General features: G+C 67.0%; 53 protein-coding genes and 1 pseudogene. 16 read left to right on the forward strand and 38 right to left on the reverse strand.

What is annotated here, in order from left to right; genetic code table 11:
• Positions 1-333 precede the first annotated feature (333 nt).
• The 11 genes from VF649_RS08315 (at position 334) to lexA (ending at position 9,822) form a co-directional block, all read left to right on the forward strand.
• A complete protein-coding gene (locus VF649_RS08315; protein WP_331011497.1) occupies positions 334-1,350 on the forward strand; it encodes an adenosine deaminase in 1,017 nt (338 codons plus the stop codon).
• A 101-nt stretch (positions 1,351-1,451) separates the two neighbouring features.
• A complete protein-coding gene (locus tag VF649_RS08320) occupies positions 1,452-1,967 on the forward strand; it encodes a phosphoribosyltransferase domain-containing protein (RefSeq protein WP_331011498.1) in 516 nt (171 codons plus the stop codon).
• A gap of 14 nt (positions 1,968-1,981) precedes the next feature.
• Complete coding sequence (locus VF649_RS08325) at positions 1,982-3,106, forward strand: 8-amino-7-oxononanoate synthase (RefSeq protein WP_331011499.1); 1,125 nt, start codon at positions 1,982-1,984, stop codon at positions 3,104-3,106.
• Positions 3,103-3,729 carry a dethiobiotin synthase gene (gene bioD, locus VF649_RS08330; RefSeq protein WP_331011500.1) on the forward strand — a complete coding sequence of 209 codons (627 nt, stop codon included), beginning with the start codon at positions 3,103-3,105 and terminating at the stop codon, positions 3,727-3,729. Before VF649_RS08325 ends, bioD begins: the two co-directional genes overlap by 4 nt.
• Positions 3,726-4,997, forward strand: a complete 1,272-nt coding sequence (locus VF649_RS08335; RefSeq protein ID WP_331011501.1) for an adenosylmethionine--8-amino-7-oxononanoate transaminase — start codon at positions 3,726-3,728, stop codon at positions 4,995-4,997. Before bioD ends, VF649_RS08335 begins: the two co-directional genes overlap by 4 nt.
• A 13-nt stretch (positions 4,998-5,010) precedes the next feature.
• Positions 5,011-5,598, forward strand: coding sequence for an aminodeoxychorismate/anthranilate synthase component II (locus tag VF649_RS08340; RefSeq protein ID WP_331011502.1), 588 nt, complete (start codon positions 5,011-5,013; stop codon positions 5,596-5,598).
• The gene (trpD, locus tag VF649_RS08345; RefSeq protein WP_331011503.1) at positions 5,595-6,590 is read left to right on the forward strand and encodes an anthranilate phosphoribosyltransferase; all 996 of its coding nucleotides are present in this window, start codon (positions 5,595-5,597) and stop codon (positions 6,588-6,590) included. Before VF649_RS08340 ends, trpD begins: the two co-directional genes overlap by 4 nt.
• Positions 6,590-7,381, forward strand: a complete 792-nt coding sequence (gene trpC, locus VF649_RS08350; protein WP_331011504.1) for an indole-3-glycerol phosphate synthase TrpC — start codon at positions 6,590-6,592, stop codon at positions 7,379-7,381. Before trpD ends, trpC begins: the two co-directional genes overlap by 1 nt.
• On the forward strand, positions 7,378-7,848 hold the full coding sequence (gene moaC, locus VF649_RS08355) for a cyclic pyranopterin monophosphate synthase MoaC (RefSeq protein ID WP_331011505.1): 471 nt from the start codon (positions 7,378-7,380) through the stop codon (positions 7,846-7,848). The genes trpC and moaC overlap by 4 nt, the downstream gene beginning before the upstream one ends.
• A 100-nt stretch (positions 7,849-7,948) precedes the next feature.
• Complete coding sequence (locus VF649_RS08360; RefSeq protein WP_331011506.1) at positions 7,949-9,133, forward strand: molybdopterin molybdotransferase MoeA; 1,185 nt, start codon at positions 7,949-7,951, stop codon at positions 9,131-9,133.
• A gap of 56 nt (positions 9,134-9,189) precedes the next feature.
• Positions 9,190-9,822, forward strand: coding sequence for a transcriptional repressor LexA (gene lexA, locus VF649_RS08365; protein ID WP_331011507.1), 633 nt, complete (start codon positions 9,190-9,192; stop codon positions 9,820-9,822).
• A gap of 19 nt (positions 9,823-9,841) precedes the next feature.
• Here lexA and VF649_RS08370 read toward each other — a convergent pair whose 3' ends face one another.
• The gene (locus tag VF649_RS08370; protein ID WP_331011508.1) at positions 9,842-11,263 is read right to left on the reverse strand and encodes a methyl-accepting chemotaxis protein; all 1,422 of its coding nucleotides are present in this window, start codon (positions 11,261-11,263) and stop codon (positions 9,842-9,844) included.
• Positions 11,264-11,357: 94 nt separating this feature from the next.
• The gene (locus VF649_RS08375) at positions 11,358-13,508 is read right to left on the reverse strand and encodes a ComEC/Rec2 family competence protein (protein WP_331011509.1); all 2,151 of its coding nucleotides are present in this window, start codon (positions 13,506-13,508) and stop codon (positions 11,358-11,360) included.
• Positions 13,509-13,532: 24 nt separating this feature from the next.
• On the opposite strand from VF649_RS08375, the gene gltX reads away from it, so the two are divergent.
• Together gltX and VF649_RS08385 are read left to right on the forward strand one after the other, a co-directional pair.
• Positions 13,533-14,981, forward strand: a complete 1,449-nt coding sequence (gene gltX, locus VF649_RS08380; protein WP_331011510.1) for a glutamate--tRNA ligase — start codon at positions 13,533-13,535, stop codon at positions 14,979-14,981.
• 21 nt (positions 14,982-15,002) lie between these two features.
• Positions 15,003-16,286, forward strand: coding sequence for a citrate synthase (locus tag VF649_RS08385; RefSeq protein ID WP_331011511.1), 1,284 nt, complete (start codon positions 15,003-15,005; stop codon positions 16,284-16,286).
• Positions 16,287-16,390: 104 nt separating this feature from the next.
• Here the strand turns inward: VF649_RS08385 and VF649_RS08390 are convergent, their stop codons facing one another.
• The 4 genes from VF649_RS08390 to VF649_RS08405 form a co-directional block, all read right to left on the reverse strand.
• Positions 16,391-17,728 (reverse strand): HAMP domain-containing sensor histidine kinase, encoded by a 1,338-nt coding sequence (locus VF649_RS08390; protein ID WP_331011512.1) that lies wholly within the window; start codon positions 17,726-17,728, stop codon positions 16,391-16,393.
• Positions 17,725-18,846, reverse strand: coding sequence for a DUF2336 domain-containing protein (locus VF649_RS08395; protein WP_331011513.1), 1,122 nt, complete (start codon positions 18,844-18,846; stop codon positions 17,725-17,727). Before VF649_RS08395 ends, VF649_RS08390 begins: the two co-directional genes overlap by 4 nt.
• Before the next feature lie 33 nt (positions 18,847-18,879).
• Positions 18,880-20,094, reverse strand: a complete 1,215-nt coding sequence (locus tag VF649_RS08400; protein WP_331011514.1) for a hypothetical protein — start codon at positions 20,092-20,094, stop codon at positions 18,880-18,882.
• Between the two features lie 119 nt (positions 20,095-20,213).
• A complete protein-coding gene (locus VF649_RS08405; RefSeq protein ID WP_331011515.1) occupies positions 20,214-20,501 on the reverse strand; it encodes an Hpt domain-containing protein in 288 nt (95 codons plus the stop codon).
• 88 nt (positions 20,502-20,589) lie between these two features.
• Between VF649_RS08405 and VF649_RS08410 the strand changes: the two genes are divergently transcribed.
• Complete coding sequence (locus tag VF649_RS08410) at positions 20,590-22,803, forward strand: hypothetical protein (protein WP_331011516.1); 2,214 nt, start codon at positions 20,590-20,592, stop codon at positions 22,801-22,803.
• 4 nt (positions 22,804-22,807) lie between these two features.
• Here VF649_RS08410 and VF649_RS08415 read toward each other — a convergent pair whose 3' ends face one another.
• The 24 genes from VF649_RS08415 to VF649_RS08530 all read right to left on the reverse strand — a co-directional run bounded on the left by VF649_RS08415 (position 22,808) and on the right by VF649_RS08530 (position 44,821).
• Complete coding sequence (locus VF649_RS08415) at positions 22,808-23,080, reverse strand: DUF1467 family protein (protein WP_331011517.1); 273 nt, start codon at positions 23,078-23,080, stop codon at positions 22,808-22,810.
• A 77-nt stretch (positions 23,081-23,157) separates the two neighbouring features.
• On the reverse strand, positions 23,158-24,798 hold the full coding sequence (locus tag VF649_RS08420; protein WP_331011518.1) for a ribonuclease J: 1,641 nt from the start codon (positions 24,796-24,798) through the stop codon (positions 23,158-23,160).
• A 74-nt stretch (positions 24,799-24,872) separates the two neighbouring features.
• Positions 24,873-25,652 carry a type III pantothenate kinase gene (locus VF649_RS08425; RefSeq protein WP_331011519.1) on the reverse strand — a complete coding sequence of 260 codons (780 nt, stop codon included), beginning with the start codon at positions 25,650-25,652 and terminating at the stop codon, positions 24,873-24,875.
• A 69-nt stretch (positions 25,653-25,721) separates the two neighbouring features.
• Positions 25,722-26,420 (reverse strand): biotin--[acetyl-CoA-carboxylase] ligase, encoded by a 699-nt coding sequence (locus VF649_RS08430; RefSeq protein WP_331011546.1) that lies wholly within the window; start codon positions 26,418-26,420, stop codon positions 25,722-25,724.
• A gap of 8 nt (positions 26,421-26,428) precedes the next feature.
• A complete protein-coding gene (gene nuoN, locus VF649_RS08435; protein ID WP_331011520.1) occupies positions 26,429-27,880 on the reverse strand; it encodes an NADH-quinone oxidoreductase subunit NuoN in 1,452 nt (483 codons plus the stop codon).
• Positions 27,880-29,403 (reverse strand): NADH-quinone oxidoreductase subunit M, encoded by a 1,524-nt coding sequence (locus VF649_RS08440; protein ID WP_414713652.1) that lies wholly within the window; start codon positions 29,401-29,403, stop codon positions 27,880-27,882. Before VF649_RS08440 ends, nuoN begins: the two co-directional genes overlap by 1 nt.
• Before the next feature lie 103 nt (positions 29,404-29,506).
• Positions 29,507-31,603 (reverse strand): NADH-quinone oxidoreductase subunit L, encoded by a 2,097-nt coding sequence (gene nuoL, locus VF649_RS08445; RefSeq protein ID WP_331011521.1) that lies wholly within the window; start codon positions 31,601-31,603, stop codon positions 29,507-29,509.
• An 8-nt stretch (positions 31,604-31,611) separates the two neighbouring features.
• On the reverse strand, positions 31,612-31,917 hold the full coding sequence (gene nuoK / locus VF649_RS08450) for an NADH-quinone oxidoreductase subunit NuoK (RefSeq protein ID WP_157176463.1): 306 nt from the start codon (positions 31,915-31,917) through the stop codon (positions 31,612-31,614).
• Positions 31,914-32,528: an NADH-quinone oxidoreductase subunit J gene (locus VF649_RS08455; RefSeq protein ID WP_331011522.1), complete on the reverse strand. Its 615-nt coding sequence runs from the start codon at positions 32,526-32,528 to the stop codon at positions 31,914-31,916. Before VF649_RS08455 ends, nuoK begins: the two co-directional genes overlap by 4 nt.
• 81 nt (positions 32,529-32,609) lie before the next feature.
• Positions 32,610-33,095, reverse strand: a complete 486-nt coding sequence (gene nuoI / locus VF649_RS08460) for an NADH-quinone oxidoreductase subunit NuoI (RefSeq protein WP_331011523.1) — start codon at positions 33,093-33,095, stop codon at positions 32,610-32,612.
• Positions 33,096-33,098: 3 nt separating this feature from the next.
• Complete coding sequence (nuoH, locus tag VF649_RS08465) at positions 33,099-34,142, reverse strand: NADH-quinone oxidoreductase subunit NuoH (RefSeq protein WP_331011524.1); 1,044 nt, start codon at positions 34,140-34,142, stop codon at positions 33,099-33,101.
• Entirely contained in the window at positions 34,139-36,154 is a 2,016-nt protein-coding gene (gene nuoG, locus VF649_RS08470) for an NADH-quinone oxidoreductase subunit NuoG (RefSeq protein WP_331011525.1), read from the reverse strand. The genes nuoH and nuoG overlap by 4 nt, the downstream gene beginning before the upstream one ends.
• Positions 36,155-36,158: 4 nt before the next feature.
• Entirely contained in the window at positions 36,159-36,389 is a 231-nt protein-coding gene (locus tag VF649_RS08475; RefSeq protein WP_331011526.1) for a hypothetical protein, read from the reverse strand.
• Positions 36,386-37,684 (reverse strand): NADH-quinone oxidoreductase subunit NuoF, encoded by a 1,299-nt coding sequence (nuoF, locus tag VF649_RS08480; protein ID WP_331011527.1) that lies wholly within the window; start codon positions 37,682-37,684, stop codon positions 36,386-36,388. The genes VF649_RS08475 and nuoF overlap by 4 nt, the downstream gene beginning before the upstream one ends.
• Positions 37,685-37,714: 30 nt before the next feature.
• Positions 37,715-38,362, reverse strand: coding sequence for an NAD(P)H-dependent oxidoreductase subunit E (locus VF649_RS08485; protein WP_331011528.1), 648 nt, complete (start codon positions 38,360-38,362; stop codon positions 37,715-37,717).
• Positions 38,362-38,589: a hypothetical protein gene (locus VF649_RS08490; protein ID WP_331011529.1), complete on the reverse strand. Its 228-nt coding sequence runs from the start codon at positions 38,587-38,589 to the stop codon at positions 38,362-38,364. The genes VF649_RS08485 and VF649_RS08490 overlap by 1 nt, the downstream gene beginning before the upstream one ends.
• Positions 38,586-39,851, reverse strand: a complete 1,266-nt coding sequence (locus VF649_RS08495; RefSeq protein ID WP_331011530.1) for an NADH-quinone oxidoreductase subunit D — start codon at positions 39,849-39,851, stop codon at positions 38,586-38,588. Before VF649_RS08495 ends, VF649_RS08490 begins: the two co-directional genes overlap by 4 nt.
• Entirely contained in the window at positions 39,848-40,510 is a 663-nt protein-coding gene (locus VF649_RS08500; protein ID WP_331011531.1) for an NADH-quinone oxidoreductase subunit C, read from the reverse strand. Before VF649_RS08500 ends, VF649_RS08495 begins: the two co-directional genes overlap by 4 nt.
• Positions 40,507-41,049: an NADH-quinone oxidoreductase subunit B family protein gene (locus VF649_RS08505; protein WP_331011532.1), complete on the reverse strand. Its 543-nt coding sequence runs from the start codon at positions 41,047-41,049 to the stop codon at positions 40,507-40,509. Before VF649_RS08505 ends, VF649_RS08500 begins: the two co-directional genes overlap by 4 nt.
• Positions 41,040-41,417: an NADH-quinone oxidoreductase subunit A gene (gene ndhC / locus VF649_RS08510; RefSeq protein WP_331011533.1), complete on the reverse strand. Its 378-nt coding sequence runs from the start codon at positions 41,415-41,417 to the stop codon at positions 41,040-41,042. Before ndhC ends, VF649_RS08505 begins: the two co-directional genes overlap by 10 nt.
• Before the next feature lie 186 nt (positions 41,418-41,603).
• On the reverse strand, positions 41,604-42,419 hold the full coding sequence (locus VF649_RS08515; RefSeq protein ID WP_331011534.1) for an inositol monophosphatase family protein: 816 nt from the start codon (positions 42,417-42,419) through the stop codon (positions 41,604-41,606).
• Positions 42,420-42,559: 140 nt separating this feature from the next.
• Complete coding sequence (efp, locus tag VF649_RS08520) at positions 42,560-43,123, reverse strand: elongation factor P (protein ID WP_331011535.1); 564 nt, start codon at positions 43,121-43,123, stop codon at positions 42,560-42,562.
• A 77-nt stretch (positions 43,124-43,200) separates the two neighbouring features.
• Complete coding sequence (locus VF649_RS08525) at positions 43,201-43,764, reverse strand: M23 family metallopeptidase (protein ID WP_331011536.1); 564 nt, start codon at positions 43,762-43,764, stop codon at positions 43,201-43,203.
• Between the two features lie 31 nt (positions 43,765-43,795).
• The gene (locus VF649_RS08530) at positions 43,796-44,821 is read right to left on the reverse strand and encodes a L,D-transpeptidase family protein (RefSeq protein ID WP_414713653.1); all 1,026 of its coding nucleotides are present in this window, start codon (positions 44,819-44,821) and stop codon (positions 43,796-43,798) included.
• Positions 44,822-44,899: 78 nt separating this feature from the next.
• On the opposite strand from VF649_RS08530, the gene VF649_RS08535 reads away from it, so the two are divergent.
• Both VF649_RS08535 and VF649_RS08540 read left to right on the forward strand, forming a co-directional pair.
• Positions 44,900-45,472 carry a DUF882 domain-containing protein gene (locus VF649_RS08535; protein ID WP_331011538.1) on the forward strand — a complete coding sequence of 191 codons (573 nt, stop codon included), beginning with the start codon at positions 44,900-44,902 and terminating at the stop codon, positions 45,470-45,472.
• A 153-nt stretch (positions 45,473-45,625) separates the two neighbouring features.
• Positions 45,626-46,315, forward strand: coding sequence for a PEPxxWA-CTERM sorting domain-containing protein (locus VF649_RS08540; protein ID WP_331011539.1), 690 nt, complete (start codon positions 45,626-45,628; stop codon positions 46,313-46,315).
• A 120-nt stretch (positions 46,316-46,435) separates the two neighbouring features.
• Here VF649_RS08540 and thiE read toward each other — a convergent pair whose 3' ends face one another.
• From thiE to VF649_RS08580, 8 genes and pseudogenes are all read right to left on the reverse strand, one after another.
• The gene (gene thiE / locus VF649_RS08545; RefSeq protein WP_331011540.1) at positions 46,436-47,143 is read right to left on the reverse strand and encodes a thiamine phosphate synthase; all 708 of its coding nucleotides are present in this window, start codon (positions 47,141-47,143) and stop codon (positions 46,436-46,438) included.
• Positions 47,144-47,152: 9 nt separating this feature from the next.
• Positions 47,153-47,656, reverse strand: coding sequence for a hypothetical protein (locus VF649_RS08550; protein WP_331011541.1), 504 nt, complete (start codon positions 47,654-47,656; stop codon positions 47,153-47,155).
• A 6-nt stretch (positions 47,657-47,662) separates the two neighbouring features.
• The gene (locus VF649_RS08555; protein WP_331011542.1) at positions 47,663-48,577 is read right to left on the reverse strand and encodes a class I fructose-bisphosphate aldolase; all 915 of its coding nucleotides are present in this window, start codon (positions 48,575-48,577) and stop codon (positions 47,663-47,665) included.
• A gap of 82 nt (positions 48,578-48,659) precedes the next feature.
• Entirely contained in the window at positions 48,660-48,905 is a 246-nt protein-coding gene (locus VF649_RS08560; RefSeq protein WP_331011548.1) for a type II toxin-antitoxin system PemK/MazF family toxin, read from the reverse strand.
• 80 nt (positions 48,906-48,985) lie between these two features.
• A complete protein-coding gene (locus VF649_RS08565) occupies positions 48,986-49,207 on the reverse strand; it encodes a ribbon-helix-helix protein, CopG family (protein WP_331011543.1) in 222 nt (73 codons plus the stop codon).
• 63 nt (positions 49,208-49,270) lie between these two features.
• The gene (locus tag VF649_RS08570) at positions 49,271-50,467 is read right to left on the reverse strand and encodes a phosphoglycerate kinase (RefSeq protein ID WP_331011544.1); all 1,197 of its coding nucleotides are present in this window, start codon (positions 50,465-50,467) and stop codon (positions 49,271-49,273) included.
• Positions 50,464-50,955 (reverse strand): MOSC domain-containing protein, encoded by a 492-nt coding sequence (locus VF649_RS08575; RefSeq protein WP_331011545.1) that lies wholly within the window; start codon positions 50,953-50,955, stop codon positions 50,464-50,466. The genes VF649_RS08570 and VF649_RS08575 overlap by 4 nt, the downstream gene beginning before the upstream one ends.
• A 7-nt stretch (positions 50,956-50,962) precedes the next feature.
• Positions 50,963-51,368 (reverse strand): annotated as a pseudogene (locus VF649_RS08580) (erythrose-4-phosphate dehydrogenase); the annotation flags it as partial.

The raw sequence follows: 51,368 nt of genomic DNA on the forward strand, positions 1-51,368 counted from the left end.
CTTCCACCCTCCCTAACCTTCCGGTTCAGGATGACCACTCAAAGCGATCAAAGGTAAAAGCGCCGTCCAGCACCCCAACCCCGTTTCCAGGAGAGCGCCGCTGACAAACAGAGATCTAGGCGACACCCACGAAAGGGTCAACCGGCTTCGGTCACTTTTTTGCGAAACAGGCCGGAAACCCGCTGAAACCGCGGTTCGGGCGGCCTCGCGATCCTGTCGTCGTGCAGACCTTAGCCACCGAATCATGACAGACTCGCGACGACTCGACGCCACGCATCCGGCCGAATCGCGTTTCTGCTAGGCATGCGCCGTCCCTCGCCTATCTTGGGCGGCATGACCGATCTCGCTATCTTCGCCGCCGGCCTGCCCAAGGCCGAACTCCACCTCCACATCGAAGGCGCCCTGGAGCCGGAGCAGATGTTCGCCTTTGCGCAACGCAATCGGGTCGCGATTCCCTATGAGGATGTCGCGGCGGTCCGTGCCGCCTATGCGTTCGGCAATCTTCAGGACTTTCTGGACATCTACTATGCGGGCGCCGACGTGCTGCGGACCGAAACGGACTTCTGCGACCTGGCGCAGGCCTATTTCGCCCGCTGCGCCGCCGATCATGTCGTCCATGCCGAAATCTTCTTCGATCCGCAGACGCACACGGCCCGCGGCATCGCGATCGGTACGGTGATCGAGGGGCTGCTGGCCGGCATGGCAGCGGCCGAGCGCGACCAGGGCATCACGTCGCGGCTAATCCTGTGCTTTCTCCGGCATCTGGATGAAGCCGACGCGTTCGCCACGCTGGACGCGGCCCGCCCGTGGCTCGACCGCATCGCAGGAGTCGGACTCGACTCGTCCGAGCTTGGCCACCCGCCCGAAAAATTCGCCCGCGTCTTCGCCGCCGCCGCCGCGCTCGGGCTGAAACGGGTCGCGCATGCCGGGGAAGAAGGTCCGCCCGCCTATGTCACACAGGCGCTCGACCTGCTCGGCATCGACCGGCTCGATCATGGCAATCGCGCGTTGGAGGACCCGTTGCTGATCGCCCGGCTCGCCCGGACGGGCATGACGCTGACCGTCTGCCCGCTGTCCAACCTGAAACTGTGCGTCGTGCCCGATATCGATGCGCATCCGATCGACCGCATGCTGCGGCTTGGCCTCCGCGCGACGATCAATTCGGACGATCCCGCCTATTTCGGGGGCTATGTGAACGACAATTACCGTGCGGTCGCGGCAACCGGCCGGCTGACGCGCGACGATTTCGTGACGCTGGCCCGCAACAGCTTTCTGGGGTCGTTCCTGCCCGATGCAGATATCGCCCGGCATCTGGCCGCGATTGACGCCTATGTCGCGACGCACGGCTGATCCGCACCCCGGCGTGGCCCGCCCACGCATCGCTTGGCCGCCACCGCGCCGCCCGCTATGCCCCGCACCCGACCAGCAGCGCCTGCGCAAGGACAACGCCGATGCCCATCTTCGCCACCGTGTCGCAGGACGATTTCCTGGCCGGCATCCAGGCGCTGTCGGCCCAGCTCGGGGCGGGGGACTGGCGGCCCGACCATCTCGTCGGCGTCGGGCGCGGCGGGTTGGTGCCGGCGACCTTCCTGTCGCACGCGGTCGACATTCCCTTGCTGTCGATCGACATCTCGGCCCGCGTGGCGGAATTCGGGGAGGCCCTGCTCGATCGCCTGGCGGCGCGCACCGCGGATGGGCAGAAACTGCTGTTCGTCGACGACATCAATGATAGCGGGGGCACGATCGCCCATCTGCGCCAGCGGCTGGTCGCGTCGGGTGGCGTGGCGGACCGGGCACGGTTCGCGGTGTTGCTCGACAATGTCCGGTCGGCGCAGCGCGTCGATTATCATCACCGCACGATCGATCGCGCCGTCGACAAGAGCTGGTTCGTCTTCCCGTGGGAGGCGGTCGCCCCCGCCGCCACGGTCGCGGCGGATGCCGACGCCGTTCCCGAACGCCTCGCCTGATCCCACGGCCGGCCATGTCGATCCTGTCCGCCCATCACGCCGATCTCACGGCGCTGTCCGCCCGCGGGCGCGGCCGCCGGCTGGTCGCGCGCGCCGGGATCGACCTGGCGTCGAACGACTATCTCGGCCTGGCGAGTGCGCCCGCGCTGTCTGCGGCGGTGGCGGACGCGCTGGCCCGTGGCGTGCCGATCGGGTCGGGCGGATCCCGGCTGCTGCGCGGCAATCATCCCGAACATGAGGCTCTGGAGGCGGAGGCCGCCGCCTTCTTCGGATCGGAAAGCGCGCTCTATCTGTCGAGCGGCTATGCCGCCAACGCCGCGCTGTTCGCCACGCTGCCGCAGACCGGCGACCTGATCGTGCACGATGCGTTGATCCACGCCAGCGCGCATGAAGGGATGCGGATCGGCCGGGCGGAGCGGCGATCCGTCGACCATAATGACGTCGATGCCTTTGCCGATGCCATTGTCGGCTGGCGCGCGGGCGGCGGCACCGGCCGCGTCTGGATCGCGGTCGAAAGCCTCTACAGCATGGACGGCGATCGTGCGCCGCTGGCCGACCTCGCCCACCTGGCCGTCGCGCATGACGCGTTCCTGCTGATCGACGAGGCGCATGCCACCGGCGTGTTCGGTCGTGATGGCCGCGGATTGGCGGACGGGTTCGACGGTCGCGACGACGTGATCGTCCTGCGCACCTGCGGCAAGGCACTCGGCTGCGAAGGCGCGCTTGTCTGCGCGCCCCGGATCGTGCGGGATTTTCTGGTCAACCGCGCACGCGCCTTCATCTTTTCCACCGCGCCCTCGCCCCTGATGGCGGCGGCGGTGCGCGCCGCGCTGCGCCTGCTGGTGACCGAGCCGGCGCGGCGCACGCGGCTGGCCGCGCTGGTCGCTCACGCCGGGCTACGGCTGGGACCGCTTGGCGCGACCATCACCGGGTCTCAGATCCTGCCGCTCATACTGGGCGATGATCGCCACACGATGCAGGTGGCGGACCGGTTGCAGGCGGCGGGATATGACGTGCGCGGTATTCGCCCGCCGACCGTGCCGGTCGGCACCGCGCGGCTGCGCCTGTCGATCACCCACAATCTTGATCATGCCGCGCTGGATAGGTTGGCCGGCGCGATGGTACAGGCGCTGGCATGACCATCATCATCGTCACCGGGACCGATACCGGCATCGGCAAGACCGTCTTCGCCGCCGCGCTCGCCGGCGCACTGGGCGGCCAATATTGGAAACCGGTGCAGGCCGGGCTGGACGACGGCAGCGATGCCGAAACCGTCGCCGCACTGTCGGGCCTGCCTGCCGACCGGATCCTGCCGGAAGCCTATCGGCTCGTCACCCCCTGCTCGCCGCACCGCGCAGCGGAAATCGACGGGATCCGGATCGACCCCGACCGGCTCGCGCTCCCGGCGATCGCCGGGCCCCTGGTGGTGGAGGGCGCCGGCGGCGCGCTGGTCCCGCTCACCCGCGACCTGCTCTATGTCGATCTGTTCGCGCGCTGGGCGGCGCCGGTGGTGCTGGTCGCGCGCACCGCCCTGGGTACGATCAATCACAGCCTGTTGTCGATCGAGGCGCTGCGCGCGCGCGGCGTCCCGCTGATCGGGGTCGCCTTCGTCGGCGATGCGAACGACGACAGCGAAGCCACCATCTGCGCGATCGGCGGGGTCAGGCGGCTGGGGCGCTTGCCGATACTGCCGACGCTCGACCGCGCCACGCTGGCACGGGCGTTTGAGCAGGGCTTCACCCTCGCCGACTTCGCGCGATGACCTCCCCCGTCTGGCATCCCTTCACCCAGCACGGGCTGGGCGCGCCGATCCCGATGGTCGTCCGCACCGACGGCGCCGCGCTCCACACCGCGGATGGCCGCCGCGTGGTCGATGCGATTTCGTCCTGGTGGGTGACGACCCACGGCCACCGCCACCCCCGCATCATGGCGGCGATCGCGGATCAGGCCGCAAGGATGGACCAGATCATCTTTGCCGGCTGGACCCACGAACCCGCAGAGGTGCTGGCGGCGCGGCTGGTCGCGATCCTGCCGCCGGCGCTCACCCGCGTCTTCTATTCCGACAGCGGGTCGACCGCGGTCGAAGTGGCGTTGAAGATGGCGCTTGGCTACTGGACCAACATCGGCATGCCGCGCCACCGGATCCTGATGCTGGAACACAGCTATCATGGCGACACGATCGGCACGATGTCGGTCGGCGCGCGCGGCGTGTTCAACCGCGCTTATGCCCCGCTGCTGTTCGACGTCGGGCTGGTGCCGTTTCCCGAACCGGGGCGGGAACAGGTGACGCTCGACACGCTCGACGCGCTGTGCGGCGGCGGCGATCCGGCGGCGGCGTTCATCGTCGAACCGCTGATCCTGGGCGCGGGCGGCATGAAGGTCTATCCGCCCGCGATCCTGGCCGAAATGCGCGCGATCTGTGCCCGCCACGGCACGCTGTTCATCGCGGACGAGGTGATGACCGGCTGGGGCCGCACCGGCACCTTGCTCGCCTGTGAACAGGCCGATGTCGTTCCGGACATCCTCTGCCTGTCGAAAGGGTTGACCGGCGGCGCGATCCCGCTGGCGGTCACGCTCGCCACCGATGCGCTGTTCGACGCGCATTGGTCCACCGACCGCGCGACCATGTTCTTCCATTCGTCCAGCTACACCGCCAATCCGATCGCCTGCGCCGCCGCGGTCGCCAATCTCGACATCTGGCACGACGAACCGGTGCTGGCCCGGGTCACCGATCTCGGCCGGCGGCAACAGGCACGGCTGGACCGGATCGCCGCGCATCCGGCCATCGCGAACCCGCGCCGGCTGGGCACGATCGCCGCCTTCGAACTGATCGACCGGGGTGGCCGGCCGGACGGCTATCTGTCCGCGATCGGCCCCGCGCTGATGGCGCATGCTGGCGCGCGCGACATCCTGCTGCGCCCGCTCGGCGACAGCGTCTACATCATGCCGCCCTACTGCATCGACGATGCCGATCTCGACGCGATCTATGCCGCGGTCGCGGACTTTCTCGACGCGCGCGCGATAGCTTGATAGGCACCGCGCCATGATCCTCGTCATCGACAATTACGACAGCTTCACCTGGAATCTCGTCCACTATCTCCAGGAACTGGGCGCGGAGGTGGAGGTCGTGCGCAACGACGCGATCGGCGCGGGCCAGGCGATCGGCTCGGGTGCCGATGCCTTCCTGATCTCCCCCGGTCCCTGCACGCCGAACGAAGCCGGCGTGTCGCTCGATCTGGTCGCGGCCGCCGCCGATGCGGGCAAGCCGCTGCTGGGCGTCTGCCTGGGTCACCAGGCGATCGGCCAGCATTTCGGTGGCCGCGTCGTGCGCGCGCGGGAATTGATGCACGGCAAGACCTCGCCGATCGATCATGACGGCACCGGCCTGTTCGGCGGCCTGCCCTCGCCCTTCACCGCCACCCGCTATCATTCGCTGGTGGTGGAGGATGTGCCCGACACGCTGCGCGTCAATGCGCGCACCGCGGATGGCACGGTCATGGGGTTCGCGCATCCCACGCTGCCGATCCACAGCGTGCAATTCCATCCCGAAAGCATCGCGACCGAACATGGCCATGCCATGCTTGCCAATTTCCTGACGCTTGCGGGCCTCCCGGTCCGCGCGCTGGCATGACCGTCGCCACGCTGCTGCCCGCGACGGACAGCCCGCTCGATCACGCCACGGCGCTCGCGGCGTTCGGCGATCTCCTCGACGGGCGCGTACCGGATGCGGAGGCGGCGACGTTCCTGACCGGCCTGACCGAGCGCGAGGAAAGCGCGATCGAAATCGCCGCCGCCGCACAGGCTTTGCGCGAACGCATGATTCCGGTCGCGGCGCCGCCGGGCGCGATCGACGTGTGCGGCACCGGCGGCGACGGCAGCCACAGCCTCAACGTGTCGACCGCGGTCGCGATCGTCGTCGCGGCCTGCGGCGTGCCGGTTGCGAAGCATGGCAACCGCGCCGCCTCGTCCAGCGCGGGGGCAGCCGATACGCTGGAGGCGCTCGGCCTGAATCTCGACCGCGCGTCCGCCACGGCGGAAGACACGCTGGCCGATCTCGGCATCGCTTTCCTGTTCGCGCAGAAACATCATCCGGCGCTCGGCCGGCTGGCTCCGGTCCGCCGCGCGATCGGTCGCCGTACCATCTTCAACCTGATCGGCCCGATCGCCAATCCCGCCCGCGTCCGGCGTCAGCTGATCGGGGTCGCCCGCCCCGATTATCTGCCGACCTATGCCGCTGCGCTGCGCCGGATCGGCGTCGACAGCGCGATGATGGTCGCGGGCGACGAACCGCTCGATGAACTGTCGGTCTGCGCGCCCAGTACCGCGATCCGGATCGGGGCCTGCGGCGATCGGACCGAACGGCTGACCCCCGCCGACGCCGGCCTGCCGACCCACGGACTGGACGACCTGCGCGGCGGCGACCCGGCCTATAACGCCGCCGCGCTGACCGCGCTGCTCGGGGGCGCGGCCGGCGCCTATCGCGACGCGGTCCTGCTCAACGCCGCCGGCGCGCTGATCGTGGCGGAACGCGCCGATGGCTGGATCGACGGCGTCGCCCGGGCGGCGGAGGCGATCGATGCCGGCCGCGCCGCCACCCTTCTCTCCCGCTGGATCGCTGCCTGATGACCGATCGCCTGGCCCAGATCTGCGCCACCACCCGCACCCATGTCGCGGCGATGAAGGCTGCGCTGCCGATGGCCGAGATCGCGGCCCGCATCGCCGCTGCCACGCCGCCCCGCGGCTTCCGCGCCGCACTCGATGCGAAAGTCGCGGCCGGCGGCTATGGCCTGATCGCGGAGATCAAGAAGGCGTCTCCGTCCAAGGGTCTGATCCGCGACGATTTCGATCCGCCCGCCCATGCGCGCGCCTATGCCGCCGGTGGCGCCGCCTGTCTGTCGGTGCTGACCGACCGGCCCTATTTCCAGGGGGATGATGCCTTTCTGGTCGCCGCCCGTTCCGCCGTCGCCATCCCGGCGCTGCGCAAGGATTTCATGGTCGATCCGTGGCAGGTGGCGGAGGCGCGCGCGCTTGGCGCCGACGCCATCCTCATCATCGCCGCCGCGCTGGACGATGCGCAGATGGCGGAAATCGAATCCGCCGCGATCGATCATGGCATGGACGTGCTGGTCGAAGTGCACGACCGACCGGAACTCGATCGGGCGTTGGCGCTGAAAAGCCGGCTGATCGGCATCAACAATCGCGATCTGCGCGACTTCTCGGTCGATCTTGCCCGTACCGAGGAACTTGCCGCCCACGCGCCGCCCGGCACCACCCTGGTCGCCGAAAGCGGTATCACCGGTCCCACCGATCTTGCCCGGCTCGGCCGTCACGGCGTGCGCTGTTTTCTGGTGGGCGAAAGCCTGATGCGCCATGCCGACGTCGAATCCGCCACCCGTGCGTTACTGGCGGGATGACCCGGCTCACCCATCTCGATGACCAGGGCGCGGCGCGCATGGTCGATGTCACTGCCAAGCCCGACACCCGCCGCGAAGCCACCGCCGGCGGCCGGATCCGGATCGCCCCCGCCGTGCTTGCCGCGATCCGCGATGGCGCCGTGGCGAAGGGCGACGTGATCGCCGTCGCACGGATCGCCGGGATCATGGCGGCCAAGCGCACGGCCGATCTCATCCCGCTCTGCCACCCGCTCCCGATCGGCGGCGTCACCGTCGATCTGCAGATCGAGCAGGACGGCATCACCGTCACCGCCACCGTCGCCACCACCCATGGCACCGGTGTGGAAATGGAGGCGATGACCGCGGTGTCGGTCGCGCTGCTCACCATCTACGACATGGCCAAGGCGCTCGATCGCGGCATGATCATCGGCGACGTCCGCCTGCTTGCCAAATCCGGCGGCCGCTCCGGCGACTGGCGCGCCGCATGACCGGCGCGCGCACGGCGCCGGGGCCCGACGGACCGGTCCGCGCCGCTCAACCCGGTGAAGGACGCCCATCCGGCACATGCCGGCCCCGTCTGGTCCGCTCGTGACGCTTCTCCCCGTCCCGGACGCCCTCGCGCGCCTGCTCGCGCTTGGCTCCGCCCTTCCGGTCGAACAGGCGCCGTTGGTCACCGCCCTCGGCCGCACGCTGGCATCGCCGGTTCATGCACTCCGCACGCAACCGGCGGCGGATCTGTCGGCGATGGACGGCTATGCCCTGCGCTTTGCCGAGCTTCGCCAGCCGCTCACGGTGATCGGCGAAGCCGCGGCCGGTGGCGCGTCGTTCGCGATCGCGGCGGGGCAAGCCGCGCGCATCTTCACCGGCGCCGCCGTTCCGGACGGTGCCGATTGCATCCTGATCCAGGAGGAAGCGGCGCGGGACGGCGCCGTCCTGACGCTCGCGGGCGATGGCCCGTCCGGTCCCGGCGCGCATATCCGCCGGGCGGGGTCCGATTTCCGGGCGGGCGACATCCTGCTGGCGCAGGGAACGCCGGTCACCGCCGCCGCGGTCGCGCTGGCCGCCGCCGGCGGCCATGCCGTGCTGCCGGTCCGCCGCCGTCCGCGCATCGCCATCCTGTCGACGGGCAACGAACTCGTGCCTCCGGGTGCACCGGTGACGGGAGTGCAGCTGCCCTCGTCCAACGCGCCGATGTTGGCGGCGCTGCTCGCCAGGCTGCCGGTCGATGTCCAGGATCGCGGAATCGTCCGCGACGATCTCGCGCTCCTGACCGCTGCGGTGCGCGACGCGGCCGACTGGGCGGACATCCTCGTCACGACCGGCGGCGCGTCGGTCGGGGATCATGACCTCGTCCGCCCGGCGCTTCTGGCCGCGGGTGCGGAAATCGACTTCTGGAAGATCGCGCTCAAACCCGGCAAGCCGCTGATGGCCGGCCGGCTCGGCGCGATGGTTGCGCTCGGACTGCCCGGCAACCCGGTGTCCGCCTATGTCACGGCGCTGTTGTTCCTGCTCCCGCTCGCGGCGCATCTGGTCGATGCCGGCCATCTCCTGCCCACGCCGGAGCCGCGCCTGCTCGCCACCGCGCTTCCCGCTACCGGTCCGCGTCGCGAATATCTGCGCGCCGCCGATCGGGACGGCCATGCCTGTCCGCTGACCGGTCAGGACAGCGCGGCGCTCCGCCGCCTGCCCGAAGCCGACCTGTTGATCCTGCGCGAATCGCACAGCCCGCCCGCCCCCGCCGGCAGCATCGTCACGGCGATCCGCATCGCTTGACAGCGAAACGGATGTTTCCTACACGTTCCCCGTTCGTTCCTTGAAGGGGTTACGCGATGCTCACGCGCAAACAGCATGAGTTGCTCAGTTTCATCAGCGATCGTCTGGCCGAAACCGGCGTCTCCCCGTCGTTCGAGGAGATGAAGGACGCGCTCGATCTGAAATCGAAATCCGGTGTCCACCGGCTGGTCAGCGCGCTGGAGGTGATGCGCCTGCCGGAGGGGATGAAGACCAGCCCGGCCGCCGCCACGCCGGTGGCCCCGCCCGTTCCGGCCCGCGCGCCGGTTCCGATCCTGGCGGCCGCGAACGACATCCTGGAAATCCCGCTGCACGGCCGCATCGCCGCCGGTCTCCCGATCGAAGCGATCGAGGGTCAGAGCATGTTGGCGGTTCCCGCAGCCCTGCTCGGTCCCGGCGAACATTATGCGCTGGAAGTCGCGGGGGATTCGATGGTCGAGGCCGGCATTCTCGACGGCGACTATGCGCTGGTCCGTCGCCAGGAACAGGCACGCGAAGGCGACATCGTCGTCGCACTGGTCCATGAACAGGAAGCGACGCTGAAATATTGGCGGCATGAAGGCGGGATGGTCCGGCTTGATCCCGCCAATCGTGCCTATGATCCGCAACGCTACACCCCGGACGAGGTGCGGGTTCAGGGCAAGCTCGCCGGCCTGCTGCGCCGCTACTGATCGATCCGGCGCGCGCGCGTCAGAAACTCGACCAGTCGTCGGGGCTGGTCTCGATCTTCAGCGCCAGCGCACCCTGCATCCGGGCCGGCGTCGCGGCGCGACGGGCCGGTGCGGGCTTCTCGATCACAGCCGGCATCTGGTGCACGTTGGGCGCACGGCGGGTCGCCTGGCCGGTGGCAAGCGTGAAGCGGGCGACATGCCGCGCCAGATCGTCGGACTCGGTCGCCAGGTTGCGGGCGGCGGCGGTGCTCTCCTCCACCATCGCGGCATTCTGCTGCGTCACCGAATCCATCTCGCCAACCGCCGTGTTCACCTGCTGCAGGCCTTGTGCCTGCTGTTCGGCGGACGATGCGATCGACGACACCAGCGTGCTGACCTCCGCGATCCGCCCGACGATGCGCTCCAGCGCACGTCCGGTTTCACCGACCAGCGCGACACCGATATCGACCTGACCCGTCGACGCCGTGATCTTGGTCTTCACGTCCTTGGCCGCATCGGCCGAACGCTGCGCCAGGGCACGAACCTCGGATGCGACCACCGCGAACCCGCGCCCGGCATCGCCGGCCCGCGCCGCCTCGACGCCGGCGTTCAGCGCCAGCAGGTTGGTCTGGAATGCGATGCCGTCGATGACGGAGATGATCTCCGAAATCTCGCTCGATGCGCGCTCGATCCCGCCCATCGCATCCACCGCCTCGCGCACGATCCGCCCGCCGTCCTCGGCGTCGTTCCGGGTGGCGGCCACCACTTCATTGGCGCGCACCGCGCCCGCCGCCGTTTCCCGCACGGTCACAGTAATCTCGTCCATCGCGGCGGCAGTCTGCTGGAGGCTCGCCGCCTGTTGCTCCGTCCGACGCGACAGGTCGTCGGACGCCTGGCTGATTTCGTTCGCGCCGGTGTTGATCGCGCTGGCGGCTGACGTCACGGCGCCCAGCGTCTCTGCCATCGCCGCCACGGCTGCGTTGAAATCATGGCGCAATGGTTCATTCTCTTCCGAAAAGGGCGTATCCAGCCGCACCGAAAGATCGCCTTGCGCCATGCGGTGCAGCGATTGCCCCATCATCGTGACCAGTTCGCCCTGCACCGTTTCGCTTTTCTGCTGTGCGGCGGCGGTCGTGCGGAACACCTGCATCGCGCGGGTCATGCGGCCGACGCAATCCTGATGCTGTCCAAAATGGATCGGGCTGGAAAGATCGCCCTGCGCCAGCGCCTCCATGCGGACCACCGTAGCGACATAGGGTTCGGTGATCGCCCGGGCGGTGACGATCCCGATGACGGCGACCAATCCCGCAATCGCGAAGGCGATGGTCGTCAAGGTCGACTTCGACGCCGGATCGACCAGGGCGACACAGGCTGCCGAACCCAATGCGAAGCCGGTGTAAGTGACATTGAGCAACCGCATCTTCGTTCGGATCAGCGCGGTTTCCCGAAACCACTTCAACATGTCCCATGCTCCTCTTGGGCGGCGATCTGCCAAACTTTTCTCCCTGATGACTATACCAACGTCGTAACCAGAGGCTTAACGGCATATTATGTTATTATTTCAGTGGCATCCACGGATGTGCATCGCCGGCCCGCCGCACCGTCCGCACCGCTGCGGAGTCCAGCCGAATCGCCAGACCGCCCGTCCGCGCCAGCAGCGTCCGGTCCGCTTTCAACCATCGCGGGCGGCAGGTCTTCGGTAGCCGCCGTTCGCTGACCACGATGTCCGCCGCGGCGCAGGCCCGGTTCATCGCCCCGATCTCGACCAGATAGGCGCTGCGTGTCGCCAGCAATCGCCAGCTGCGGCCACCGCGCACGATCGCCGCCACGCACAGGTCCGGTCCGCACGCGGCACCCGGGGCCGAATCGAGGTCTCCCGCTTCTGCGGCGATCCCGGCATTCTCGCCCAGCATCGCCCGCACATACGCCCCGGCGCGCGGACGGAGCAAAGCCAGCGACCCGTCCACGCCCCGCACGGCCAGATGCCGCCCATCGCCGGTCACCAGCACATCCGGCGCCGGCGTCGCCATCGCCCAGCCGGCGCCCAGCACCAGCGGCACCAGCCCAAGGCGCCGCAGCCGGGTCCGCCACAGCGCGGTCCATAGCCCGCCTGCGATCATCAGCGCGAACGCCCCGTCGGGCATGGCGGGCAGAACCTGCACCGATCCCGGCGCCGCGGCCACCGTCCGCGACAGCCAGAGCAGCGCATCGGTCGCCGATCCCGCCGCCCACCAGAATGGCGCGCCCCATCCGGCCAGGTCGAACAGCAGCGCGATCGCGCTCAGCGGCATGATGACGAATGTCGTCAGCGGGATTGCGACGATGTTGGCCGCCGCGCCGTACAGCCCGGCCTTGTGGAAATGGTAGAGCGCGATCGGCATCAGCGCCGCCTCCACCATCAACCCGGTCGCCAGCAGAATGACGCCGTGTCGGGTCCAGCGCCGCAGCACGCCTTCATCGCGTGCGGCAAACAGCCACTTCGCCGCGGGCCACTCGGCAAAAGCGACGATCGCCGTCACCGCGGCGAAACTCAGCTGGAAACTGGGTCCGACCAGCGCCTCCGGCCACAACGCCAGCACGAACAGCGCACCCGTCGCGACCAGCCGCAACGTCACCGCCTCGCGCCCGATCGCGACACCGATCAGCACCAGCATCGCCGCGACGCAGGACCGGATCGTCGGCACCTCCGCGCCGGTGAGCAACGTGTACCCCACGCCGGTCGCCGCGCCGGCCGCGGCCGCGATCAGGGGGAGCGGCAGCCGCAACGCCGCCCAGGGGCTCAGCGCCAGCAACCGCAGCACGATCAGCATCGCCGCCGCCACCGCCGCCGTCACATGCAGCCCGCTGACCGACAGCAGGTGCGCCAGCCCGCTTCGCCGCATCGCCTCCGCATCGGTCAACGGCAATGCACCCTGGTCGCCCGTCGCCAGCGCGGTCGCGAACCCGCCCGCCGCGCCCGGCAGCCGCGCCTGGATATGCGCCGACATCCGCGCCCGCAACGCCGCCATGCCCCGATCCTGCCGGCGGCCGGGCGCGATCACGCGAATCCCCGGCAACGCCTTTCCCGTGGCGCCGATGCCCTGAAACCATGCGACGCGGGCATAGTCGTAGCCGCCGGGCACCGCCGCCGCCGCGGGCGGCAGCAACCGCGCCCGCAACGCCAGCCGTGCGCCCGGCGCCAGCCCGGCCGGCACATCGGCATCCGCAATGTTCACCCGCACCCGCGGCGGCAATCCCGCGGCCGGATCGGGGCGCAGCACCACCCGCACCATCGCGCGCGCTGGCAGCGCGTCGACCGTCGCCACATCTGCCACGAACGTCGTCACCATCGTCCGGGTCAGCCGCGGGGCCGCGACCCGCTCGGCGCGCAGCCACACCAGCCCGCACCCGATCGCGGCCATCGCGCAGAACAGGGCGGCGGACCGCGCGGTCCGGCCACCGCCCGGAATTGCCACGCCCGCCATCGCGCTCCCCGCCGCCAGCAGCAGGAACACCGTCCACGCCGCCCGGTCGGGCAGCAGGAACCATGCCGCAATCCCCAGCCCCAGCCCGATCGGCAGCCACAGCACCAGCTGGTCGCGTTCCGCCTCCAGCCACCGTTCGATGGGCGCGGTCCCGCGCGCGGCCAGCCGACCGGCCGCGTCCCCCACCCCCTCTTTGAGCCGCCACGCCCGCATGCTAGGGGCGGGGCCGAACTGACTGGCCATGCGCCGATCTTGGAGAAAGCGCGCATGAGCGCAAGTGTCGATCCTGTTTCGCGCCCGGCGGTGGTGACCCGTTTCGCGCCGTCGCCCACCGGCTTCCTGCATATCGGGGGCGCGCGGACCGCGCTGTTCAACTGGTTGCTCGCGCGCCGCGCCGGCGGGCGGTTCCTGTTGCGGATCGAGGATACCGATCGCGCGCGTTCGACGCAGCCGGCGATCGATGCCATCCTGGAAGGGCTGCGCTGGCTGGGCCTCGACTGGGACGGCGATGCCGTGTTCCAGTTCCAGCGTGCCGACCGCCATGCGGAGGTTGCGAACGCACTGCTCGCCACCGGACATGCCTATCGCTGCTACGCCACGGCGGCGGAGCTGGAGGCGATGCGCGCCGAGCAGAAGGCGAACAAGCAGCCGCTGCGCTATGACGGCCGCTGGCGCGATCGCGATCCGGCCGAAGCGCCGCCCGGTGCACCGTTCGTCATCCGCCTGCGCGCGGAACAGACCGGCGCCACCACCATCCATGATCGGGTTCAGGGCGACGTGACGGTCCAGAATGCCGAGCTGGACGACATGATCCTGCTGCGGTCGGACGGAACCCCGACCTATATGCTGGCGGTCGTCGTCGACGATCATGACATGGGCGTCACCCATGTCGTGCGCGGCGACGATCATCTGAACAACGCCTTCCGCCAGCTCGGCATCATCCGCGCGATGGGCTGGCCCGAACCGATCTACGCCCATATCCCGCTGATTCACGGACCGGACGGGGCCAAACTGTCCAAGCGCCACGGCGCGCTGGGGGTGGAGGCCTATCGCGATGAACTCGGCATCCTGCCGGAAGCACTGGGGAATTATCTGCTCCGGCTCGGTTGGGGCCATGGCGATACCGACATCATCGATCGCGACGCCGCGACGCGGCTGTTCGATCTGGCCGATGTCGGCCGATCGCCATCGCGCACCGATGCGAAGAAGCTCGAAAATCTGAATGGCCATTATATCCGCGAGGCGGACGACGCCCGCCTGGTCGATCTCGTCGCGCCGCGGATCGCCGGGCTGATCGGGCGCGATCTGTCGGAACCGGACCGTGATCTGCTGCGTCGCGGCATGCCCGAACTGAAGCCGAGAGCGCGGGATTTGAACGATCTTGCCGATGGCGCCCTGTTTTTGTTTCGCACCCGCCCACTGGAAATGGATGACAAGGCGAACGCGCTGCTCCAAGGTGAGGCGCCGGCTCTGCTCGCATCGATCGCGGACGAGCTGGCGGCCGTCGGAACCTGGGACGTGGCGGGTGTAGAGGCCGCGCTTCGGGCTGTCGCCGAACGTGCCGGTCTGGGTCTCGGCAAGGTCGCACAGCCGCTTCGCGCGGCGCTGACCGGCCGTACCACCTCGCCCGGTATTTTCGACGTCCTGGCGCTATTGGGCAGGAAAGAGAGTTTGGACCGTATCGGTGATCGCATCGCGACCGCCACGGCACAGTGAAGAACAGGAGGAGATAGCTACATGGCTGACACCGCGAAATTCGAAATCGATGCCAAGGGCTTCGACTATCCCGTCCTGTCCGGCTCCACCGGTCCCGACGTCGTCGACATCCGCAAGCTCTACGGACAGACCGGCGCCTTCACCTACGATCCCGGCTTCACCTCGACAGCCAGCTGCGAATCGAAGATCACCTATATCGACGGCGACGCCGGTATCCTGCTCCACCGCGGCTATCCGATCGACCAGCTGGCGGAACAGTCCAGCTTCATGGAAGTCGCCTATCTGCTGCTGAACGGCGAACTGCCCGACGGCACCACGCTGGAAGAGTTCAAGACCACGATCACGCGCCACACGATGGTGCATGAACAGCTCGCCACCTTCTTCCGCGGGTTCCGCCGCGATGCCCATCCGATGGCGATCCTGTGCGGTGTCGTGGGCGCGCTCAGCGCTTTCTATCATGACAGCACCGAAATCACCGATCCGCACCAGCGGATGGTCGCCAGCCATCGCTTGATCGCGAAGATGCCGACGATCGCGGCGATGGCCTATAAATATTCGGTGGGGCAGCCCTTCGTCTATCCGCGCAACGATCTCAGCTACACCGCCAATTTCCTGCGCATGACCTTCTCGGTCCCGGCGGAGGAATATGAGGTCGATCCGATCGTCGAGGCGGCGATGGACAAGATCTTCATTCTCCACGCCGATCATGAACAGAATGCGTCGACCTCGACCGTTCGGCTTGCCGGATCGTCGGGCGCGAACCCGTTCGCCTGCATCGCGGCGGGCATCGCCTGCCTCTGGGGCCCGGCCCATGGCGGCGCGAACGAGGCCGCGCTCAACATGCTCCGCGAAATCGGGACGCCCGATCGCATCCCGGAATATATCGCCCGCGCCAAGAACAAAGACGACCCGTTCCGCCTGATGGGCTTCGGCCACCGCGTCTACAAGAATTTCGATCCCCGCGCGAAGGTGCTGTCCAAGGCCGCATCGGAGGTGCTGGAGAAACTCGGCCGCAACGATCCGGTGCTCGATACCGCCCGCGAACTGGAACGCGTCGCGCTGGAGGATCCCTATTTCATCGACAAGAAGCTCTATCCGAATGTCGATTTCTATTCGGGCGTGATCCTGTCGGCGATCGGGTTCCCGACCACGATGTTCACGGTGCTGTTCGCGCTCGCCCGCACCACCGGCTGGGTCGCGCAGTGGAACGAGATGATCGCCGATCCCGAACAGAAGATCGGCCGCCCGCGCCAGCTCTACACCGGCGCCACCCAGCGCGACTATATCCCCGTCACCGACCGCTGATCCAGCCATCTTCCTGACCCCTCTCCCTGCGGGAGAGGGAGGGGCCCACCGCCACCCGGCGGTGGGCGGCGGTGGGAGGGTGAGGCCGACCGGACCCTCACCCGCTACTCCGCCGGCAACACCAGCATGAACCGCGCTCCGTCGCCCGGCCGGGAGTCGAGCAGGATATCGCCGCCCATCGCCCGCGCCAGCCGGCGGGAGATATAGAGGCCGAGCCCGGTCCCGCCCGGCTCGTTCGGATCGACCCGCTCGAACTTCTCGAACACCCGCTCCTGATCCTCGGGCGCAATGCCCTTGCCCTGATCCGCCACCACGATCCGCACATCGCGGCTATCCCGCTCCCCGCGGATCCACACTGTTCCACCCTCGGGGGAATAGCGCACCGCATTGCTGATCAGATTGACCAGGATCTGCAGCGCGCGACCGAATTCACCCCGCGCGGCCAGCACCGTCTCCGCATCCGGCGCATCGATCCGCACCCCCGTCCGTCCCGCGCGCACCGCCAGCAAGCCAGACGCGCGCCGCGCGACGTCCGCCACGTCGATCGCCTCGTCCCGCGCCCGGAAATCGCCGCGCTCGATCGCCTGCAGATCGATCAGGTCGTCGACCAGCGACAACAGATGCCGCCCCGCACTCGCAATGTCGCCGGCATAATCCACATAGTCCGGCCGCAGATCCGCGCCGCCGGTCCGCATCCGGTCGGCATTGGCGATGATCCGGTCGATCGGCCCGCGCAGCGCAGCGCCCAGCCGTTCGCCGAAGGCCGGGTCCGCCGGCGCCGCAACCGCGTTCACCCGAACCGGGTCGACCAGGCTCGCCGTGCCCGCAAACCCGTCGAACCCGCCATCGGCATCAACCCGTGCCCGCGCCGCCAGCCGTACGGGACGCCCCGGGTCGGCCTCCAGCCAGGCGTCCTGATGGTCGAATGCCGCGCGTTCGCCCATCGCCTCGATCAACGGCAGGGTTCCCGCCGTGCCCGGCTGCAATGCGAACAGGCGGGTCAGCGGCTGCCCCACCATCGCAGCATGCGGGGGGTCCAGCCGCGTCAGGCGGAGGTGGCGGTCGGTTTCCCACCGCCAATCGACCGCGCTCCGCCGGAAATCGCCGGCCGGGTCGCCATAGGGTGCCTTGAACGGCATTCGCGACACCGTCTCGGTCCAGCCGACGATCGCCAGCGCCACCGCATCACCCTGTGGCGACGCGCGCACCCACAGGTCCAGGTCCCGGTCGCCATCCGCCGTGTAGACGCCGCGCGACACCACGATACCCAGCCGGCGGACCAGCCGCACCAGCCCGGCCAGTTGCGGGATCGCCAGCAATCCGCCGACCGCGCCACCCGCCCGCGCGTTCAGGTCCGCCAGCGCGGCGTCGGCCGTCACCAGCCGCCCGTCCGCATCGACCAGGCCGTGGATCGGCGCCTGCGTGCTCCCGGTGTCCGTCATTGCCGTGTCATCCCGCTCGCCAGAGCATCCAGCGCCGCGGCATAGGCCGGGTCCAGCCGGTGCAGATCGATCGCCGCATGCGCATCGGCGTGCGAAATCATGTCATATCCCGCCATCCGGTCCCCGATCCGGTCGACGGGTGCCGCGGCATCGGGCCAGCGCAGCAGCAGCGCCGCCGCCGCCGACCGCTCCAGCCCCGCCGCGCGCAGCAACAGCACCAGCCGCGCGCCGTCGGGGTCCAGCACCATGTCCCACGCCGCCGCCATCCCGATCCCGACGCGCAGCGCCAGGCTGGCGACCGCGACGGCGACCTGTCCCTCCGCCGCCAGCGCGACGGTCGCCTCGTCATCCGCAATCCCGGCGCGCAACATGCCCCGCGCCAATGCCATCGCCGCGCGGTCCAGCCCCGGCCGTGCGGCCGTGTCCGCCAGCATCGCCGCGCCCGCCGCCGCCACCGCGCGGTCCGCCACCGCCCCGGCGATCCGGTCATGCAGGTCGATCCAGTGGCGCACTGCTGCGGCCACCCGCCACACCAGCCGCACCTGCACCGCCTCCGCCAGGTCGGTCAGCCCCAGGGCGGGTTCCTCGAACGGGCCGAACCGTGCCGCCGTCAGTTCGGCGATCTGCCGCGCGGCGTTCGCCACCTCGGTATTGGCCTGCACCAGCAATCCGGCGAACAGCCCGCGCGCGACCAGCGTCGGGTCCTGCATCGCCGCCACCCGCGCCTGCACCACCAGCCGATGCTCATCGACCCGTCGGGCCAGCGCCGCGACCAGATCGGCATCGGCCAGCGTACCGGCGGATTCCAGCACCGGTCGCGCGATCGGCAACGTCATGTTGCCCAGCGCCATCAGTACCGATGCCGGCGCTGCCGCCTCCAGCCGCTTGACCAGATCGCGCCGCAACCTTCCCTCGGTCGCGCGGACCAGCCCGTCCAGCATCGCGCGCATCCGTGTCCGCCGGGCCTCGTCGATGCGGACGTCGTCGGTGCGGAACAGGTCGCGCGCCAGGATTTCCAGGCGGATCCGTCCGGTGCGCGCGGCGCGCGCGGCATCCGCCAGCACGCCGCCCGACGGCGGCCCACCCGCGGGCGCGGCAAGAGAATCGACAGAGTCCATGACCCTGCCTTACCGCGCCCACCTTAATTCGGCTTAAACCGCGCCCGGATCACCTACGGCGCGTGCCGCCCGCACGAAATGCGCCTGCATGCGTCCGAAGGACGCGGCTGCATAGAGGGCCGCGCCCGCGATCGCCCAGGGCCACCCGGCGATCAGGGCGATCGGTGCCATGCCCCAGGCGATTGCATCGGCGTCCGCAATCCACGCCGGCCCGCGATCGTCCGAAAGGCCGCCCAGTCCGTAAAGCGCGGACGTGGTCGCCCCGATTGCCGCCACGGTCAGCGCCGCCGCTAGCAGCGAGGCACCACCAAACGGCCAGCCCAGCGCCAGCAAGCCCAACGCCAGCATCACGATCCGCGCCCGCGCGATCGCCCGGCCGTGCCGGATGTCCGTCAGCCTCAGCCGCGCCAGCCGCGCCGCGATTGCCGCCACCGGCCCGGACGCCAGCGCCAGGCAGAACCCCGCCGCGCCCCAACCTGCCGCCGCCAGCGCCGCCGACGCCGCCGCCAGTCCCGCGCCCGCCGCGGCGACCGGCACGGGATCCACCGCCTGCCGCGCCAGCCAGCCGGCGACAGGCCCATCCACCAGCGCGAACAGCCAGCGTCGGGGCCAGCGCCGGGCCGGCACCCGTGATGCGCGCAGCAGATGCCGGTCCAGCCCCTCCAGCGCCTGCGTCCGATAGGCGATGCGCGGGCGCCCATCGACCGTGGCGGCACAGTCCACCCGCTGCGCGCCGGCCTGCACCGCGCGGCGCAACAGCGTCGATTGCGCATCCCAGTCACCCAGCATTGCCGCGGTCGATCGCACAGCCGCCCCGTCCAGCAGGCCAAGTCCGGCCCAGCGACACTGCGCATCGATTCGTTCATAATCGCTGGTGTCCGCCAGATCCGGCAGGGTCATCAGCGCGGGCGGCACCAGGGTGGCAAGCGCATCCAGCATCGCCTGATCCGCGACGCAGCCATCGGCCATCACCAACAGCCGCTCGTCGGGATGAAAGCGGTCGGCCGCATCGCCGATCGTCCGCGCCACCTCGATCGCCACACCGTCGCGGCGCAACCGGTCCAGCGCGGCGGTCAACGCCGCGGGCATCCGTTCGACCAGCAGCACCAGATGCGTTGCGCCGGCGCCCACCGCCTGCCGCGCCTGATGCTCGACCACGGTCCGCCCCAGCAACGGCAACGTCGCGCGCAGCCCGTCGTCGCCATCCAGTGCCGTCTCGATCGCGATGATGAGCGCTGCCAGCGCCAAGCCGTCGTTCCTTCCGGTCCGGGGTTCCTTCCCCCCCGGCCTCCGATAGGCGGATCCACCCGGCCTTGCCAACCCACGGCGGACTGCCGCCGGCGGCACCGCCGGCCGCGAATCGGGGATCAGGCGACCGCCGCGCGCACCGCCGCCAACGCCGCGCCGTCCCGCGGCGGCGCTTCCCCGGCCCAATCCGCCGCATGCATCAGTTCGATCGCGCCGAAACTGGCCGCCAGCCCGCGCAGCCGCCACGCCGCCTGCGTCCACTCCGTCGCAAGCTGCGCACGTTCGAGCGCGGCGACATGCGCGGTGGCGCTGTCGAGAAATGCGGTCTGCATTTCCAGGATCAGCGCCGGATCGTCGCCAAGTGCCGCAGATAACGCGGCTTCCAGTGCTCCAGGGTCATACGCCATGCCGTCATCGCTAGGCCGCCGCGGGTTAAGCAAAGGTTACCGCCGCCTTCCCCCGCACCCGAAATCTGATAGGGTTCGAGGCATGGGCATGGGGGCACGATGGGATGCGGCCCGCGACGAACAAGTCGCGGCGGACGCAGGCGACGACACCGTATCGATCGATCGGTCGATCGATACGGCACCGATCGACATGGATGACGCGGGCGACGTCGCGCCACCCCGCCGCGTCTGGGGCCGGCGGATCGCGGCGGTGCTTCCGGTACTGCTGGCGCTCGGCTGGCTCGGCTATGTCACGCTGTCCGCAACGGCGGTCCTCCCGCTCCCGCCGATCGAATTATCCACCATCTTCTCGGTCGGGCTGGTCCCGCTCTGTGCCGGGCTGCTGCTGTATCTGGTCATCGCCCGCGGCGGCCATGGCGAGGCGCGGCGGTTTGCTGCCGTCGCCACCGATATGCGCCGCGAAACGCGTGCACTGGAAACCGCGCTGGCGCGGATGGGTGGCGCCATTGCCGATCAGAATCGCCTGCTCGCGGATCAGGCGGGGCAGTTGATGGCGCTGGGCGACGAAGCCGCGTCGCGGATCGGCAGCGTCCGGGCCGGCTTCGCGCGCGACACCGCCGCTTTTGTGGATCAGGGGCAGGCGCTGGCACGCGCCACCGATGCCGCGCGGGTCGATCTCGGCGTCATCCTGGCGGATATGCCGCGCATCGATGCGCAGATCCGCAGCCTGGCCGAACGGCTGCGCGACGCGGGGCTCGGCGCGCATGAACAGGTCGGCATGCTGGATGCGCAGCTTGTCGCGATCACGACGCATGCGCAGGAGGCCGATCAGATCGCCGGCGCCGCGACGCAGCGGCTCGCCGCGCATCTCGCCCGGATCGAAGGGGTGAGCGACGTCGCCGCGCAGCGGATCGACGCCGCCGGCACCCGCATGGCCGCCACCGCCGATCTCACGCTGGATCAGGCCGCGCAGGTTCTCGACGATCTGCGCAAGGGCCTTGCCGCCGAACAGGCCGCACTCACCGCCATCGTCACCGGCTCGCACACGCTGCTCGGCACGGCCAGTACGCAGGCGCTTGCGGCGGCGCAGGGGCAGGTCGATCTGCTCGAATCGCGGCTTGCCGCCTTCGCGGAACGGATCGCGCGCGAAGGGGCCGCAGTCCAGACATTGGCCGGATCGCTTTCGATCGACCTTGATCGCGCTGCGAACCGCTTCGAAACGCTGGGCCAGGATGGCGGCAGCGTGACGCTTCACCTGATGGAACGGCTCGATCAGGCGCGACAGAGCGCGGATGCCGCCGCCGCTGCCGTCGATGGCGGCGCGGTGTCGGTGGACCGCCTGATCGGCCGCGCCGATCGCCTGACGCGGGCGATGGACGTCATCGGCACCGCATTGCAGGGCGCCGATTTCGCCTCGTCGCGGATCGCTACCCGCGTCGATCAGACCTTGCCCGTGCTGGAAGGATTTGCCGATATCGCGGGCCATGCCAGCGACGCGCTTGAACGCTCTGGCGAGGCGATCGATCGTAATCGCGCAGCGCTCGACGATCTGGTCGCCGCACTCGCCCGTACCGATGCCGATACGCAGGCGCTGGTCGATGCCGCAGCCCCCGCGCTGCTGGACGCGGTGCAGCGCGTCCGCAGCGCCGCCGACGACGCGGCGGAGCATGCCCGCGCCGCTTTCGCCGCCATCGGTCCCGATGCCGGCGCCCGGCTCGCCCGCGCCAGCGCCGAAATCGTCGACCGCAGCGTCGCGGCGGAGGTCGATCGCAATCTGGAAATGCTCACCGCCGCGGCCGCACGTGCCGCCGATGCCGCCGCTGCCGCATCCGAACGGCTGGTGCGCCAGTTACTGGCGATCGCCGAAACCACTGCCACCGTCGAAGCGCGGGTGACGGAAACCCGGGCGGAGGCGGCGGCTGCGGACGAGGCCGATTTCGCCGGTCGCGTCGCGCTGTTGATCGAATCGCTCAACTCCACCGCCATCGACATGACCCGCATCCTGTCGAGCGAGGTCGCCGACACCGCTTGGGCCGCCTATCTGCGCGGAGATCGCGGCGTGTTCACCCGGCGTGCGGTGCGCCTGCTCGACCATGGCGAGGCCCGCGCCATCGCCGGCCATTACGGCGCGGACGAGCATTTTCACGATCAGGTCAACCGCTACATCCACGATTTCGAGGCAATGCTGCGGCGCGTCCTGGCCAGCCGCGACGGCCATCTGCTGGGCGTCACGCTACTGTCTTCGGATATGGGCAAGCTCTACGTCGCGCTTGCGCAGGCGATCGAGCGCCTGCGCGCCTGACCGCTCAGACCGTGCGGTACCGGGTGAAGAAATCCAGCTGGTCCGGCTGGATCCATCCCTGCACATAATTGGCATAATAGAGCGCGAACACGATCGCCGAAACGATCGTCGTCCACAGGCAGGTCCGGCCGAACGCGAACCGCGGCGGCGCGCTTTCCGCCTGGCCGCGGATCGTCACGTCCGGCTCCGCGCTGGTCCGCAACCGGAACGGCAGCACGAAGAAGAAGCATAACGACCAGAACAGGGCGTAGATCGCGAGGATGGAGGTGAACTTCATGCTGTTGTCCTCACGATCGATCCGATGGGGCCGACCGTCATTCCCGCAACCGCAGAAATGACGATCCGCTCCGGGCGTCACACCCGGATCACCGACACATCCACCACCGGCTTCTTGCCGGTCCAGTCCGCCGCCGCACGCCGCACCGACAGGCGGATCTTCTCGTTCAGGCGGGCGGCATCGCGCTGGCCGTTGCGGGCCGCCTCCTGCACCGCATCGCGCATCTCCACCAGGAAATCGTCGCGATCTTCCTCGACCGGCATGCCTTGAATTGTCACGCCCGGCTCGCCCACGATCCCGCCCTGCTTGTTCAGTGCGATCGCCACGGTGATGATCCCGTTCTGCGCTATCCGGCGGCGTTCGTTCAGCGCCGCGCCGTCCGCCGGCAGGATCACGTCACCATCCAGGATCAGGCGACCGACCTTTTCATGCCCCACCAGCGCGGGGCCGTTCGGCGCCAGCCGCAGGAGCGTGCCGTTGGTCTGCACCACGCCCTTGGCAATCCCATTGTCCACCGCGAACCGCGCATGTTCGGCCAGATGCCGCATCTCGCCGTGCACCGGCACGATGATCTCCGGCTTGATCCAGTCATACATCTTCCGCAATTCGGGCCGGCCCGGATGACCGGACACGTGCACGAACGCCTCGCGATCGGTCACCAGGTGAACGCCCTTTTGCGCCAGCCGGTTCTGGATGCGGCCAACCGCCACCTCATTGCCCGGGATCTGCCGCGACGAGAAGATGACGGTATCGCCCTGCGACAACTTCAACTGATGGCTGTTGCTCGCCACCCGCGCCAGCGCCGCCCGATCCTCGCCCTGCCCACCGGTCGCGATGATCAGCAGGTCGGCCGGCGGCACCCGCATCGCCGCGTCGAAATCCAGCGTCTCGGGAAATCCCTTCATATAGCCGGTCGCCCGCGCCACTTTCAGGATCCGGTCCAGCGATCGGCCCGCGACGCACACCTTGCGCCCGGTGGCCACCGCCACCTCGCCCAGCGTCTGCACGCGCGCCGCGTTGGATGCGAAGCTCGTCACCATCACCCGCCCCTTGGCGGCACCGACGACCTCCATCAGCCCCTCGCGGACGTCCGCCTCGGATCCCGACTCCTTCTCGTTGAACACATTGGTCGAATCGCACACCAGCGCGGTCACGCCCTTCGCCCCGATCGACCGGATCAGGTCGGGGTCGGCCGGCTGCCCTACCAGCGGCTGCGGGTCCAGTTTCCAGTCGCCGGTGTGGAACACATTGCCATGCTTGGTCTGGATGAACAGCCCGTTCGCTTCCGGAATCGAATGCGCCAGCGGCACGAACTGCACCGCGAACGGTCCGAGCTGCATCGATCCCGCGACCGGGATGACGTGCAGCTTCACCTTCTTGGAAAGCCCTTCTTCCTCCAACTTGCCGCGGATCAATCCGGCCGTGAACGGCGTGGCATAGATCGGCACGCCCAGGTCCGCGGCCAGATACGGGATTGCCCCGATATGGTCCTCATGCCCATGCGTGATGACCAGCCCGACCAGGTCCTTCGATCGCTTCTCGATGAAGTCGAGATCGGGCAGGATCACGTCGATGCCGGGAAAATGCGGGTCGGCGAAGGTCAGGCCCAGGTCGACCATCAGCCATTTACCCTGCGTCCCGTACAGGTTGACGTTCATGCCGATCTCGCCCGACCCACCCAGGGCCAGGAAAAGCAGTTCATTACCGGGTTTGGTCACGCGTCTCTTCTCTCTTCAATATGCGCGTTCCGCCGCCGTTCCCCTTCCTGGGATCGACGGGCTTGGAACGGCGGTCAGTTGCGGCGCAGCCGCTCGTACATCAGGCCAAGGCCCTGGATCGTCAGGTCGGGTTCGATCGCATCGAACACCGCAGTATGTTTGTCGAACAGCGTGGCCAGCCCGCCGGTTGCGATCACCTTGACCGGTCGCCCGATCTCGGTCCGCATGCGGGCGACCAGCCCCTCCATCATCGCGATGTAACCCCAGTAGATGCCGATCAGCATCTGATCCTCGGTGTTACGACCGATCAGGCTGTTCGTCTCCGGCGCCGCGATCGCGATCCGCGGCAGCTTCGCCGCGGCCGCCACCAGGGCGTCCAGCGACAGGTTGATGCCCGGGGCGATGATCCCGCCCTTGTAGGCACCCGTGTAATCCACCACGTCGAACGTCGTCGCGGTGCCGAAATCTATCACGATCAGGTCGCCGTCATGCAAGGCATGCGCCGCCACCGTGTTCACCGCCCGGTCCGCACCCACCGACCGGGGCTCGTCGACGTCCAGCACGATGTCCCACACCGCCGGCGCCTGCCCCGCCACCAGGGCGGCCGTGCCGAAATATTTCTGCGCCAGCACCTGCAGATTGTGCAGCGCCCGCGGCACGACCGTCGACACGATGACGCCATCGACATCGCCGCGGGAATAACCCTCCAGCGCCAGCAACTGATGCAGCCAGACCGCATATTCATCCGCGGTCCGGCGGGGATCCGTCGCGATCCGCCACCGTGTCACGATCCGCCGCCCATCGAGCAGCGCAAACACGATATTGGTATTCCCGGCATCGATCGCAAGCAGCATGTCCCTCGCCTTACCCGATCTTGCCCGCGGGGTGTACCGCTTTGATGACGCCACCCAGGCCGGTCACGGTCATAGCAGGAACACGTCGCCGGCCCGCACGGTCCGCACCCCTTCGCCCGTGCGCAGCAACAGCCCGCCATCCTGGTCCAGCCCGTCGAACAGGCCGTCGACGCTGTCGCCATCGGCGGTTCGCACCTGCAACGCAGTCCCGGTCGCATGTGCACGCGCCAGCCACGCCCGGCGGACGATATCCAGGCCCTGCTGCCGCCATCCCTCGATCCAGCGGACCACGACCTCCGCCAGGATCTCGACGAACCCCGCCGGGTCGGGCGCAGTTCCTGTCGACGCCGCCACGCTCGTCGTGGACCGATCACGCAACGCCGGCGCGGAGGCCAGATTGACGCCGAACCCGATCACGACCGCATCCTCGGCACGTTCCAGCAGGATTCCCGAAATCTTCGCGCCCGCCACCATCAGGTCGTTGGGCCATTTGATCCGCACGTACAGATCCGGCGCGACCACGCCCATCGTCTCGTGCAGCGCGACTGCCGCGACCAGCGCCAGTGTGGGTGCGGGCGGATCGGATGGTCGTAACCGGATCAGCGTGGATGCCGAAACATTGCCGGGATCGGAGGTCCAGGCCCGCCCCTGTCGTCCACGCCCGCGCAACTGGCGACCCGCACGGATCCACAGGCCTTCCGTCTCGCCGGTACGCGCGCGCGCCATCACATCGTCGTTGGTCGATCCCGTTTCGGCAACCGTCTCGATGCGAGGGATCAGAACAGCGCCTTCGCCGCATTCAGCGACAATAGACCGAGCGGTCCGATCATCAGATAGCCAAGCGGCGACACCATCACCGCCGCGACCGCGATCAGCCCGCCTTCGACCGCGCTGCCGGACGGTGCGAACGCCGCCGCTGGCTCGTCGAAATACATCGTCTTCACGATGCGCAGATAATAATAGGCGCCGATCACGGAAGTCGCGATCCCGATCATCGCCAGCGGCCACAGCCCCAGATCGACAACGGCATCGAACACCAGGAACTTCGGCCAGAAGCCGAACAGCGGCGGTATCCCGGCCAGCGAGAACATGAACATCGCCATTGCCGCGGCCAGCGCCGGCCGCGTCCGCGACAGGCCCGATAGGCTCGCAATCGTCTCGACAGGTTCGCCGTTCTGGTCACGCATCTGCAACACCACCAGGAACGACCCCAGCGTCATCGCGATATAGACCGCCATATAGGTCAGCACCGACGACACGCCCAGCGCGGTACCGGGAACCAGCCCGAACAGTGCGAAACCGACATTGTTGATCGACGAATAGGCCAGCAGCCGCTTGATGTTGGTCTGCCCGATCGCCGCGACCCCGCCCAATATGGTGGAGGCCAACGCGCAGAAGATCACGATCTGCCGCCAGCTTTCCGTCGCCGGCCCCATCGCCTCGATCGCGACGCGCAGCAGCAGTCCCATCGCCGCAACCTTCGGCGCCGACGCAAAGAACGCCGTCACCGGGGTCGGCGCACCTTCATAGACATCGGGCGTCCACATGTGGAACGGCACTGCCGAAATCTTGAACGCCAGCCCGGCAAACACGAACACCAGCCCGAACAGCCGGCCGAGTTGCACCGCATGCTCCGCCGGGGTCGAGAACACTGCGGCGATGCCCGCAAAGTCGGTCGTTCCCGTAAAGCCGTAGATCAGCGAGATGCCGTACAGCAGGATGCCCGAGGCCAGCGCGCCCAGCACGAAATATTTGAGCCCGGCCTCCGCCGACCGCGTGTCACGCCGCATGAACGACGCCAGCACATAGGCGGCAAGACTCTGCAGTTCCAGGCCCACATACAGCGTCAGCATGTCGCCGGCCGACACCATCATCCCCATGCCGACCGACGACAGCAGGATCAGCACCGGATATTCGGGGCGCAGCGACGCCCCTTGCGCAAAGAAGCGCGGCGCGATGATGATCGAGATTGCCGCCGCGACATAGATCAGCAGCTTGCAGAAGGCGGCGAACGGATCGGCATGGTACAGTCCGCCGAACCCGGTCCCGCCATGCCCCGCGGGGCCCAGCAGGAAGAACGCGGCCGCCGTCAGCACCGCGACCGAAGCGATACTGATCGCCCGCATCGCCCGATCGCCGCCCCAGGCGGACCACAGCAACAGGGCGATCGATCCTACGGACAGGATCAGTTCGGGCGCGGTCAGCGCGATCGAGGAAAGGGTCGACATCAATGCGCTCCACCATGTTCGGCTTGCGTTGCGGCGGGAACCGGGCGGCCGGCGGTGGGACGGGCATCGCTTTGCGGTGCGGTACGATCCAGACGGGTCAGCAGATAGCCGACATCACGCTGCATCGGCACCATGAAGCTTTGCGGATAGATACCCATCCACAGCACGACCGCCGCGATCGGAACCAGCAACGCATATTCCCGGACCGAAAGGTCCGCCATCGCCGCGACGTCCGGCTTGGTGAGCGCGCCATAGACGACGCGTCGGTAGAGATAGAGCATATAGGCCGCGCCCAGGATGATCCCGGTCACCGCAACGAAACCCGCAACGCTGCTGATCCGGTACACGCCCATCATCGCCAGGAATTCGCCCACGAACCCGGACGTGCCCGGCAGGCCGACCGACGCCATGGTGAACAGCAGGAACAGCACCGCATAGCCGGGCATGTTCCGCGCCAGACCGCCATAGCGATCGATCTCACGCGTATGCAGCCGGTCATACACCACGCCCACGCACAGGAACAGCGCGCCCGAGACCAGGCCGTGGCTCAACATCACCATCAGGCTGCCTTCCAGCCCCTGCCGGTTGAATGCGAACAGCCCGAACGTCACGAACGACATATGTGCGACAGAGGAATAGGCGATCAGCTTCTTCATGTCGTTCTGCACCAGCGCCACCAGCGAGGTGTAGACGATCGCGACCATGCTCAGCCCCAGCACCAGCCACACCAGTTGCGCGGACGCTTCGGGAAACATCGGCAGCGAGAAGCGGATGAAGCCATAGCCGCCCATTTTGAGCAGTACGCCCGCCAGGATCACCGATCCCGCGGTCGGCGCCTGCACATGCGCATCCGGCAACCAGGTGTGCACCGGCCACATCGGCATCTTGACGGCAAACGATGCGAAGAACGCCAGGAACAACCACGTCTGCGCATGGACCGGAAAATCATAGGCCATCAATGCCGGCACCGACGTCGTGCCCGCCTCGCGCGCCATCCACAGCATCGCGACCAGCATCAGCACCGACCCGAGCAGCGTGTAGAGAAAGAATTTGTAGCTGGCGTAGATCCGTTCGGCCCCGCCCCAGATGCCGATGATCAGGTACATCGGGATCAGCCCGGCTTCAAAGAAGATATAGAACAGGAAGATGTCCTGCGCCGCGAACACGCCGATCATCAGCGTTTCCATCAGCAGGAACGCCGCCATATATTCCGGCACACGCTTTTCGATCGCGACCCAGCTTGCGCCGATGCAGATCGGCATCAGGAACACCGACAGCATGATCAGCATCAGCGCGATGCCATCGATGCCCAGAGCCCAGGCGAAGCGGCCGAAGGCCGGTGCATATTCGACGAACTGCCACTGCGCCCCGCCGACATCGAACGACGTCCACAACAGGATACCGAGCGCGAAATCGACCAGCGTCGCGATCAACGCGATCCAGCGCGCCGATGCGGCCTTGGCGGCGCCATCGCCCGGCAGCAGCAGGCACAGGACCGCCGCCGCCGCGGGCACCGCGATCATGATCGAAAGAATGGGAAAACCGAGCACGTTCAATTCACCCCCGCCGTCGCCCGGATCGTCCCCGGGGTTCGCGTCGCCAATTCGGTTCTGGGTTGCGTCCGCATCACCGCGTCATCACCCAGGTAGCGGCTGCGGCCAGGCCGAGCAGCATCACCAGCGCATAGGTATACAGGTAGCCCGACTGCAGCCGCCGCGTCAGCACACCGCCACCGACCACCAGCCGCGCCATGCCGTTCGGGCCGAACCGGTCGATCGTTCCCTGGTCACCGCGCTTCCACAACATCCGTCCCAGCGCGAACGCCGGACGGACGAACAGGAAGGCGTAGAGCTCGTCGAAATACCACTTGTTGAGCAGGAAGGCATAGAGCCCGTGGAACGTCCCCGCGATCCGGCCGGGCAGGCTGGTGTTCAGCACATAGGCCCACAGCGCCAGCAGGAAACCGATCGCCATCGCGACCGTGGCGGACAGCTTCACCCACTCCGGAACGCCGTGCATCGCATGCATCAGATGTTCGTTGAACGCGATGCTGCCGCGCCAGAATGCGCTGCCCTCTTCCGCACCGATGAACGGCCCGTGGAACACGAAGCCCGCAAACACCGCTCCCAGTGTCAGCACGCCCAGCGGCACCAGCATCATCCACGGGCTTTCATGCGGGTGATAGCCCGCGGTCCCGGTCGCCACCTGATGCGCGCCGGCGTCGTGCGCATGGGGCGCATGGCCGGCATCTTCCTCCGCCGCCGGATCACCGTGCGGATGATGGTCGTGCGCATGATCATCATGATGACCATGACCGTGCGTGTCATGCACTGCATGCTGGATATGCTCGGACCCCGCCCAGCGCGGCGCGCCGAAGAAGGTCAGGAACACCAGCCGCCACGAATAGAAACTGGTCAGCAGCGCCGCGGCCACACCGACGGCAAACGCAACCTGCCCGGCGTCGGTCCCCGATGCATAGGTCGCCTCGATAATGGCGTCCTTGGAATAGAAGCCCGCAAAACCGAACACGTCGGCAATGCCCACCCCTGTAATCGCCAGCGTACCCGCCATCATCCCCCAGAAGGTGATCGGGATCGATCGGCGCAGGCCGCCATAGAACCGCATGTCCTGCTCATGGTGCATCGCATGGATCACCGATCCGGCGCCCAGGAACAGCAGCGCCTTGAAAAAGGCGTGGGTGAACAGGTGGAACATCGCCGCGCCATACGCGCCGACCCCGGCCGCAAAGAACATATAGCCTAGCTGCGAACAGGTGGAATAAGCGATCACGCGCTTGATATCCGTCTGCACCAGCCCGACCGTCGCCGCGAACAGCGCGGTCGCCGCCCCGACATAGGTGACCACCGTCAGCGCGGCCGGCGACATTTCGAACATCGGCGACAGGCGGCACACCATGAATACGCCGGCAGTCACCATCGTCGCGGCATGGATCAGCGCCGACACCGGGGTCGGGCCCTCCATTGCGTCGGGCAGCCAGGTGTGCAGCCCCAATTGCGCCGATTTGCCCATCGCGCCGACGAACAGCAGCAGGCACAGCACGGTCATGGTATCGAACCGACCACCCAGGAAACCGATCGTCGATCCGGCCATGCCGGGCGCCGCCGCCAGGATCGCCGGGATCGATACCGTCCCGAACACCAGGAATGTCCCGAAAATGCCGAGCGAAAAGCCGAAATCCCCGACGCGGTTGACGACGAACGCCTTGATCGCCGCCGCGTTGGCGCTCGGCTTGGTGTACCAGAAGCCGATCAGCAGATAGGAGGCGAGACCGACCCCTTCCCAGCCGAAGAACATCTGGATCAGGTTGTCCGACGTCACCAGCATCAGCATGGCGAAGGTGAACAGCGACAGATAGGCGAAGAAGCGCGGCTGATCCGGATCCTCCGCCATATAGCCCCAGCTATACAGATGGACGAGCGCCGACACCGAGGTGATGACGACCAGCATGACCGCGGTCAGCGCGTCCACGCGCAACGCCCAGTCGACCACCAGGTCGCCCGACCGGATGAACGGCAGCACCGTTTCGACATGCGGCGCGATCGACCCGTTCAGGAAACCCAGGAAGATCGGCCACGCCAGCGCACAGGAGGCGAACAGCCCCGCCGTGGTGATCAGCTTTGCCGGCACGGCGCCGATCATGCGCTGGCCCAGCCCGGCGACGATGGCTGCCAACAGGGGCAGGAAGACGATAGCGGTAATCACGGTCCGAATTACCCCTTCATCCGGTTGACGTCGTCAACCAGGATCGTGCCGCGTCCGCGGAAATAGATCACCAGGATCGCCAGCCCGATCGCCGCCTCGCCGGCCGCGACCGTCAGCACGAACATCGCGAACACCTGCCCCACCAGATCGCCGAGATAGGCGGAAAAGGCGACCAGGTTGATATTGACGCTCAGCAGGATCAGTTCGATCGCCATCAGGATGATGATGATGTTCTTCCGGTTCAGGAAGATGCCGAACACCCCCATCGCGAACAGGATGGCGGACACCACCAGGAAATGCTGGATCCCGATCACAGCGACACTCCCTTGCCCACCGGCTGATCGACGACGTTGCGGACCGCATCCTGCGGACGACGCTGGTTCTGGCGGCTGATATTCTGCGCACGCACGCCGCTCCGGGTCCGGTGGGTCAGCACGATCGCGCCGATCATCGCAACCAGCAGCACGAGCCCCGCCGCCTCGAAGATATAGAGATAGCGCGTGTAAAGCAGCGTGCCCAGCGCCTGGATGTTCGACATGCCCTCCGGCGTCGGCGAAGTGGCGGCGCTCAGCCCGATCCCACCCGCGCTCCATGCGCCGACCGCGAAGATGATCTCCGCCGCCAGTACGATCACCAGCAGCACCCCGAACGGCATGTACCGCCCGAACCCGGCCCGCAGTTCCGAAAAGTCGATATCCAGCATCATGACCACGAACAGGAACAGCACCGCGACCGCGCCGACATAGACGATGACCAGCAGCATGGCGATGAACTCGGCCCCGACCAGCACCATCAGGCCGGCGGCGTTGAAGAACGCCAGGATCAGCCACAGCACCGAATGCACCGGGTTGCGCGCGACGATCGTGAGCGCCCCGGAAGCGATCACGAGCGTGGCGAACAGATAGAAGGCGATCGTCTGGATCAAAGCGATACGGTCCTCAAACCGGTGGTCGTGATGGCGCTGCACCGTACCGGAATGGCACGGTGCGACGGAGTCGGGCGGGCCTTAGCGATAGGGCGCATCGGCGGCAAGGTTCGCCGCGATCGCCCGCTCCCAACGATCGCCATTGGCGAGCAGCTTGGCCTTGTCGTAGATCAGCTCCTCGCGCGTCTCGGTCGAATATTCCAGATTTGGTCCCTCCACGACCGCGTCGACCGGACACGCTTCCTGGCACAGGCCGCAGAAGATGCACTTGGTCATGTCGATATCGGACCGCGTCGTCCGGCGGCTGCCGTCGTCGCGCGGCTCCGCCTCGATCGTGATCGCCTGCGCCGGGCACACCGCCTCGCACAGCTTGCACGCGATGCAGCGCTCCTCGCCATTGGGATAGCGCCGCAGGACATGCTCGCCGCGGAACCGCGGGCTCAGCGGGTTGCGCTCATAGGGATAGTTGATCGTCGCCTTGGGCTTGAAGAAATACTTCAAGGTCAGGGCATGCGCCTTCACGAACTCCCAGAGCGTGAACGACTTGACGAGATAGGCGAGACCCATGGCCTACACTCCGTAACGAGTAAGCATCAGATATCCCGACACCAGGAATACCCAGAAAAGCGACACCGGCAGGAAGATCTTCCAGCCCAGCCGCATCAGCTGATCATACCGGTACCGCGGCACCGTCGCCTTCACCCAGCTGAAGATGAAGAAGAAGGTCAGCATCTTGAGGAAGAGCCACAGGATGCCCGGCACCATATAGAGCGGCGCCCAATCGACCGGCGGCAACCATCCGCCCCAGAACAGCGTGGCATTCAGCACGCACATCAGGATGACGTTGCCATATTCGCCAAGCCAGAACAGTGCGAAGCTCATCGATGAATATTCGGTCTGATATCCGGCAACCAGCTCGCTCTCGGCCTCGGTCAGGTCGAACGGCGCGCGCGCGGTTTCGGCCATCGACGAAATCAGGAACATCACCGCCATCGGGAACATCAGCGGGTTGAGTGCGAACGCGTTGATGAACCCGAAGATATGCGCCCGCTGCGCCGCGACGATGCCGCCCATGTTGAACGTGCCGGCCCACAGCACGACCGAAATCAGGATGAACCCGATCGATACTTCATAACTGACCATCTGCGCCGCGGCCCGCAGCGCGGAATAGAACGGATATTTGGAGTTGGAAGCCCAACCCGCCATGATGATCCCGTACACGCCGAGCGACGACGCCGCCAGAATGTAGAGCAGCCCGACATTGATGTCGGCCAGCACCATGCCCGGCCCGAACGGAATGACCGCCCACGCCACCAGCGCGACCGTGAAGGTCAGGATCGGCGCGATCAGGAACAGGCCCCGGTTCGCCGACGACGGGATGATCGTTTCCTTCAGGAACACCTTCAATCCGTCGGCAAAGGATTGCAGCAAGCCGAACGGACCGACCACGTTCGGCCCGCGCCGCAATGCCATCGCGGCCCAGATCTTGCGATCGGCATAGATGATCATCGCGACCGACAGCATCAGCGGCAGGGCGATCAGCAGGATCGCGATGATCGTCGCGACCAGCCAGCCACCATTATAGCCGAGATAGCCCGCAAAGAAGTTCGTCATTCCGCCGCCTCCGCATAGGCATGGCCATGCACCAGCTCGTCCGAACAGCGCTGCATCGTCGGACTCGCCCGGCAGATCGCGTTGGTCAGGTAGAAATCCTGGATCGGCAGTCCGAACGCACCCGATACCGGTACCGACGGCAACGCCGGCAAGCGCCATCCATAGTCTGCCAGCCCGACCACGCCGAACCCGGGAACCTCCGCCACCATCTGCGCCCGCAGCGCCTCGATCGTGTCGAACGGCAACCGGCGACCCAGCGTGTCGGACAGCGCGCGGAAGATGCTCCAGTCGTCGCGGGCATCACCCGGTGGGAACACCGCCCGCTCGCCGCGCTGCACGCGCCCTTCCAGATTGACCCACGTTCCCGATTTTTCGCTATAGGCCGCACCCGGCAGCACGATGTCCGCCGCCGCCGCGCCCTTGTCGCCATGATGCCCGACATAGACCTTGGTCGAACCGACAAAGCGTCCGAAATCTACCTCGTCCGCGCCCAGCAAGAACAACAGCTTCGGCGCCGCCTCGGCCAGCGCGGCGATCCCGCCGTCCTGCGCATAGCCGAGCATCAGCCCGGCCATCCGCGACGCGGAGAAATGCAGGACATTATACCCGTTCCACTGATCCTTGATCAGGCCCAGCGTCTCGATCAGCGCCAGCGATGCCGCCTGCACGCCGTCCAGCTTCAACGCGCCGCCGCCGACGATCATCACCGGCCGCGTCGCCGCGCCGAAGGCATCGATCACCGCCTGCGGCAGATCCGCCAGCAACGCCGCGTCATTGCCCAACCACGTCACCGGATAGGTCAGGTCGACCGGCTCGCCGATCGCGAACACCTTGGCGTCACGCTTCACCGCCTTGCGGATGCGCGTGTTGACCAAAGGCGCTTCCCAGCGGGGATTGCTGCCGATCAGCAGCACCGCATCCGCGGTCTCGACACCGGCGATGGTCGTGTTGAAATTGACGGCGGCAATGCTCGACACGTCATAGGACAAGCCGGTTTGCCGTCCTTCCAGCGCGTCCGATCCCATCGATCGCAACAGCGCCTTGGCCGCATACAGCGTCTCCGCATCGACCAGGTCGCCCGCTATCGCCGCCACCGACGCTCCGGCCGCATCCGCCGCCGCCTTCACCGCCGCGAACGCATCGGCCCAGCTGACCTTCACCAGCCTGCCGTCACGCCGGACATAGGGTGCATCGAGCCGCCGCCGCACCAGGCCGTCGACCGCATGGCGTGTCTTGTCCGACGCCCATTCCTCGTTCACATCCTCGTTCAGCCGCGGCAGCGCGCGCAGCACCTGCCGCCCGCGGCTGTCGAGCCGGATGTTCGTGCCGACTGCATCCATCACGTCGATGGCATAGGTCTTCTTCAGTTCCCACGGCCGCGCTTCGAACGCATAGGGCTTCGACGTCAGCGCCCCGACCGGGCACAGGTCGACCACGTTGCCGGACAGTTCGCTGGTCGCGGCGTGCTCCAGATAGGTGGTGATCTGCATGTTCTCGCCGCGGCCGATCGCGCCGATCTCCTCTACACCCGCCACTTCCTGCGCGAACCGGACGCAGCGCGTGCACTGGATGCAGCGCGTCATGACCGTCTTGACGATCGGCCCCATATATTTCTCGGTGACCGCACGCTTGTTTTCGTCATAGCGGCTGTGCCCGCGACCGTAAGCGAGGCTCTGGTCCTGCAGGTCGCACTCGCCACCCTGGTCGCAGATCGGGCAATCGAGCGGATGGTTGATGAGCAGGAACTCCATCACCCCCTCGCGCGCCTTCTTCACCTTCTCGGTGGTGGTGAACACCTCCATCTTGTCCGCCGCCGGCAGGGCGCACGACGCCTGCGGCTTGGGCGGACCGGGCTTCACCTCGACCAGGCACATCCGGCAATTGCCGGCGATGCTCAGCCGCTCATGATAGCAGAAGCGCGGAATCTCCTTCCCCGCGGCCTCGCACGCCTGGAGCACGGTAGCGCCCGCTGGAACTTCGACTTCGATCCCGTCGACGGTGAGAATGGGCATGGCTTCAGTGTTCCGTATCGGTCAGGCCGAGCCGCCGCTCGATGCGGTCGACGCGGGTCTTGAGGTCGGCGACGTCTGCCTGAATTCCGTAGATCGTGGTGACCAGTCCGCGGACATGATCCTCCAGCGCCAGCAAACGAATGCCCTGCGACGCCTGCTCGCGCTTGATCGCGCCGACGTCGGATTGGATCCCTTTCAGGATTTCCAGCATCAGGTCGCTACGATCGTCGCTCATTCCGCCGCCACCGCATAGGGCGCGGCCCCATTCTTCTCGATGATCCGACGCTCGATCTCAGGGCGGAAATGCTTGATCAACCCCTGGATCGGCCACGCCGCCGCATCGCCCAGCGCGCAGATGGTGTGCCCTTCGATCTGCCGGGTCACTTCCTCCAGCATGTCGATCTCGCCGATCTCGGCATTGCCTTCGCGCAGCCGCTCCATCACGCGCCACATCCAGCCGGTGCCTTCCCGGCACGGCGTGCACTGGCCACAGCTCTCATGCTTGTAGAAATAGCTGATCCGGCTGATCGCGCGCACGATGTCGGTCGACTTGTCCATGACGATGATCGCCGCTGTGCCCAGCCCCGAACCCAGCTCGCGCAGGCCATCGAAATCCATCGGCGCATCGATGATCTGCGCCGCCGGTACCAGCGGCACCGACGATCCGCCGGGGATCACGGCGAGCAGATTGTCCCAGCCGCCGCGAATCCCGCCGGCATGGGTTTCGATCAGTTCGCGGAACGACACGCCCATCGCGTCCTCGACCACGCAGGGCCGGTTCACATGGCCGCTGATCTGGAACAGCTTGGTGCCCTGGTTCTTGTCGCGGCCAATGCCGGCAAACCACTCCGCCCCGCGTCGCAGGATCGTCGGCGCGACAGCGATCGACTCCACGTTGTTGACCGTGGTCGGGCAGCCATACAGGCCGACGCCCGCCGGGAACGGCGGCTTCAGCCGCGGCTGGCCCTTCTTGCCCTCCAGGCTTTCCAGCATCGCGGTTTCTTCGCCGCAGATATAGGCTCCGGCGCCGCGGTGCACGAACACGTCGAAATCATAGCCCGACCCGCACGCATTCTTGCCGATGAAGCCGCGCGCATAGGCCTGCGCCACCGCCTCGAACAAGGTCTCGGCCTCGCGGATATATTCGCCGCGAATGTAGATATAGGCCGCGCGCGCGCGCATCGCATAGCCCGCGATCAGCGCGCCTTCGATCAGCTTGTGCGGATCATGCCGGATGATCTCGCGGTCCTTGCACGACCCCGGCTCGGATTCATCGGCGTTGATGACCAGGAAGCTCGGCTTGCCGTTCTTGGACTCCTTGGGCATGAAGCTCCACTTCATGCCGGTCGGGAACCCCGCGCCGCCGCGCCCGCGCAGGCCCGACGCCTTGATCACGTCGATGATGCCATCCTGGCCGCGCACCATCAGACCCTTGGTATCATCCCAATCGCCACGCCGGATCGCGGCGTCGATGCCCCAGTCCTGTTGGCCGTAGAGGTTGGTGAAGATGCGATCCTTGTCGTCAAGCATGGTCGCGTCCCTTCTGTGCCTGCGCCGCGCTCATGCGTCCGCTCCCTGATAGGCGTGCAGCGTCGTCCGCTCGCCTTCGGGTGCCGACGCCATCCGGCCGATCTGCGATCCAGCCTTCGGCATTTCGCCATTGGCCAGCGCCTCCAGGATCGCCGACATGCTGTCGAACGTCAGGTCCTCGTAATTGTCGTCGTTGATCTGCACCATCGGCGCATTGGCGCAGGTGCCCATGCACTCGACCTCGGTCAGTGTGAACAGGCCGTCGGGCGTCGTGTGCCCCTTCGACAGCCCGCGATTCTTGCACGCCGCCAGCACGTCGTCCGATCCACGCAACATGCAGGGCGTCGTCCCGCACACCTGCACATGAAAGCGCCCGACCGGCGCCATGTTGTACATGGTGTAGAAGGTCACGACCTCATAGGCGCGGATATAGGGCATGTTGACCTGCTTCGCGACGAACTCGATCACCGGGACCGGCAACCAGCCCTGCGTGTGCGTCTCGGCCCCCACCTGCCGCTGGGCCAGGTCGAGCAGCGGCATCACCGCGCTATGCTCTCGCCCTGCCGGATAACGCGCGATGATCTCGCGCGCCTTTTCGGCATTTGCCTGCGTCCACGCGAACCCGCCCCAGCGGGCACGCGTCTCGACTTCGTCGGGGATATGGGCTGCATCCGCCATCAATGTGCATCCGTCAGATCTAGACGACGCTCGACCCGCGCCATTCGTTCGTCGAAACGATCCATTCGCGTGGTCAATCCCGACACACTAATGATCAGCCCCGTCATGTGCTCGTCAATCGCGGACACGCGTGTCTTCAGGTCACCAACTTCCTGCTCGATATTCCCGAGTTTCTGATCGATCCGACGCAGCATCTCAAGCGTATGATTGCTGACATCCTGGCTCACCGGTCGCACTCCCCGAACACGATGTCGGCCGCGCCCAGCACGGCGGTGGTGTCCGCCAGCATATGGCCCTTCATCATGAAATCCATCGCCTGCAAATGGCTGAACGCCGTCGGCCGGATCTTGCAGCGGTACGGCTTGTTGCTACCGTCCGACACCAAATACACGCCGAACTCGCCCTTCGGGCTTTCGGTCGCGACATAGACGTCGCCCGCCGGCACATGAAAGCCTTCGGTATACAGCTTGAAATGATGGATCAGCGCTTCCATCGACTGCTTCATGTCGGCGCGCTTCGGCGGCACCACCTTGCGGTCGAGCGAGGCGACCGGGCCGTCCGGCATCTCGTTCAGGCACTGCCGCATGATGCGCGCGGACTGCCGCACCTCCTCCACCCGCACCATGAACCGGTCGTAGCAATCGCCGTGCGCGCCGACCGGAATGTCGAACTCCATCCGATCATAGACGTCATAGGGCTGCGACTTGCGCAGGTCCCACGGCACGCCCGCACCGCGGATCATCGGCCCGGAAAATCCCCAGGCGATCGAGTCCTCGCGGCTGACCGTCCCGATATCGACATTGCGCTGCTTAAAGATGCGATTGTCCGCGACCAGGCTGATCGCGTCCTCGAACAGCTTCGGCAACCGCGTATCGAGCCAGTCGCCGATGTCAGCCAGCAATTTCAGCGGCACGTCCTGCCGCACCCCGCCCGGGCGGAAATAATTGGCGTGCATCCGGGCACCTGATGCCCGTTCGTAGAAGTTCATCGTGTCTTCGCGCAGCTCGAACAGCCACAGGTTCGGCGTCATCGCGCCCACGTCCATCACATGTGACCCAAGGTTCAGCATGTGGTTCATGATCCGCGTCAGTTCCGCGAAGAACACGCGCAGATACTGACCCCGCAACGGCACGTCCAGGCCGAGCAGCTTCTCGATCGCGAGCACATAGCTATGCTCCATGCACATGGGCGAGCAATAGTCGAGCCGATCGAAATACGGGATCGTCTGCAGATACGGCTTGGTTTCGATGAACTTCTCGGTCCCGCGGTGCAGGAACCCGACATGCGGATCGACACGCTCGACGATCTCGCCGTCCAGCTCCATCACCAGCCGCAACACGCCATGCGCGGCCGGATGCTGCGGCCCGAAATTGATGGTGTAATTCTGGATATCGACGTCGCCCACCGTCGGGTCGACCGCCGTCACCTGCGGCTGCAGGCTGTCCACCACCGCATCGCGATCGCGGGTTTCGACCTGGTCGACGCTCATTTCTTCACCTCATCCGCCTTCAACGGCGTCGGCGCGCCGGGTGCCTCCGCCACCTTCTCGTCACCGGGCAGCACATAGGCGCCGCCTTCCCACGGGCTGGCGAAATCAAAGGTACGCAGGTCCTGCGCCAACCGGACCGGCTCATAGACCACGCGCTTCTCCTCTTCGGAATAGCGCATTTCATTATGCCCGGTCAGCGGGAAGTCCTTGCGCAGCGGATGGCCGCGAAACCCGTAGTCGGTCAGGATCCGGCGCAGGTCGGCATTGCCCTCGAACAACACGCCGAACAGATCAAACACCTCGCGCTCCAGCCAGCCCGCCACCGGCCACAGCCCCGTCACCGACGGCACCGGCTTGCGATCGTCGGTGGCGACGTGCACGCGGATGCGGTGATTCCGGGTCAGCGACAGCAGGCAATAGACCACCTCGAACCGGTCGGCACGCGATGGATAATCGACCCCGGCGATCTCCATCAGCTGCTGATACTGCATGGCGTCGCGCAACGTGCGCATCACGTCTACCAGCACCTCGCGCCGGACATGGAGTGCGATCTCGCCCACCGCGTCCACGGAGTCGATCAGCATGTCGCCCAGCGCGATCTGCGCCTCGGCGATCACGCCCGTGTTGGAGGCATAGCGGGGAGAGGTCCGCGTGCTCACCGTTCGATCGTCCCGGACCGCCGGATCTTCCGCTGCAACTGCATGATCCCGTACAGCAGCGCCTCCGCCGTCGGCGGGCACCCGGGAACATAGATATCGACCGGCACGACCCGATCGCATCCGCGCACCACGGAATAGCTGTAATGGTAATAGCCGCCGCCATTGGCGCAGCTGCCCATCGAGATCACGTAGCGCGGCTCGGACATCTGGTCATAGACGCGGCGCAGCGCCGGTGCCATCTTGTTGCACAGCGTGCCGGCCACGATCATCACGTCCGATTGCCGCGGCGATGCGCGCGGTGCGGCGCCGAAGCGCTCCAGGTCGTAGCGCGGCATGTTGACGTGGATCATCTCCACCGCGCAGCATGCCAGCCCGAACGTCATCCACCACAACGACCCGGTCCGGGCCCAGGTGAACAGGTCCTCGGTCGACGTGACCAGAAAGCCCTTGTCCTGCACTTCGTTCGACAGGTCGTTGAAGAAGGCACGGTCCGGTTCCGTTCCCGGCGCCGGGATCGTGCGGGTCAATTCTACTCCCACTCCAATGCTCCCTTCTTCCACGCATAGGCATAGCCCAGCGCCAATTCCGCCAGGAAGATCATCATCGCCGCCCAGCCGGCAAAGCCGATACCGCCCAGCGCCACTGCCCAGGGATAGAGGAACGCGGCCTCCAGGTCGAAGATGATGAACAGGATCGCGACGAGGTAGAAACGCACGTCGAACTGCGACCGGCTGTCCTCGAACGCGGGAAAGCCGCATTCATATTCGGAAAGCTTGTCGGCGTAAGGCTTCGACGCGCCAGTGAACTTGGACACCAGCATCGGCAACAGCACGAACGCCGTGGACAACAGCATCGCGATGCCCAGGAACAACAGGATCGGCAGATAGCCGGCGGCGACGGACGCCATGCATTTTCTCCGGTTTCGCCCCCGGATCGGGACGATCTTCAACTGGCGCTATTAGGCTTCGCAGGTGCGGTAGGCAAGGATCGGCCCAGTGAGAATGACTCGCAAGCCCTGGCCGGACGATCGCCGTCAATCACCGTGCGAGACCATGGCCCCACGCTGATCAACTGGGAAGGGAATGACGCGAAATCAAGTCCGTAGCGCACCCGCGAGCAGCTTGTGGAGTCGCGAATGCAGCCCGTCATTGGCGGCCAGGAACTCGTTGCGCTCCATTGCCCGGTCCCCGCCCCGGAAATCGGTGACGAACCCACCGGCTTCGCGCACCAGCAGGACGCCGGCCGCGACGTCCCATGGCTTCAGTCCGCTTTCCCAATAGGCATCGAACCGCCCGGCCGCGACCCAGGCAAGATCGAGCGCCGCCGAACCGAACCGCCGGATGCCCGCCACCTCCGGGCCGATCGCGTCGAAAATCTTTCGCCACTCCGGGAAATCGCCATGGCCGGCGAACGGAATACCGGTGGCGATCAGCGATTCGGTCAGGTCCCGCCGGCTCGACACGCGCAGCCTGCGGTCGTGCAGCCATGCACCACGGCCCTTTTCCGCCCAGAAACTCTCGTCGGTCAGCGGCTGATAGACCAGCCCCTGCGTGATCTCCCCGCGGCCACCGGGCTTCGGCTCTTCCACCGCGATCGAAATCGCGAAGTGCGGCAGGCCATGCAGGAAATTGGTGGTCCCATCCAGCGGATCGACGATCCAGCGCGGCTTGGTCGGGTCCCCCTCGATCATGCCGCCTTCCTCGCCCAGAAAGCCCCAGTCGGGGCGGGCGCGTTTCAGTTCCTCATACAGGGTCTGCTCGGCCTGTCGGTCGGCCTGGCTCACGAAATCGGCCGGCCCCTTGCGGCTGACCTGCAATTCCTGCGTCTCGTTGAAATCGCGCCGCAAACGGGGTGCTGCCTTGCGCGCCGCGCGTTCCATGACGGTGATGAGGCCGGACTGTGCTGCCATGATCGTCTTCTTTCTTCGAAACCCTCTCCCATCGGGAGAGGGAGGGCCCCGCGCGTCTTCACGCGTGGGAGGGTGAGGCCGAACCATTGCCCCGCCCGCTGCGCAGGCTTCGCCAGAACGTGGCGAGACACATCACCCCATCAGTCCGCGCGCTTCACATAGGTCTGCTCATACACATCGACCACGATCCGTGTACCCGCGCCGATATGCGGCGGCACCATCACGCGCACGCCATTTTCCAGCACCGCCGGCTTGTAGGAGGACGACGCCGTCTGCCCCTTCACCACCGCATCCGCCTCGACGATCAACGCTTCGACCGTGTCGGGCAATTGCACGGAGATCGGCCGATCGTCATACAATTCCATCACGACATCCATGCCGTCCTGCAGGAACGCCGCGGCGTCGCCCAGGATGCCGCGATCCAACTGGACCTGGTCGTAGTTCAGCTTGTCCATAAAGGTCAGCGTGTCGCCATCCGCGAACAGGAACTGGAAATCCTTGGTATCCAGCCGCACCTTCTCCACGGTTTCGGCCGAACGGAACCGGACATTGTTCTTGCGTCCGTCGATCAGGTTCTTCAGCTCGACCTGCATGTAGGCCCCGCCCTTGCCCGGCTGGGTATGCTGGATCTTGACCGCGCGCCACAGCCCGCCTTCATATTCGATGATGTTGCCGGGACGGATGTCCACGCCGCTGATCTTCACGGGGGCCTCGCTTTGATGGTCTGAAAGAGCAGCGGCGGCGTCTATCAGGCCCGGCGCTCCCGCTCAAGCCGCGTGCGTTATCGCCCGGTCAGCATGGGATAGGGGTTCACCGCCCGCCCGCGGTACCAGGGCTCGTCCGGCGCCATCGCCTTGACCTCGAAATGCAGATGCGGTCCGCCGGGATCGGCATTCCCGCTGAACCCGACCGTTCCGATCACCGCACCGCGCGCCACCGCCCGCCCCTCCGCCAGGCCCGGCGCATAGCTGTCCAGATGTGCGTAATAACCGATCCACCGCTGATCGGGCGACCGCACGTACACCGTATGTCCGCCCGCGCCGCTTTCGAAGATCTTCTCCACCGTTCCCGCGGCGGCGGCGATGACCGGCGTTCCCCGTGCCGCCGGGATGTCGATCGCACCATGGACATGCCCAGCGCGGGCATCGCCGAACGTATCGGCCAGCGTCGCCGGCGCGACGCCTGCCACCGGCACCGTCCAGCCCGCCGGCCCCGCCCGCGCGTCGGCGTGCGGCGGGGCCGGTGGTACATGGTCCGGCCCTGCCCGCCCGACCCGCACCATCGCGACCAGGCCGACCACCACCAGGATCAGCACCGCCATGACCGCCTTGCCGAACCGGTTCACCGCTGCCCGCCATTCATCACCGTGCGGACGGTCACGCCTGAAACAGCGCCGGGGTTCCGGGCTTCACCATCAGTGACAGCCGCGCCGCATCCCAGTTGGTCAGCCGGATACAGCCATGGCTTTCGGCCCGCCCGATCGTCTCGGGGCTCGGCGTGCCGTGGATCCCGTAGTGCGGCTTCGACAGGTCTAGCCAGATCACGCCCACCGGCCCGTTCGGACCCGCCGGCAACAGCTGCTTGCGGTCCTTGGCCTTGGCATCCCAGAACAGGTCGGGATTATAGTGGAACGGCGGATTATAGGATGCCCCCTGGATCTTCCATCGCCCCAGCGGCAACGGGTCGTGCTCGCTGCCCATCGTGGCCGGGAACTGCGCCAGCAACCGGTCGTCGGCGCCGTACACCTTCAGCACGCCTTCCGACTTGTCGACCAGGATCCGTTCGGCCTGCGGCTGCTCCGCATTGATGTTGAGATCGGACAGCGTCCGCCGCCATTCCGGTTTCAGTTTGGGATCATATTGCCGCGATGCGGGCAGCACGTTCGGAAACCGCAACCGTGCGCCCGGCGTGATCTTGCCGCCGGGGTTGAGCGCCGCCAGCGTCGCCGGCGTCGTGTGGAACTTCTCGGCCAGCTTTTCCAGCGCATCGGCATAGCCCAGCGCCGGCAGTTGCGCCTGCGCCGCCGGATCCTTGGGCAGCGGGCCCTGATAGGGTCCGGACGCGTCCGCAGCGCTGACCGTCAGCGCGCGCACCGGGCGGATCGCGCGATAGGGATACAGCGCACGCAACGTCGGCTGATCGATCTCGCCCGTCACGGTCAGCCCGAGCGCATCCTGGAACCCGCGCAGCGCTGCCTTCAACGTCATGCCGCCCCTGCCGTCAATCACCCCTGGCCCGAAACCCAGATGATCCAGCAGCACCTGTACGTGCAGCACCGTGGCGTCGATCGGCGCGGGCGGTGGCGTCGGCGACTGTGACCGCACCGGCACGGACACGGATGTGGATACAAGCCCAGCCGTGCAAACGGCAAGCCCGGCCACGGCAACCAACGATTTCTTCATGCGTGCAGGCCTTTATGGTCCTTGGAAGCCGAATCAAACGCGGGGGAACGGCAAATCTTTCCGGATGCGGGTGGGAAAATGGCAGTGATCGATTTGGGACGACGCCGGTTGCTGGGTGGCGCGATGGTTTTTGGCGGCGCCATGCTGGCGGGAACGCCGGCCTTTGCGGAAACGATGACGGCCACAGGTGCGGCGGAACGCCGGCTCGCGTTCCGCAACGTCCACACCAATGAGCGCGTCGATGCGCGCTATTATGGCCCTTCGGGACTAGATCATCAGGGTATCGCTGAAATCAATCATGGCCTGCGCGACTGGCGCACCGGCCAGACGCATGTGATGGATCAGGATCTGCTCGATCTGCTTGGCGATCTACGCGACCGGCTTGGTCTTGCGCCGCGCCGGGGATTCGATCTCATTTCCGGCTACCGGTCTCCGGAAACCAATGGCCGGCTCAAGGAACGGGGCGGCGCGCACAGCGGCGTGGCCGGCAAGAGCCAGCACATGCTCGGCAAGGCTACCGACATCGCGATGCCCGGCGTCCCCCTCGCCACCCTGCGCGCCGCCGCCTACACGATGCGCCGCGGCGGCGTCGGCTACTATCCGCGCGACGGCTTCGTCCATGTCGACACGGGGCCGCTCAGGACCTGGTAGCCTGGCGTTCTGCGGCGGGGGTAAGACCCAGCGGCCTGCAACAATGCCCGCATTACCCGAAGCGCTGTCAATGCGCCGTAACATTGGTCGGTGATGGTCCGCCCGCAGGCATGTGCATCTCGCAATTTGCCTCGTCCTGATAAGGGGTAGATCATGAATCCTGTTCAAAAGACGATGATTATCGCTCTGACCTGCTGCGCCGCGATCGGCGCCACGTCAGCCAAAGCGGAGACGATCAGCAACCCGACGAACAGCTATAGCTTCCCCAATCTTTCCGGTGAACTCACGGGTGGCAACCAGACGCAATATATCGGGCAAACCTTCACCGCCCCGGTCACGGGCAACCTCATCAACTTCCAGTTCACCCTGAACGCGTCCAGCCTGCAGTCGCTCTATGGCGTGGTGTTCGGTTGGGACGGCACCGCACCGACGACCGAATTGTGGCGCAGTTCCGTGACGTCGGGCGCAGCCGGGCTCAAGGACTTCACGCCCGCCGGCGTGGGCCTGACGCAGGGTCAGACCTATGTCGCCTTCCTCGGCACATATGGGCTCAGCAACAACTCCGGGCTGGCCACGGTGGGAACATGCCTCACCTTCGGTGGATGCTCATCCAACACGATCCCGAATCTGGGTACGCTGGTCTATGGCAATGTCCTCGGGAACGACGTGGTCTTCAACACGGCCATAAACAACGCATTCGACGCCACCTTTTCCGCAACCATCACCGCGGCGGCCGTCCCGGAACCCGCAACCTGGGCCATGATGATCCTGGGCATGGGCGCGGTCGGATTTGCGATGCGCCGCCGGCCGGCCGTCACCACGCGGTTCCGCTACACGGCGTAACTGCGGGCCCATCGCTGCGAAAGGAAGCCGCTGGTCATCGACCAGCGGCTTCTCGTCAGGTGACGGGTGATCAGAGGGTCGTGCACTGCCAGGGCATGGCAGCCCGATGCCGCTCGAAACCTACGCCGCACCCAGCACCCCCGCAAACGCCCGCACCCCCGCCGCCGGGCCATCCGGATGGCCCCACACTGCTCCGCTCACCGCCAGGAAATCCGCCCCTGCCGCCACCAGCGGGGCGGCATTGTCCGCCGTGATCCCGCCGATCGCCACGCACGGCGTTTCGAACACCGTCGTCCACCAACCCAGAAGTGCCGGCTCGGCATGATGTTCGACCGTCTTGGTACCGCTCGGATAAAAGGCGCCGAACGCGACATAATCCGCGCCGCGCTCCCCGGCTTCCATTGCCAGATGCCGGCTGTCGTGACAGGTCACGCCGATCTGCGCGGTCCGGCCCAACTGCGCACGCGCGTCGCGCGGGTCGCCATCCTCCTGGCCCAGATGCACCCCGTCCGCGCCGACCCGCTTGGCCAGCCCGATGCTGTCGTTCATGATGAACGCGACCTCGCGCGCGCGACAGATGTCGACCAACGGCGCGGCCAGGGCCGCGATCCGGTGTTCGTCAATGCCCTTCAGGCGCAGCTGGAACGCCGCCACGGGCCCCGCGTCCAGCGCCGCGATCAACTTCGCGCCGAACCCATCGTCGATCACAGGCGGGGAGATCAGATACAGCTGGCAGGGTGGCCGGAATTGCGGCTCGAACCGATCGGCAAAGGCCGGGTCCAGCGCCAGAGCGTCATCGTCATCGTCATCGTCGGGAAGCGGGTTCATGGCCGCGCCTTAGCGCAAGCCGCCGCGCGGCGGAAGCGTGGCGACCCATCCGCGAAACGCCGCCGGATCGTCAAGCCGGTGCGCGATCGCCCGAATGGGCCAAGCCCGCCGCCCGGCTACCGGTGGATCAAGGTCGATCACGATATTGGGATAGGCCAGCAGGCCGAGATTGACGACGCCTTGCTGCTTCAGGTCCGTCGCGCTCCACGCATCCCGCAGGCCGCTGATCGCCGATACCGGCACGGCCACGGTCCGCAACCGCCCCACTCGCATCGTCAGCACGTCGCCCGACACGGTCACCGGCATGCGTCGGAACGACCGGATCAGCCGGCCGACCCAGACCAGGCCACCGATGCTGACCACCGACAGCAGCATCGCCACCCGCGGCCACCAGAGCGCCACCAGCCCATGGACGACCAGCATTTCGACCATGCCCAGCCCGAACAGCGCCCACATCGGCGGCGCCAGACCGCGATGATAGGGGAAAGCGAAGCCGGCCTCCGCCTCCCCCACCGGATCCTATTCCTCGCCCTTGTAGATGCGGACGATCTTGGCCAGCATCGCCAGTGCCTCGTCGCGCGGCCGCTGGAAGGTGTTGCGACCGATGATCGATCCGTTGCCGCCGCCATCGCGAATGTCGCGGGCGTCCTGGTACACCGCATCGGTGCCCTTGGTCGCGCCGCCCGAAAACACCACGATCCGGCGCCCGGCGAAGCAGGCCTGGCGGACATGCGCCACGCGCTTGGCCTGCGTCGACCAGTCGCCGTCCTTGTAGACCGCCGCGGCCTCTTTCTGTTCGATATGGTCGGTCGGCAGCTTCACCTTGATGATGTGCGCACCCAGCAACGCGGCCATGTGCGCGGCATAGGCGCCGACATCCAGCGCCAGTTCCCCGGCCTTGGAAATGTCGCCACCGCGGGGATAGGACCAGATCACCGTCGCGATCCCGACCGCCTTGGCCTCCGCCGACATCTCGCGGATCTCCTCCATCTGTTCGAAGATCCCGTCGGACCCCGGATAGATGGTGAACCCGATCGCCGCGCAACCCAGCCGCAGCGCGTCGTCGACGGTCCCCGTCACCGCCTGGTCGATCGTCGTCGCCCAGCTGTTGGACGAATTGACCTTCAGGATCGTCGGGATCTGCCCCGCAAACGTGTCCGCCCCGGCCTCCAGCGGCCCGAGCGGCGCGGCATAGGCCGACAACCCGGCGTCGATCGCCAGCTGGTAATGATAATGCGGGTCATAGGCCGCCGGATTGATCGCGAAGCTGCGCGCCGGGCCATGTTCGAACCCCTGGTCGACCGGCAGGATCACCAGCTTGCCGGTCCCGCCCAACTGCCCCTGGGTCAGGATGCGCGCAAGGTTCGCCTTCGTACCGGGATTATCGGATTCGTATTGATCGAGGATCGTCTTGACGATCGGAGTAAAGCTCATGCCGGTTCTCCCAGGAATATGTGCCGTGCGTTACGGGCATCCACCGCGCGTGCAAGGGTGACAACGGTGTCCGGGGTATGCGTCAGCTCAGATCGAACCAGCGTCGCAGGGCGACATCGACTGCAAGCATAATGCTGGGGGGCACATACCCAACAACCCGCTCGATCCGGTCGCGGCGCAGCGACTGAACCTTGTCGACCTGCACCTCACTCGGTTCCTTCAGTCCGTTAGCGTCGGACACCGCAAGCGGAACACGGAAAAGATCGTTGCCGGTTATGGTACGGGTCAGCGGACAAAGGCCGATCGAATGATGATGTTCGTTGAACAGGTCTGATTAGACGATCAGGAACGGCCGAGGCTTTCGGGCATAGTTCCCAGGGCCACCCGCAATCACGATGGCACCGCGGATCAATTCCACGGTTCGTCCGTAGCCTCGATCGCCTCCCAAAAGGCAAAATCGGATTTGTCGGCACGCTGCGCCGCGTTCAAAGATTGCCGCCGCGCTTCCGCCTTCAAGGCATGATCGTGCGACTCGACATGTCTGCGGATCGCATCCCGTGCAATCTCGCTCTTACTTCGCCGGGTGCGCTTCGCCAGCGCCTCTAGTCCCGCCTCGGTATAAGCGTCCAATCATATCCCCAGCATCGCCGCCTCCGTTCAACCTATTGAACATCGGTAGCGATGCCGGCGGGGTCAAGCCATCAGCGCCTTCACGCCGGGCAGGTCCTTACCCTCCATCCATTCCAGAAATGCGCCACCCGCGGTCGATACAAAACTGAACTTGTCCGCCACGCCCGCCTGGTTCAGCGCCGCGACGGTATCGCCACCGCCGGCTACCGACACCAGCGATCCGCTTTCGGTCAATGCCGCCGCCGTCTTCGCCAGCGCCACGGTCGCCGCGTCGAACGGCGCGGTCTCGAACGCGCCCATCGGCCCGTTCCACACCAGTGTCCGGCAGTTCTTCAGGACATCACCCAGCGATTCGGTCGCCGCCGGGCCGACATCCAGGATCATCTCGTCCGCTGCAACCTCATGCACGTTCACCGTCCGTGTCGGCGGATTCGCGCGAAACTCCCTGGCCACCACCACGTCATAGGGCAGGTGGACGGTGCAATCTGCCGCCTCCGCCGCATCCAGGATGGCGTTGGCGGTGTCGGTCAGGTCATGCTCGCACAGCGACTTGCCCACATCCACGCCGCGCGCCGCCAGAAACGTGTTGGCCATGCCGCCGCCGATGATCAGATGATCGACCTTGGCCACCATCTGCTTCAGCACGTCGAGCTTGGTCGAAACCTTCGCCCCGCCCACGACCGCCGCCACTGGATGCTCGGGGTTGCCCAGCGCCTTTTCCAGCGCCTTCAACTCGGCCTCCATCGAACGCCCGGCAAAAGCCGGCAGCAGATGCGCCAGCCCCGCGGTCGACGCATGCGCGCGGTGCGCCGCTGAAAAGGCATCGTTGACATACAGGTCGCCCAGCTTCGCCATCTCGGCGGCCAACCCCGGATCATTCTTCTCCTCGCCACCGTGAAAGCGCGTATTTTCCAGCACGGCGATATCGCCCGGCTGCATCTGCGCGATCGCCTTGTCGGCATCGGTGCCCTGGCAATCATCGATGAAGCGCACCTCGCGTCCCAGCACGTCGGACAACGGCTTCACCACCAGCGCCAGCGACATGTCGGGGTTGCGCGCGCCCTTCGGCCGGCCGAAATGCGCCAGCACCAGCACGATCGCGCCCTTGTCGGCCAACTCGGCGATGGTCGGCGCGGCGGCGCGCAACCGGGTATCGTCGGTCACGGTCGCGCCGTTCATCGGCACGTTCAGGTCTTCGCGCACCAGCACCCGCTTGCCCGCCACATCGCCGATATCATCCAGGGTCTTGAAAGCCGTCATGTCTCGATCCTCACTTGATCGCCCAGCCGCGCATGGCCGCCGGCGATGACCGTCGTCAGATATCCGCCGCGCCAGTCGGGCACCAGCGCCGGCCACAATCCCGCATGCTGCTCGTCCATCCGGCGGCACGGATCGCATTCCACGGTCACGCGCAGCCGGACGTCACCGATCGCGATGATCGTCCCCGCCGCCCGCGGCAGGTCCAGCCCCGCAATCAGAAGGTTCGCGCGCCGCATCGTCCAGGGCAGCGTAATGCCGAGTTCCGCCTCCGCCGCTGCCCAGTCTTCCTGCCGCAATATGCTCACCTGCCGCCTGGCCACACGGCCGTTCGGCTTGGCGCGGCCGCGATAATCGCCGAACACGCCCTGTTCGGGGGAGATGCCGCTTTCCGACAGCACCTCCATCGGCGCCCGCGATACCAGCCGGCGCGCGATTCCGGTCAGCGTCCCGCACCCCGCCGCCGCTCGGTCCAGAGGTGCGGGATCCAATCGGGCCTCAGAGCAGCTTGGCGATGGCACCGGCCGTATCGACCATGCGGTTCGAGAATCCCCATTCATTGTCGTACCAGCTGACCACGCGCACCAATTTGCCTTCCAGCACCGCGGTTTCCAGGCTGTCGACCGACGAGCTGTGCGGATCGCCGTTGAAGTCGATCGACACCAGCGGATCGGTGACGAACTGCAGAATGCCCTTCAGCGGCCCACTCTCCGATGCCGCCTTCAGCGCGCCGTTGACCTCGTCCAGCGTGGTATCGCGCTTGGGCGTGAAGGTCAGGTCGACCAGCGAGACGTTCGGGGTCGGCACCCGCACCGCGGATCCGTCCAGCTTGCCCTTCAACTCGGGCAGAACCTCGCCCACCGCGCGCGCGGCGCCGGTGGTGGTCGGGATCATCGACATCGCG

Source organism: Sphingomonas sp., from assembly GCF_036387535.1.
Taxonomy (GTDB): Bacteria; Pseudomonadota; Alphaproteobacteria; order Sphingomonadales; family Sphingomonadaceae; genus Sphingomonas_R.

Bases quoted from the DNA above. Each gene is read 5' to 3' on its own strand.
- trpC (WP_331011504.1), top strand. From the start codon at position 6,590: ATGACCGATCGCCTGGCCCAGATCTGCGCCACCACCCGCACCCATGTC.
- nuoG (WP_331011525.1), bottom strand. From the start codon at position 36,154: ATGCCCATTCTCACCGTCGACGGGATCGAAGTCGAAGTTCCAGCGGGC.
- VF649_RS08540 (WP_331011539.1), top strand. From the start codon at position 45,626: ATGAATCCTGTTCAAAAGACGATGATTATCGCTCTGACCTGCTGCGCC.
- VF649_RS08415 (WP_331011517.1), bottom strand. From the start codon at position 23,080: ATGAAGTTCACCTCCATCCTCGCGATCTACGCCCTGTTCTGGTCGTTA.
- ndhC (WP_331011533.1), bottom strand. From the start codon at position 41,417: ATGGCGTCCGTCGCCGCCGGCTATCTGCCGATCCTGTTGTTCCTGGGC.
- bioD (WP_331011500.1), top strand. From the start codon at position 3,103: ATGACCATCATCATCGTCACCGGGACCGATACCGGCATCGGCAAGACC.
- moaC (WP_331011505.1), top strand. From the start codon at position 7,378: ATGACCCGGCTCACCCATCTCGATGACCAGGGCGCGGCGCGCATGGTC.
- VF649_RS08405 (WP_331011515.1), bottom strand. From the start codon at position 20,501: ATGGCGTATGACCCTGGAGCACTGGAAGCCGCGTTATCTGCGGCACTT.
- VF649_RS08535 (WP_331011538.1), top strand. From the start codon at position 44,900: ATGGCAGTGATCGATTTGGGACGACGCCGGTTGCTGGGTGGCGCGATG.
- nuoF (WP_331011527.1), bottom strand. From the start codon at position 37,684: ATGCTTGACGACAAGGATCGCATCTTCACCAACCTCTACGGCCAACAG.
- VF649_RS08485 (WP_331011528.1), bottom strand. From the start codon at position 38,362: ATGGCGGATGCAGCCCATATCCCCGACGAAGTCGAGACGCGTGCCCGC.
- VF649_RS08410 (WP_331011516.1), top strand. From the start codon at position 20,590: ATGGGGGCACGATGGGATGCGGCCCGCGACGAACAAGTCGCGGCGGAC.
- VF649_RS08495 (WP_331011530.1), bottom strand. From the start codon at position 39,851: ATGAGCGTCGACCAGGTCGAAACCCGCGATCGCGATGCGGTGGTGGAC.
- VF649_RS08515 (WP_331011534.1), bottom strand. From the start codon at position 42,419: ATGGCAGCACAGTCCGGCCTCATCACCGTCATGGAACGCGCGGCGCGC.
- VF649_RS08395 (WP_331011513.1), bottom strand. From the start codon at position 18,846: ATGGACTCTGTCGATTCTCTTGCCGCGCCCGCGGGTGGGCCGCCGTCG.
- VF649_RS08340 (WP_331011502.1), top strand. From the start codon at position 5,011: ATGATCCTCGTCATCGACAATTACGACAGCTTCACCTGGAATCTCGTC.
- VF649_RS08425 (WP_331011519.1), bottom strand. From the start codon at position 25,652: ATGCTGCTTGCGATCGATGCCGGGAATACCAATATCGTGTTTGCGCTG.
- nuoI (WP_331011523.1), bottom strand. From the start codon at position 33,095: ATGGGTCTCGCCTATCTCGTCAAGTCGTTCACGCTCTGGGAGTTCGTG.
- VF649_RS08555 (WP_331011542.1), bottom strand. From the start codon at position 48,577: ATGAGCTTTACTCCGATCGTCAAGACGATCCTCGATCAATACGAATCC.
- VF649_RS08570 (WP_331011544.1), bottom strand. From the start codon at position 50,467: ATGACGGCTTTCAAGACCCTGGATGATATCGGCGATGTGGCGGGCAAG.
- VF649_RS08370 (WP_331011508.1), bottom strand. From the start codon at position 11,263: ATGTTGAAGTGGTTTCGGGAAACCGCGCTGATCCGAACGAAGATGCGG.
- VF649_RS08315 (WP_331011497.1), top strand. From the start codon at position 334: ATGACCGATCTCGCTATCTTCGCCGCCGGCCTGCCCAAGGCCGAACTC.
- nuoN (WP_331011520.1), bottom strand. From the start codon at position 27,880: ATGTCGACCCTTTCCTCGATCGCGCTGACCGCGCCCGAACTGATCCTG.
- gltX (WP_331011510.1), top strand. From the start codon at position 13,533: ATGAGCGCAAGTGTCGATCCTGTTTCGCGCCCGGCGGTGGTGACCCGT.
- VF649_RS08440 (WP_414713652.1), bottom strand. From the start codon at position 29,403: ATGATCGCGGTGCCCGCGGCGGCGGCGGTCCTGTGCCTGCTGCTGCCG.
- VF649_RS08385 (WP_331011511.1), top strand. From the start codon at position 15,003: ATGGCTGACACCGCGAAATTCGAAATCGATGCCAAGGGCTTCGACTAT.
- VF649_RS08530 (WP_414713653.1), bottom strand. From the start codon at position 44,821: ATGAAGAAATCGTTGGTTGCCGTGGCCGGGCTTGCCGTTTGCACGGCT.
- lexA (WP_331011507.1), top strand. From the start codon at position 9,190: ATGCTCACGCGCAAACAGCATGAGTTGCTCAGTTTCATCAGCGATCGT.
- VF649_RS08390 (WP_331011512.1), bottom strand. From the start codon at position 17,728: ATGACGGACACCGGGAGCACGCAGGCGCCGATCCACGGCCTGGTCGAT.
- VF649_RS08475 (WP_331011526.1), bottom strand. From the start codon at position 36,389: ATGAGCGACGATCGTAGCGACCTGATGCTGGAAATCCTGAAAGGGATC.
- nuoH (WP_331011524.1), bottom strand. From the start codon at position 34,142: ATGACGAACTTCTTTGCGGGCTATCTCGGCTATAATGGTGGCTGGCTG.
- thiE (WP_331011540.1), bottom strand. From the start codon at position 47,143: ATGAACCCGCTTCCCGACGATGACGATGACGATGACGCTCTGGCGCTG.
- VF649_RS08325 (WP_331011499.1), top strand. From the start codon at position 1,982: ATGTCGATCCTGTCCGCCCATCACGCCGATCTCACGGCGCTGTCCGCC.
- VF649_RS08335 (WP_331011501.1), top strand. From the start codon at position 3,726: ATGACCTCCCCCGTCTGGCATCCCTTCACCCAGCACGGGCTGGGCGCG.
- VF649_RS08320 (WP_331011498.1), top strand. From the start codon at position 1,452: ATGCCCATCTTCGCCACCGTGTCGCAGGACGATTTCCTGGCCGGCATC.
- trpD (WP_331011503.1), top strand. From the start codon at position 5,595: ATGACCGTCGCCACGCTGCTGCCCGCGACGGACAGCCCGCTCGATCAC.
- VF649_RS08375 (WP_331011509.1), bottom strand. From the start codon at position 13,508: ATGGCCAGTCAGTTCGGCCCCGCCCCTAGCATGCGGGCGTGGCGGCTC.